Source organism: Marilutibacter penaei, from assembly GCF_014145395.1.
GTDB lineage: Bacteria > Pseudomonadota > Gammaproteobacteria > Xanthomonadales > Xanthomonadaceae > Marilutibacter > Marilutibacter penaei.
The window spans coordinates 166977-224647 of sequence record NZ_JACHTE010000005.1; the positions used below are offsets into that span (position 1 = coordinate 166977).

Here is a 57671-nt window from a genome sequence, read left to right on the forward strand (position 1 = left end):
CCGGCATAGGCGGCGATTGCGTTGACGCCGAAGGCCCGCCCCACCGCCGGCATCCCGTGGCGATCGATCGCCCAGTGGCAGCCGGCGAGTAGCACGATGGATAGCCCACCGCTCCAGACGACATAGGACGGCGTCCACAATGCCTTGTTGAAGGGCAGCCACGGCCGCCACAGCAGGCCGAGCAGCAGGAGTGCGACGGCCAGCCACAGGAGGGGTTTCAGCGCGCCGCGTCGCAGCAGGTCGCCGGCACGCAGACCCAGCACGGTCGTCGCGAGGGCGCCCAGGGTGCTGACGAAGCCTTCCGGGTCATGCCCGAGGCCGATGGCCGGATCGAACCGGTACGCGTGCGGGCCCAGGATCGCGGTATCCACGCGACTGGCCACGTTGGTCCACGGGTCGAAGCTTCCGCCGGCAACCAGCAGGGCCCAATACCCGAGCAGCAGGGCACCCCAGGCCACCCATTGCTGGCGGGCCGGCACATACAGGGCGCACGCGGCAGCAGCGAAGTAGCACAGCCCGATCCGCTGCAGTACCCCCATGGGCCGGTAGAAATCAAGATCGAAGGCCCACCATGCGCACAGGTGCAGCAGCAAACCCAACCCGACGATCCGCGCGGCCCGGGCAGCGACCGGGGGCAGCAACGCGGCCGGTGCGACGCCCCGTTCCAGCTGGCGTCCGAGGGCAAGGCTGATCGACACGCCCACGATGAACAGGAACAGGGGGAAGATCAGGTCCGTCGGCGTGAAGCCATGCCATTCGGCATGCAACAACGGCGCATACACGTGACCCCAGTCACCCGGGTTGTTGACCAGCAACATGGCGGCAACGGTCAGCCCCCGGAGGGCGTCGACAGAAGCCAGCCTGCCGGCGCCCGCGCCGGGCGCAGCCGGCCGCGCCGGAGCGCCGGAACCCGGGCTCAAGCCGCGCTGGCCTGCGCGACTGCTTCGAAGACCTGCTGTTCCAGCACCTTGAGGTCGGGCAGCAGCGCCACGTCGTCGTTGTGCAACACCCGCGCCTGGACGCCCTGCGGCAGGTTGTCCTGGTCTTCATCGAGCACGACCGAGGCCGCGGTCACCGTGACCAGGCGCGGGAAGCCCTGGGTCAGGATGGCGAAATACGGCGCACGCGGGTTGCCCCCCAGCGCCTTCAGCACGACCACCTTCGAGCCGAGGCCCGGACGGTCCTGCGCGATGCCGGCCAACTGGGAGAACGCCACCAGTGGCACCTGCCAGCCGTGCCAGCGGATCCGCCCGAGCAGCCATTCCGGCGCCTGCTCGAAAGGCTCCGGCGGCGCGTAGGAGAGCACCTCGGCGATCGTCGCATTGGGCAGGATCAGGCGCGCGTCGACCACCTGGATCAACACGCCCCGGATGTCCTGCGCGGGAGCGGCAACGGTATTCTGCGACATCGGATAATCCTCAGGCCGGCCAGCGTTCGGCCAGGCTTTGTGCAAGTTCAACCGGTTGCCCCGCCTGTCCACCGCGCGCGCGCAGCTGGTCGGACGCTGCGGCGTCATAGCAACCCTCGGCGGACTGTCCCGCCACCAGCGCCCCCCCGGCCTTGAGTTTCAGCACCTGGTCCACGTCGGCGGCGTCGGCGCCACTGAGCAGGACCACGGCACTGTCCGCCGGAGGCAGGGCCGACAGCACGTCGCCGTCGGCCTGGAAGCGCATGCCTTCCTTCGACGCGGAGATGCCGACGCCTGCAGGCAGCATGTACACGAAGCCGGCCATGGCCGGCTTGCCGGGCTCGGCAAGATGGACCGGCAGGGAGGTGGCTCGCTGCATCTGCGCGACCAGACGGTCGTATCGGCCGCCATCCAGGCGCTGCTGCACCAGGACCGGGCGCCCGAAATCCGCCGGGAGCGCGCCGAGGAACTGTCGCACCGCATCGGGACCGCCGATGCCCGCGAGCACCAGGGCAGCGCCGGGGATGGCGGCTTCGCGCTCCGCGCTGTCGTCGACCAGCTCCAGCCCCGAAATGCGCGCATCCAGTTCGGCGAGATCACGACCGAAGCGCTCGTCGACCGGCGCCTGTGTCGTCGCCGGAGTCGTGGTGCTGCCGTCGTCCAGGCTCAGTTCGCCGAACGTGGACCCTTCTTTCGGTGCATCCGTGGCGGCCTCCTGGCCGGCCCCGTCCGCGGCGTCCGGCTCGGCGCGTCCGGAGTCCGCGTCTCCGCGGGAGGCGTCGGTATCGCCACCGGACGCCCGGATCAGGCTTTCCAGGTGCGCTTCGAGTCCGCCATCGCGATCGCGCGCCACCGGCCCATCGTCATCACCGGTGTAGGTGATCTCGAAACCGCCCGCATCCCCCTGCCCTGCTTCCGCGGCTTCGGCCAGCGCGGGGTCGAACACGCTGGCATCGAACACCGGCGACGGGGTGTCTTCGGTGTCGTCGGCCAGGTCCCCGGTGACGTCTTCCAAACCCGGGAGACCTTCATCCGCCTCCTCGAAGTCGAGATCGAGGACGTCGTCGGCATCGTCCTGGCGCCCGTCGCGGGCAGGCTCGGGGGTATCGGCGGCGAGCCCGGTCGCCGGCTCTTCCACGATCTCCAGGTTGCTCCAGTCCATCCCGGCGGCGTCGGCCACCGGTTCCGGCACGTCGTCGTCCGCCTCCGCAGCGAGTGCGGGCGCCTCGTCGGCAGGCTGCGCGTCAACAGGAGACGCCTCCACGAGTTCGAAGCCGGTGTCGACGGCCGGATCGAATGCGTGGAACGCCTCGTCGCTCACCTCGGCCACGCGCTGCAGTTGCAGGCCTGCCGCGGGCTCCTCGGCGCCACCATCGGGGCGCGGGGGCAGGACACGGTCGTGCCCCTGCAGCTTGGCCACCAGATGGCGCTTCCAGCGCGCCTGCTCCCACCCTTCGCGGGCCGCGGCCAGCTCGGCTTCTTCGTAGATGACGTCCACATCCGGATTGCCGAGGACCGCGTCGAAGCGGTCCAGGGCGTCCTCGGTCTGCGGATCCAGCGCGACCAGCACCACCTGGGGCGCCGAACCCGCCAGCAGGTCGGCGTCCAGCTCCGTCGGATCGCCCTGCAGGACATTGTCGATGCCAGCCTCGGCCAGCAATTCCCGCAGGCGGTCGGCGGCGACGCCGGGCCGTACCAGCAACGCTACACGGCGCGAGGACTCAGTCATGCTTCTCTTCGATTCCGAGCAGGTCATACACGTTGCGCATCAGCTCCGGCTCCTGGTATGGCTTGCCGAGGTAGCGGTTGACGCCGATCTCGATCGCGCGCTGGCGATGCTTCTCGCCCGTACGCGAGGTGATCATGATGATCGGCACGTCGCGCAGACGTGAGTCGGCCTTCATTTCCGTGGCCAGCTCGTAGCCGTCCATGCGCGGCATCTCGATGTCGAGCAGCATCAGGTCGGGCACCAGCTCGGTCATGCGCTCCAGCGCGTCGAGGCCGTCCTTCGCCGTCGCCACCTCGAAGCCGTGGCGTTCCAGCACGCGACCGCTGACCTTGCGCATGGTGATGGAGTCGTCGACGACCATGACCAGCGGGACGCGGCGGTTCTCGGGTTCCGGCTGCACTTCGAACGGCACGTCGGTGGGCAGGCTCGCCTGGCGACGCACCAGCGGGGCGATATCCAGGATCACGACCACGCGGCCGTCACCCATGATGGTCGCGCCGAAGATGCCCGGCACGGAAGCCACCTGGGGACCGACGGACTTCACCACGATCTCGCGGTTGCCCAGCACCTGGTCCACGCAGACCGCGGCACGCAGGTCGCCGGAGCGGATCAGCAGCAACGGCATCTGCAGCTGGCCCTCGGCCTTCGCCGAGGCGTGGCCGGTGAGCTGGCCGAGATCGTGCACCGCATAGTCTTCGCCGCCGTACTCGTAGGTCGGCGCGTCGCCTTCGAGCGCTTCGCGGCTGATGCGACCGACGCCGCGCACCGATGCGATCGGCACCGCGAAGCTGGTCTCGCCGATCTTGACGAAGACCGCCTGCGTGACTGCCAGCGTCTGCGGCAGGCGCAGGGTGAAGGTGACGCCCTGCCCCGGCACCGAACGGATGTCGAGGCTGCCACCCAGCTGGTGGACTTCGCTCGCGACCACGTCCATGCCGACGCCACGGCCGGCCAGTCGGCTGACTTCGGTGGCCGTGGAGAAGCCCGGCTGCAGGATCAGCATGTCCAGGTCGGAATCACCGAGCACGGCGTCTTCGCGGATCAGGCCACGTTCGATGCCGCGCTTGCGGATCGCGGCACGGTCGAGACCAGCACCATCGTCCGCGACCACGAGCACGACTTCCGAGCCTTCTCGACGGACCGCGATGCGGATGCTGCCCTCTTCCTGCTTGCCGGCCGCCTTGCGGGCTTCCGGCAATTCGAGTCCATGGGCCACGGCGTTGCGGAGCATGTGCTCCAGCGGCGCCGTCATGCGCTCGAGCACGTTCCGGTCGAGCTCACCCTGCGAGCCCTCCAGCTTCAGCTGGACGTGCTTGCCGAGTTCGCCGGACGCCTGGCGGACCACCCGGCGCAGGCGAGGCAACAGGCCATCGATGGGCACCATGCGGGTGCGCATGAGGCCTTCCTGCAACTCGGAGCTGACGCGCGACTGCTGCAGCAGCAGGGTCTCGTACTGGCGCGTCAGGTCATCGAGCGTCTGCTGGAGGCTGGAGTGGTCGTTGGCCGATTCGGACAGCGCGCGCGAGAGCTGCTGCAGGGTCGAGAAGCGATCGAGTTCGAGCGGATCGAACGCGCCGTCGCTCTGCTCGGCCTCCCGCTGGTAGCGAGCGACGATCTGGGCCTCGGTCTCGATCTCCAGACGACGCAACTGGTCCCGCAGGCGGGTGTTGGTCTGCGCCATTTCGGAGATGGCGCCGCGGAACGCACCCAGCTGCTGTTCCAGGCGGGCACGGTAGATGGCCACCTCGCCGGCGTAGTTCACCAGGCGGTCGAGCAGGTCGGCACGGATACGCACCTGTTCCTGGGGCGCGCGGATGGTGATGTCGTCCTCGTCCTCGGCAAGCACTTCGTCGCCGATCGGGGCCGAGAAGCCGATACCGGTCGGGACCGGGCGGGCCGCAGGCTTGTCGGCCGGCTGCGGGCTGCGCACCTCGGCGACCGGGGCGTCGGCCGGGGCGGCCTCGACCGGCGTGGACTCCGGCGCCGACATCGTATCGTCGGTCGCGGCGTCGACGAGCGTGGTGGTGCCGCGTGCGCGCGCTTCGAACTCCGCGATCATGGCATCCGGCATCGCGATCGCGAGGCGATCACCGACCCGGGTCACCATCGCATGCAGGCGATCGAAACCCTGTTCCAGCAGCGGCACGCCATCCCGGCCGAGTTCGCACTGGCCTTCCACGACGGCTTCGAGCAGCGACTCCATGGTGTGCCCGAGCTCGCCGACCGGCATGATGCCGGCCATGCGCGCGCCACCCTTGAGCGTGTGCAGGTCGCGCTGCAGGCCGATCAGCGCATCACGGTCTCCGGGGGCTTGGCGCAACTTCGCGAGCAGGCCATCGGAATGGTCAAGCAGGTCTCCGCCTTCTTCGACGAAGATATCGACGAGCTCCGGATCCAGGTCGGTGAGATCGAGCGCTTCGTCCGGATCGCTCTCCACCGCCAGTGCCGCAAGGAGGATGTGTGCGACGGCGGGCTCGACTGCGGTCGCGGCGGCCGCCTCGGCTTCGGCGCGTTCGGCTTCGGCACGCTCGGCTTCGGCACGCTCGGCTTCGGCGCGCTCGGCTTCGGCGCGCTCGGCTTCGAGGCGTTCGGCTTCGAGGCGTTCGGCTTCGGCACGTTCGGCTTCGGCACGTTCGGCTTCGGCACGTTCGGCTTCGGCACGCTCGGCTTCGGCTCGCTCGGCTTCGGCACGTTCGGCTTCGGCACGTTCGGCTTCGGCACGTTCGGCTTCGACACGCTCGGCTTCGGCTCGCTCGGCTTCGGCACGCTCGGCTTCGGCACGCTCGGCTTCGACACGCTCGGCTTCGGCACGTTCGGCTTCGACACGTTCGGCTTCGACACGTTCGGCTTCGGCACGCTCCGCTTCGACACGTTCGGCTTCGACACGTTCGGCTTCGACACGTTCGGCTTCGACACGTTCGGCTTCGGCACGTTCGGCTTCGAGGCGTTCGGCTTCGGCACGTTCGGCCTCGACGCGCTCCGCTTCGGCACGTTCGGCTTCGGCACGTTCGGCTTCGAGGCGTTCGGCTTCGGCACGTTCGGCCTCGACACGCTCCGCTTCGGCACGTTCGGCTTCGGCACGTTCGGCTTCGACACGCTCGGCTTCGAGAAGCTCGGCCTCAAGGCGCTCCGCTTCGGCGCGCTCGGCTTCGATATCCGGCCCGGTATCGGCCTGGCGGCGCTCGGCTTCGATGCGGGCGGCTTCGGCCAGTTCGGCCTGCATCGATTCGGCGCTGCGCGCCAGATGCGCAGGAACGGCATCTCCGTGGCCGACAAAACTGCTCAGGTCGATCGTGACCAGGTTGGATGTCCGGGCCTCGCGCCCGATATCCACGGTCTCGGCGGGGGCGTCGGCCGGGATTTCGCTGCCGTCCCCGGTCGCCGGCTTCTCTTCCGCGGCGCCAAGCTCGAGCGGCTGCGTGATGGCCGGCAAGGCGTCTCGCAACGCCACGACGCGATCGGCCAGGCCGGCAAACACCGGCACGTGTGGCGACGCCGACTTGAGCGCCACCAGCGTACCCGCGATCGCCTGCGCCACGGCGGCCAACGTCGCGACGCCTTCCGCATTCACCGGCGTGCCCGTGGCCTGCTGGCGACGGATGAAGCCTTCGGAAGGCGCGGTGATCTCGGTGATCACCGGCACTTCGGTCATCGCGAACGCGCCATTGAGCGTGTGCACGGCGCGCAGCAGGCCATCACTGACCTCCTGCGGCGCGACCTGGGCCCGCGCGATCCAGTCTTCGATGACCACGAGGTGGCCACCGACCTCGGCATCGAGGATTTCAAGCAGGACGGCATCGACGGACGCAGGAACGCCCGGCGCTTCGTCGCTTGCCGGCTCGTCGAGCGCGCCGGGAAGCGCGGGCGCTTCGGACGCGACAGGCAGATCCGTGGCCGGTGCTTCTTCGGCCGGTGCTTCTTCGGCCACCGCCTCGCCAGGGCCAGCCCCGGCCGCCTCCACCGGTTCCGGTGCGGTGTAGAACACCTCTTCGCCCGCCGCGATGCGCTCGGCAACGGCTTCCATCGCGGCGAGATCGGCGGTGACGCCGGCCGTGCCCTGCAGCGCCGCGTGCATTTGCGGCAGTATGGCATGGGCCTGCTCCACCATGGCGACGACGGCAGGACTGGCCTCGCGGCCATGGTCCACGTCGAGCACGCGGTTGAGCATGTTCTCGATCTTCCAGCTGAACTCGCCCAGCGTGCGTGCGCCGACTAGGCGCCCGCTGCCCTTCAATGTGTGGAACACGCGGCGGATCGGGCGGAGCTTTTCCTTGTCGCCGGGCGCGGCGTACCAGGCCGGCAGCAGGCCGCCCAGGTTGGCGATTTCCTCCTCGACCTCCTCCAGGAAGACCTCGCGGATATCGTCGTCGATGTCCTCGCTGTGCTCGAAACCGCCGAGCGCCGGCGCCACCGGCACCGGCTTCCCGGCCATGTCGCCCTCGACCGGAGCGTCCTGACCGGCTTCCCCGGCGTCGGAACGGGTGGCGTCGTCGTGCGCGGGCGGCGCCACGGCAGGCGTCTTCGCAGGCTCGGGCGCGCGTTGCAGGCCGTCCAGTGCCCGCGATACGGCCTCGCGGGTCGCGTCGTCGATATGCACGCCGCCGGGCACGCTGCCCGCTTCGACATGTTCCGCTGCACTCGGCACCGGCCAGTAGCCGAGCTGTTCGAGGCTGGTGCGCGCGATCTCGAGGATGCGCTCGCGGTTCGGGCGATTCTCGCGCACCGCCTCGAGGTAGTACTCGAGGCTGGCCAGGGCATCGGCCATGGTGTCGAGCTGGCTGCCGCCCGGCACCCGGCGCTTCGCGATCAGCTCGACCTCGGTATAGCGCTGGATGCCCTTGAGGTACTCACCCGGCAGCGCGAGCTCGAGGATCTGCATTGCGCCGCCGACTTCTTCGAGCAGGCGCGGCACTTCGACCAGTTCCTCGTGGTCCCAGCCGGTTTCGACGAAGGCGACGAACGCCTGGCGCGCATCGCTGAAGTTGGCGATGGCCTCGCGGACGACGACTTCGAGCACCTTGCGGGACTCACTGGCCAGCATGCCCTCTTCCGGCTCCGGGCCCTGGTGGCCAAGGCGGGAGACCTGGTCGTCCAGGCTGGCATCGACGTAGAGCAGCGCACCCGCCACGTCGAGCAGGGCACCTTCTTCGGCCGGCTTCACGCCACTGACGATGTCACGCAGCGCATCACGGTGCTGCACGACGACGTTGCGCGCCATGCCCAGCCCGAGCATGCCGAGGGTGTCGCTGACGCGGGTCAGGACGTCCACCTGGGGCGCCAGCGAGGATACGTCCTGCTGCTGGGTGCGGAGATGGAGGTCGAGCGCATCCTTGACGCGCAGCAGGTCCTCCTTGATGGCCGCCGAAACGGTATCGAGCAGGTCCCGGTTGCGGCCGCTCAGGCTGCCGCGCGCATGCTCCAGTTCCGACTCGCTTGGCAACTGGTCATCGAGGTTGAACGTTTCGCGCAGGCTGTCGAGGCCGGGATGGCCGCCCGCGCTGTGCGCCACGTGGTACAGGAGCTGGCGGGTCGGCTCGGCGGCGGGGCCGCTGCGCGGGCCGCTGAAGTCGTCCCCTTCGAGCATCTGGCGGGCTTCCCGCTCCACGCCGCCAAACGCCTGGCGCAGGGCGCGGGTGGGCGGCAGTGCGTTGTCACGGATGGCGCCCGCCACCGACTGGGCGACCCACAGCATGCGCCGCAGGCCCTCGGTGGAGACGTCCGACAGCAGCGCATCGATCGCGGCCACCAGTGCGCCGGGATCGGCCGGACCGGCGTGCTCCGGCCAGGTATCCAGCGCCTTGCGCAGCGCCGCGAGGTGGGGGCTGCTGCCCTTGTCGCGGGTGGCGCTGGGCACGGGCGTGGGCAGGTCGGACGGCAACGGCCGGTCCAGGTTGGGGGCGAACAGCACGCTCTCGTTCAGCCCGGCCTCGCCGCGCATCGCACGCAGCTCGTTGAGCAGCGGCAGCAGCACGATCGGAATGTCACGATGTCCACCCTGCAGCCGCTCCAGGTAGTCGGGCAGCTGCACCGCGCCTCGCATCAGGACCGCGCAGGCCTCGTCGCGGTTCTCGATCTCCCCATGCATCAGGGCCAGCGAAAGCCGCTCCATTTCCTCGGCGACCATGGCCGGCGCATACAGCTCCACCATCCGCAGCGTGCCGTGCACCTGGTGCAGGTGACTGGCGCAGACCCGCATGCGAGCGGTATCGGCCGGGGTGTCGGCAAAGGCCTCGATCTCCTCGCGCGCCTGCTTGAGGGTCTGGTCCAGCTCCGGCTTGATCCAGCCGAGGGTGGTGGTGTCGATCGCGTCGCTCATCACGGTCATGGCCTGCCGGCCCTCCCCTCACGGAGAAGGCACGCGGTGTGCTTCGCGGTGTCGAACTTCGCCATGTCGAACATCGCGATATTCATGCCCGGCTCTCTCATCGTACTGCCGGCCCCTGGATCAAGCCGGCAGCTTGAAGTCGGCGACCGAACGGCGCAGGTCGGCGGCGAGCTGCGCGAGGTTTCCGATCGACTGCGCGGTCTGGCTCGCACCCTGCGAGGTCTGCGCGGTGATCGACTGGATGGTGTTCATCGTGCTGGTGATGTTCGAGGCGGCGCTGGTCTGCTGCTGCGCGGCGGTCGAGATGCCCTGGATGAGGCCCGACAGATCGGACGACACCTTTTCGATCTCGCCCAGCGCGGTACCCGCGTCCTCGGCCAGTCGCGCACCGGCGACCACTTCCGAGGTCGTCTGCTCCATCGAGCTGACCGCTTCGTTGGTATCGGACTGAATGGTCTGGACCAGGGTCTCGATTCGCTTGGTCGCGTTCGAGGCGCGTTCCGCGAGTCGCTGCACTTCGTCGGCCACGACCGCGAACCCGCGGCCCGCCTCGCCGGCCGAGGCCGCCTGGATGGCGGCGTTCAGCGCCAGGATGTTCGTCTGCTCCGAGATGTCGTTGATCAGTTCAACGATCGAGCCGATCTCCTGCGAGCTTTCGCCCAGTCGCTTGATTCGCTTCGAGGTTTCCTGGATCTGGTCGCGGATGTTGTCCATGCCGGCGATCGTCTGGCGCACGACGCCCGCGCCCTTGGTCGCGATCTGCACCGAGCGCTGCGCCACGTCCGCGGACTCGGCGGAGTTGCGCGACACCTGGTTGATGCTGTCCGCGATTTCGCTGATTCGGCTGGACGCGGAGTTGATCTCCTGCGCCTGGTGCTCCGCGGCCTCGGCCAGGTGCATGGCGGTGGCCTGGGTTTCCTGCGCGCTGGACGCGACCTGCACCGAGGTGTCGGTAATGGTCTGCACCAGGCTGCGCAGCTGCTCGACGGCGAAGTTGATCGAGTCCGCGATCGCGCCGGTCATGTCCTCGGTCACGGTCGCCTTCACGGTCAGGTCGCCTTCCGCGAGCGAACCCATTTCGTCCAGCAGGCGCATGATCGCCTCTTGGTTCCGGTCGTTCAGTTCCTTCGTGGTCTGGTAACGGACCTGCTGCGCGCGGTTGAGCGAGTAGAGCAGGCCGACGATCGCGAACAGCGCGATGGCACCGGACACGATACTGATCCACACGTTGCCGAGGATGTTGGTATCGGTCAGCGAACCGGTCGAGGTGAAGGCATTGAAGAGCTGCTTGGCGTCGTTCTCGAGCGACTCGGCGCCGTCGGTCAGGCTGGCGGCAGCGGCCTGCGCCTGGAAGAGGTTGGGAGAACTGGCGAGGATCGCGTCCACGTCGTTCTTCATGTCCGCCCACATCGCGTCGACCTGGTCGAGGGCCGCCAGCGCACTCTGGTTGCTCAGCGCGGTGATGCTGGGGTTCTCGCCACCCTCGCGCAGCGCGGTCAGCACGTTGTCGAACACCAGCACGTCGCGGGCCAGTGCGTCGCCGGCCACGGTGGCGGCCGAGCCGCCCGCCTGGATCTCGGTGATGCGGCGGGCGATCGTACCGGACAGCACCACCTGGCGCAGGGCGTAGTAGACCTGCGAGGACGGGGAGCCGCTGGAGGACATCGCACGGACCAGCTCGTCCAGGTTGGCCTGCAGCTGCGGGACCTTCGCGTTGAAGTTCTCGACGTTGCCGGCCAGGCCGAGCACCGCTTCCTCGCTCTGGATCAGCGTGCCGGCGCTTTCGCCGAGCGGCTGCCAGGTGCCGCTGACCGTGGAAATCGGGCCGGCGACGCCGGTGGTGCTGCCGAAGTTCTGGTTCAGGTCGGCGATGTGGCCGTCGATGCTGGCCTTGGTGGACTTGAACGCCGCGAAGGCATCCTGGTCACCACCGACGGCCTCTCGGCCCTGGACCGCCAGCTTCTGCGACAGGACCTGCAGGTCCGACGCCGCCGAGCTGGCCGCACCCAGGCGGGATGCCTTCCAGATCGAGTAGCCGGTGTTGAGGCCGAACACCACCAGTGCGATGCCGAGCACCGTCAGCCAGAAGTTGACGCCGTACTGGCGGGTTTTGCCAACAGCGTTGTTCATCTCAGTGCTCATGATTCGACCTCAAGTGTGTTGCGTGCGCCCAGGTCGGGCCGTGCGATGTCGGAGGCGGCCTGCCTGAATTCCGGTGTGCGGGTAAGTCGGTCCAGGCTGAAGACGCGCCACAGCGCGCCCTCGAGCCGGTAGTAGCGATCGGTGAGGTGGCGGTAGCGGCCTTCCACCCAGGCGGCCATGTCGTCCTCGGGGACCTCGAGGTCGTCGACGTCGAGCAGGTGTTCCTCGAGGAAGCTGCGCTGGCCGTGGAGCTCGTCGATCAGGACGGCGACGTTGCCTCCTCCCTGGCGGACCAGCAGCATGCGCTGCCCCTCGTGCAGCACGGTGCGCTCGGCCTGCATGAACTGCTTGAGGTCGACCACCGGCATCAGATTGCCGCGGACGTTGGCCAGCCCCAGCATCCACGGCTGCGCGCCCGGGACGGGCGTCAGGGCTGGCAGGGTCAGGATCTCGACCACCTCGTCGAAGGCGGAAGCGAGGCGGTGGCTGCCGATGCGGTAGCCGACGCCGCGCCACAGCCCCGGTGCGTCGATCTGCTCGGGCAGGCCGATCACGTGCGCGAGGCTGCGCTGTTCGTAGTCGACCAGGACCTCGAAGGGCGTCATGTGCGTGTCCACGGGAGGCTCAGTCCCCGAGCAGGTCGTTGATGCGCGCGACCAGTTCGTCCTCGCGGGGCGGCTTGACGATGTAGTCCTTGGCCCCCTGCCGCAGACCCCAGGCCTTGTCCGTGTCCATGCTCTTGGTGCTGACGATCAGCACCGGGATGGCCTTGGTGTCGGCACCGCGGGTCAGCGCACGCGTCGCCTGGAAGCCGTTCATGCCGGGCAGCACCACATCCATCAGCACCAGGTCCGGCTGCTCCCGCCGGCAGACTTCGATGCCGTCCTCGGCGCTGCCGGATGACAGCACCTCATGGCCATTGCGCTCGAGGAGCTGGGTGAGGACCGCCGTGTCGGTCGGCGAGTCTTCGATCAGGAGAATGCGTGCCATTGGTGCCCTACCCCCCGGTCAGGCGTTGTTTGCTTCGTTGGATGCGTGGGTGCGGATGGCGCCGAGGAGTTCCTCGCGCGTGAAAGGCTTGGTGAGGTACTGCTCGGAGCCGACGATGCGGCCGCGCGCCTTGTCGAACAGGCCGTCCCTCGAGGACAGCATGATCACCGGCGTGCTCTTGAACAGCTGGTTGCTCTTGATCAGGGCGCACGTCTGGTACCCGTCCAGGCGCGGCATCATGATGTCCACGAAGATGATCTGCGGCTGCTGGTCGGCGATCTTCGCCAACGCCTCGAAGCCATCGACAGCCGTGACGACGTCACAGCCCTCTCGTTTCAACAGCGTCTCTGCAGTCCGCCGGATGGTCTTGGAGTCATCGATCAACATGACCCGCAGTCCATCGAGGCTGCCAGTGCGGCCCTCGTCAAGCATTCCGTGTTCCCCAAATGCGGACGCCATTAGTTATGTAGGAGCATCGCGGCGTCTCGCTCGGTTGTCTTTATTCCAAGCCTGAGGGCCAGTGTCAAGCACGAAATGGCCTGAAACCCGGGTGAAACAGCCATTCAGGCGAGCGGGTTCCGGTTTCGGTGACGCGATCGGCGCCGCGGCGGCTGCGCCTGCTACCATCGCCCGACCCGACCTGCGCCTTCCGCCATGCCGCTCGACATCGTCGTCGTGATGGACCCCATCGAGTCCGTCAAGACCGCCAAGGACTCCACCTTCGCCATGTTGCTGGAGGCCCAGCGGCGTGGCCATGGGCTGTGGTACGTGCTTCCCGGCGGCCTGTCGCTGCTCGACGGCCGCGCAGTGGCCCGCGCGGCGCGCCTGGCTGTACGTGACGCGCCGAGCGCATGGTTCGAACTGGAACAGCCGTCACAGATTGACCTGGGGCCGGGCCAGGTGGTGCTCATGCGCAAGGACCCGCCGGTGGATGCCGAATACATCCACGACACCCAGGTGCTCAGCATCGCCCAGGCCGCGGGTGCCCGGGTCGTCAACGACCCGCAGGGGCTGCGCGACTACAACGAGAAACTCGCCGCCCTCCTGTTCCCGCAATGCTGCGCCCCCACCGTGGTCACGCGCGACAATGCCGTCCTGAAGGCATTCGTCGCCGAGCACGGGGAGGCGGTGCTGAAACCGCTCGACGGCATGGGCGGGCGGTCGATCTTCCGCGCCCGCGCAGGCGAAGCGAACCTCAACGTCATCCTGGAAACCCTGACCGGGGGCGGCGGCCGGCTTGCGATGGCGCAACGCTATCTGCCCGAGATCGCCGACGGCGACAAACGCATCCTGCTGGTGGACGGCGCGCCGGTGGACTACTGCCTGGCGCGGATTCCGCAGGGCGACGAGTTCCGGGGCAACCTCGCCGCGGGCGGCCGGGGCGAGGCGCGCCCGCTGAGCGAACGCGACCGCTGGATCGCTGCGCAGGTCGGGCCGGAGATGAAGCGGCGCGGCATGCTGTTCGTCGGCCTCGACGTGATCGGCGACTACCTGACCGAAGTCAACGTCACCAGTCCGACCTGCATCCGCGAGATCGACGCCGCCTACGGGATCAACATCGCGGGATCGTTGTTCGACGCCATCGAAGCCCGGGAAGCCGCGCACCGGGCATGACCGCGGCCACCCGTCCCCTTCCCGCCCGGACGCTGCCGGACGAGAACCAGCGCCTGACGGCGACACTGGTGCTGTCGCTGCTGCTGCACGGCGTCCTGCTCCTCGGCGTGGGCTTCGCACTCGAGCGCGCGGCACCGGTGGTCCCGACACTCGACGTGATCCTCACCCAGACACGCAGCCCCCTTACCCAGGCGCAGGCCGACTTCCTGGCGCAGGCGAGCAACCAGGGTGGAGGCGAACACGAAAAGAGCACGCGGCCGCGCGATAACCAGACCGGGCCGGCACCGCAGCCCGACCCCGGCGTGGCCCCGATGCCAATGCGCGCGCAATCGCCGGCGCCACGGCCCCCGCCGGAGGCCCGGGTGGTCAGCAGCCCCCGAGGTGAGACCCGCGCGCCAGCCGCCCGCGACACCCCGGACCCCACCGAGACGCCCTTGCCGCGCGGGGAGGAAAAAGTCGAACGGGACATGGCCATGGCACGGCTGGCGGCGGAGATCCACCTGCGCTCGGAACGCTATGCGAAGCGCCCCAAGCGGAAGTTCGTCTCGGCCAGCACGCAGGAGTACGCGTGGGCCGCCTATCTGCGCGACTGGGTGGACCGGGTGGAGCGCGTCGGGAACCTGAACTATCCGGACGAAGCGCGCCGACGGCGGCTGGCGGGGCAGGTCGTCATCAGCGTGGCCATCCGCCGGGACGGAAGCGTGGAACGGGCCGACATCATCCGCAGCAGCGGGGTGCCGGTGCTCGATGCATCGGCCCTGCGCATCGCCCGCCTCGCCGAGCCTTACTCGCCATTGCCCCGCACCGACGAGGACCCCGACATCCTCCACGTCACCCGCACCTGGAATTTCCTCCCGGGCGGTCGACTCGTCGACGACTGAGCGTCAACCGGACCGGCGGGCCTGCTGTTCCGCAAGCGTCAGCGCGACGTTGTTGCGCAGGTAGGCCGGCTCCACGCGCTCCGCGGGCACGACGCCCCCCCGCTCGAACGCCCGCGACGCCAGGCGGGCCACGTCGGCGGCATGGGGCAGTTCGTTCGCCGCGACGGTGGCCAGGTGCCCGGAAAGCGCCGATCCCAGGGCCCCCTCGCCGGCAGCGAAGCCGGTGCCGACCCCGTGCCAGGCGCCATCGACCGCATCCCCGGGCAGCCGCACCTCCGCGGGCGGTTGCACGCGTTCCGAATCGAGCGGCGCCACGTCCACCCCGGTTCGCTGGAAAGCGGCGACGTATACCTCGCCCATGCGCGCATCGATCGCCGCCAGCACCTGCCCGGCCGGGCCCCGCATCGCGAGCGCCGCCAGCGTGGACACGGGCAGCAGCGGCCGGTCCAGGGCCAGCGCGATCCCCTGCGCCATGGCGATCGCCAGGCGGACGCCGGTGAACGCACCCGGGCCCCGGCCAACCGCGATCGCATCCAGCTGGCGACGGCCGACACCGGCCTCGGCCAGCAGCGCTTCGGCCCAGGGCAACGCCAGCTCGGCATGGCGCCGCGGCGCGACCTCGAACCGCTCCACGACCTCGCCATCCAGCCACAGGGCGACCGAGCACCCCTCGGTGGCGGTTTCCAGTGCGAGCAGCTTCATGCCTTCCCGGATTCCCGGCGCGCGACGGTACCCATGCGGGCCTCCTCAGAACAGGTCGTCGACGGTCGGCGCCGCCGGTTCCGGGCATTCTCGCCCAAAGAACGCCCTGACGTCGCCCACATCGCGGGTGCGCGGCACCGGGGGGAGTGAGTCCAGGAAGACCCGGCCGTACTGCTTGCCCAGCAGCCGCGGGTCGCACAGCACCAGCACCCCCCGGTCGCTTTCGGTGCGGATCAGCCGCCCCACGCCCTGCTTCAGCGCGATCACCGCCTGAGGCAGCTGCTCATCGCGGAAAGGATTGCCGCCATGGCGGCGGATCGCGTCCAGGCGCGCCTCGAACACGGGGTCGTCGGGCGCGGCGAACGGGAGCTTGTCGATGACCACCACGCTGAGCGCATCGCCCGCGACATCGACCCCTTCGCGGAAGCTGGCGGCCCCCAGCAGCACGCCATTCCCGGAGGCGCGGAAGCGTTCCAGGAGCAGGCCGCGCGGCGCATCCCCCTGCACGAACAATGGCCACGGGGCCTGCGCTTCCCGCAGCAGCGCGGCGACGTCACGCAGCGCCCGGTGCGATGCGAACAGCAGGAAGGCGCGGCCGGCCGACGCCTCCAGCACCGGCCACACGGCGTCGACGACGGCTGCCGCGTACTCGCGCGACGCCGGCTCCGGCAGCCCGTTCGGCAGGTAGCTGAGCGCCTGCGTCGCCCAGTCGAACGGGCTGGGTGCGAGCAGCGTCGCCGGCTCGACCAGCCCGAGCTTCCGGGCGAAGTGTTCGAAATGCCCGCCGACGGCGAGGGTGGCGGACGTGAACACCCAGGCCGCACGCGACCGCTCGCGGTGCTCGGCAAGGGGCGTGGACACGTCCAGCGGGGTCCGGCTCAGGCGGAACCCGCGTGCGGTCAGCTCGTACCAGCGGACACTTTCCGCGTCGGCAGGAACGGACAGGGGCGCCCGCTCGTCGGGGTCGGCAGGCGGTGCCGCCGCCTCGACGTCCGCCTCGAGGTTCCGCCAACGCCGCAACCGCGCCGCATGGTCGCGGGCCCTGAACAGGCAGGCTTCGAAGCCCGGACTGCTGGCCTCCAGCGGGACCAGGGCAGCCGCCAGGCCCTCGAGCGCGTCGACAAGTGCATCCAGCGCCGCTTCACTGGCCTCCAGTTCCGCCGCGCGCAGGCGCGTGCCCCGGACCGGCAGGTCGTCCATCGCGCTGCGCAGGGCCCGGGTGGCCTGCTCCAGCGCCCGCGCCGGTTCCTGCACCGCCGCAAGCGCACCGGGCACGTCCCGGCATTCGGCCACGGCGTCGCGCGCCAGTTCCACCAGGGGACGGGCGCTCAAGGCCTCTCCGAAGAACTGCGCCGCGAGTTCGGGAAGCTGGTGCGCTTCGTCGACGACGAACGCCTGCGCACCGGGCAATATTTCGCCGAAGCCTTCCTGCTTCAACGCGAGGTCGGCCAGCAGCAGGTGGTGGTTGACCACGACCAGGTCCGCCGCCTGCGCACGCTGGCGGGCCTGGACCACGAAGCAGTCGGAAAAGAACGGACAGTCGCTGCCCAGACAGTTGTCGGTGGTCGACGTGACGACCGGCACCAGCGGAGAGTCTTCGCCGAGACCCTCGACTTCCGCCAGGTCACCCGATTTCGTCTGGCCGCTCCAGGCGACGATGCGCTGGAACTGCGCCGCCATTTCGCGGCTGTGGAACCGCGGTTCACCGCGCGCCTGCTGCATCCGGTAGTGGCACAGATAGTTGGCCCGCCCCTTCAGCAAGGCCGTCTTCAATCCCCGGCCGAGGGCATCGCGGACCCTCGGCAGGTCGCGGTGGTACAGCTGGTCCTGCAGCGCGCGCGTGCCCGTGGACACGATGGTCTTCATGCCGGACAACAGCGCGGGCACGAGATAGGCGAAGGTCTTGCCGGTACCGGTGCCCGCCTCGGCGATCAGCGTCCCCCGCCCGTCGAACGCATCGGCGATGGCGGCGGAGAGGTCCTGCTGCGCCGTGCGCGGGGCGAAGTGCTCCAGCGCGGCGGCCAGCGCCCCGCCCGCCTCCAGCGCCTCGCGTGCCGCGCGCGCCAGTCGCGACGGCGAAGTCCCTGTCGCCCCCGGCACGTCAGTAACGGGGGGGCGGCGCGACGGTGCAGGCGTCCCGGCGGCGCGCCAGCTCGTCGGGGGACACGCGCGGCAAGCCGTCCTCGCGCGGCGGCGTCGAACCGGCGTTGCGGGCCTGCAAGGCCGTCTCCCAGTGCTGGCGGCAGACCGGCCCGACCTCGGTGCCGAGGGTCGCGGCCTTCAGCGCAAGGCGCTCGGCCTCGTCCGCCTCGCCCAGCAGCAACGCGAGCTCGGCACGCCGCTGCAGGACGATGGGATCGGCCGGCGCCATGTCCAGCGCCAGGTCGATGCGTTCCGCCGCGGCGCGGTACAGGTGCTGCCCTTCGAGGGCGGACGCTTCGTCCAGCAGGTCGGCGACCTGCGGATCGCGCAGGGGTTGCACGTCGAGTTCCTGGGCATCGGCCGTCCCCGCGCCGCGGATCGTTGCAACGGCGGATTCGGCGTCGAAGCCGGGGACCTCTTCGACCGGTGCCACGATCGGCGACGCGCAGGCGGCGCACAGCAGTGCAGGCAGGAGCGGCAGGTACTTCATGGCGACGGGGTCTCGTCGGTGGGCGCCCCGGTTGCGTCCGCGGGGTCTTCATCGCGACCGAAGCCGAACCAGTCGCGCCAGCTCCGGCGTTCCTCGGGTTCGGGCGCCGGGGGCGCACAGGATACATACGCGGGCACGTGGCCGGAAACGAACGGGAATCGCCGCGCGCCCGGGCAATCGGCATCGGTACTGTCGCTGCCGACCACCCAGGCCCAGTCCAGGCCCTGGTCGCCCGCCCCGAGGGTGGCGCTGGGCAGGTGCCGGAAGATGTTGGACCACACGCGCATGGCGCCCGTGGCCCCATACAGGCCGGTGGCCTCGTTGTCGTCGTTGCCCATCCACACCACGGCGAGATGGTCGCCGGTCCACCCGGCAAACCAGCTGTCGCGCCCGTCGTTGCTGGTCCCGGTCTTGCCGGCCGGCGCCAGGTGACCGAGGCCGTCGGCCACCAGGCGGCGCCCGGTGCCGTCGGTGACCGCCTGTTGCAACGCAAGGGTGAGCAGCCGCGCCGCCACCGCATCGCCTTCCTGCGCGGGTGCCGGGGCGTTGTCGTAACGGTTCAAGGCCTGACCCTGCGCGTCCAGCACGCCGCGCACGGCATGCAGGGGCTGGATTTCGCCGCCGGAGGCGAGGAACTGGTAGAGCTGGGCCATCGCATACGGACTCTGGTCCAGCGAACCGAGGATCAACGCGGGATGGGGCTCGGCATCGATGCCGGCCAGGGTCTTCAGCAGCGCGGCGATGCGCTCGGGCGCAACCTGCATGCCGATGCGCACCGTGGCCTGGTTGTAGGAATGCACGAGCGCGTCCACCAGCCGCACCGTGCCGTGGCTGCGGCCGTCGGAGTTGCCGGGTTCCCAGGTCCTGCCGCGCGCGAGGTTGACGGTGACGGGCGAGTCATCCACCCAGGTCGCGAGCGACCAGCGGTCGGGCTGGGCCAGCGCCAGCAGGTTCACGAAGGGCTTGAGCAGCGAACCGACCGGACGGCGTGCCTCGAGGGCGCGGTTGAAGCCGGGACGGGCGAACTCGCGGCTGCCCACCAGGGCGATCACGTCGCCATTGTGGACGTCGGTGACCACGAGACCGGACTCGAGCGGGGGCCGCGTGTCATTGTCGAGGTCCTTCAGGGCCCGCGTCACGGCCGCTTCGGCATACGCCTGCGCGGACGGCGACATGCCGCTCATGACGGTCAGGCCCGCGCCCGAAAGCGCGTTGGCGGGGTAGTCGTTGGCCAGCTGCCGCCGGACCAGGTCGATATAGGCCGGGAAGCGATTGGCGGACAAGCGGCCGGGCTCGTCGCTGATGCCCAGCGGCGTTTCCCGCGCGCGCGCCAGTTCCGCATCGTCGATGAGGCCGGTCTCGTGCATTTCACCCAGGACGAAGTTGCGGCGCTCCAGCGCGGCCTGCGGATGGCGCCGCGGATCATAGGCCGACGGACCCTTGACGATGCCGATGAGCAGGGCGATCTGTTCGGTACTGAGGTTCTGCAGTTCTCGACCGAACCAGAACTCGGCGCCGGCGGCCACGCCATGGACCGCCTGTGCCCCCCGCTGGCCGAGATAGACCTGGTTGAGATAGGCCTCGAGGATGGTGCCCTTGTCGTAACGCGACTCGATCAGGAGGGCGTAGATGATCTCCTTCCCCTTGCGGGTGAAGGTCTGTTCGCGACCGATCCCGAGCAGGCCGCTGCGCGCGAGCTGCTGGGTCAGCGTGCTGGCGCCCTGCCGCGCCCCACCGGAGCGCAGGTTGACCCATGCCGCGCGCAGCATGCCGCCGACGTCGACGCCATGGTGGTGGGCGAAATCGCGGTCCTCCACCGCCTGCAGGCCGGTGACCAGCAGGTCGGGGACCTCCTCGATGCGGACCAGTCGGCGTTCTTCCTGCTTCTGTCCATACAGGGTGGCGATCCGCGCCGGATCAAGGCGCTGCGACTCCAGCGCCTGGTCGCTGGTCGCATCACGCAGGCGCGAGACGCGTCCCCCCGACAGTCGGAGGTCCACGCGACGCGCGGCCACGGGGCCATCGACATCGTCGAAGCCCCGGCTGGCGATGGTCCACGTGTTGTCCTCGCGCAGCCAGGTCCCCGGGGATTGGCCGTCGCCCTCGCGATAGGCCGCGGCGGCGAGCTCGGTGGCGAGGGTGTCGGCATCCAGCCTCAGGCCCGGCGCCAGCGTCAGCGGCCGCGCGTAGACACGCGTCGGGATCTGCCAGCGCAATTGGCCGAAGCGCTCCCCCACCTCATGGTTGAGGTGCAGCGTATAGGGCACCACGAACCCCAGCCCCGCGGCGACCAGGGCCAGCAGTACGGTGGCCAGGCGACGTCGCCAGCCGGGACCGGGGTTGTCTTCGATGTCGTCTTCGTCGTACTGGATCCGGGCCACGGCGTGGGACAATGGCGGGGCTGCACCCTCGTTCAGGCGAGTCTAGCGCAGCGTGGCGGCGCGCCCGCCCGGCCGATCCACGCCATCAGGAGCCCTTCAGCAATGCCCATCGCCGGACCCGCATGAGCTGGACCGATGTCCGATTCCAGATCGACCGCGCCACCGGACTGGTCCGCCGCGGCGTCGCCAGCCTGAGGACGCGCGGCTGGCGCGCCTCCTGGCAGCGCGTGCTGAAACAGTTCCGGCGCGTGCCCACCACACAGCGCGCGGCCTTGTACGAGCCCGGGCAAGCGCCCTTCGCACCCTTTGGCGTGCCCGACTCGGACACCCCGCGCGCGAGCATCGTCATTCCCGTCTACAACCAGTTCCCGCACACCCTCGCCTGCCTGCGCGCCATCGCAGCGCACCGGCCGATGGCGCCCGTCGAGGTCATCGTTGTGGACGACGGCTCGAGCGATGGCACGGAGGCGTCGCTGCGCCAGGTGACCGGCCTCCACTACGTGCGGCGGGCCTCCAATGGTGGCTTCATCGCCGCGTGCAACGACGGCGCCGCGCACGCCCGCGGCGATTATCTGGTGTTCCTCAACAACGACACCGTGCCGCAGCCCGGCTGGCTGGACGCACTGCTCGCCACCTTCGACACCCACCCCGACGCGGGCATCGTCGGCTCGCAACTGCTCTACCCGGACGGGCGCCTGCAGGAGGCGGGTGGCGTGGTATTCAATGACGGAAGCGGGTGGAACACGGGACGTTTCGAGTCTCCGCTGGATCCCCGATTCGCCACCTTGCGGGACACGGATTACTGCTCGGGTGCGGCGCTGGCCGTGCCCCGGGACCTGTTCGCTTCGCTGGGCGGCTTCGACGCACGGTATGCGCCCGCGTACTACGAAGATACCGATCTGGCCTTCGCGGTGCGCGCGAGCGGCCACCGGGTGCTCTATCAGCCGGCGGCTCGAGTCGTCCATGACGAAGGCGCCACCTCTGGAACCGACACCGGATCGGGCGTGAAGTCCTATCAGGTCCGTAACCAGGCGGTATTCCAGGAGAAGTGGCGTTCAGCGCTGGCCGCCCAGCCCAGTCCCGGTACCGCGATCGAAAAAGCGATGCATGGGCCACGTCGCCAGATCCTCGTCATCGACGCACTGACCCCGCGCCCGAACCATGACTCCGGCTCGCTGCGACTGGTCAACCTGATGCGCCTGCTGGGTGAAGAAGGCGCGCACGTGGTCTTCCTGCCCGCCGACCTGAAGCACGATGGCGACCACACGCTGGCGCTCCAGGCGCTCGGTGTCGAAGCCTGGCACGCCCCGTTCGCGCGTGGCATCCCGTCCTGGCTGCGCGAGCATGGCGGCCGGTTCGACACGGTCGTGGTGTGCCGCCACTATGTGCTGCGCGACGTCCTGCCGTTGCTGCGCCTGCACGCGCCGCAGGCCCGCCTGGTGTTCGACACCGTCGACCTTCACTACCTGCGCGAACGCCGCGGCGCCGCATTGTCCGGCGATGCGGCACAGGCACGTGCCGCCGAGCGGACGCGCACGCTGGAACTCGACCTGATCGGTCGCAGCGACGCCACCCTGGTGGTGAGCCACGTGGAACGCGACCTGCTGCGGGAGGATGCACCGGGCGCCCGGGTCGAGATCCTGTCCAACCTCCACCACGTGCCGGACCCCGGGCCGGGTTTCGACGCACGGAAGGACGTCATGTTCGTCGGCGGCTTCCGCCATCCCCCAAACGTGGATGCCGTCCTGTGGTTCGCCGAGGACGTCTGGCCGCGGATACGCGCGCGGGCGCCCGACCTGCGCTTCCACTGCATCGGCGGCGACGTCCCCGACGCGATCGCCGCGCTGCATGGCCGCGATGGCATCGAGGTGCACGGACACGTGCCGGACCTGCATCCCTACCTGCAGGGCTGCCGGGTCGCGGTGGCGCCGTTGCGCTACGGGGCCGGGGTCAAGGGCAAGGTCAACCAGAGCATGGCCCACGGCCAGCCGGTGGTGGCGACACCCTGTGCGGTGGAAGGCATGCACCTGACCGATGGCGAGGACGTGCGCGTCGCCGACACCGCGGCGGCGTTCGCGGACGCGGTCCTGCGCCTGCAGGCCGATGAAGCGTTGTGGGATCGACTCGCCGCGAACGCCCGGCGCAACGTCGAACGCCACTTCTCGCTGGACGCCGGTCGCGATGTCGTCCGGCGGGTCCTGCTGCACGTGGATGAAACGGAAACCCCGCCGGTGCGCTAGGGCGTGATATCGGCCGCGCGCACGCGCTCGGCGAACGCGTCCAGTCCCTCCACGTGCGCGTCCAGCGCGGTGGCGGCCTCCAGCGCGGTCCGCGCGCGCTCGAGCTCGCCGGCCCCCAGGCGCTCGTCGCCAACCGCGATCCAGCGTGCAGCCAGGCGTCGGCGCGACGCGACGACTTCGTCCTCGCGGTGGCCGAGCGCCGCCATCGCCTGTAGGCAATGCCCGGCACGGGCCAGGCGGTTCGCGCGCAACGCATCCTCGAAGCAGGCCGCGGATGCCGGTGCCAGGCGCGCGCTGGCCGCCTGCACGCGCGGGTCGTCAGGCGCCAGGGCCCGGGCCGCCGCCAGCCGGTCGTAGGCGCTCTCGCCCGGAGGTGACAGCACATCGCCGCGGCCCTGCGCCCCGGCGGCCTGTGCCAGCAGCCGGGTGATCGCTTCTTCCCGCTGCTCGGCGGTCAGCCCGGCACCGCCACCGTCGGCACGTCGCTGCGAGTCGCGGGCCGCTTCGATGCGACGTGCGCTGGCGTCGAGGTCGAGCCGGGCGTCCGGCACCAGGGCGGCGGTCACCCGCGCCTCGTCCAGCGCGGCTTCCGCCTGCTCGAAGCGGAAGTCCGCCGCGGCCCGCTCGGCCTCCGTCTTCCATTCGCGGGCCAGCCGGACCAGGCCCTCACGGGCCTCGGGGTCGCGCGCATCCACCCGCAGGAGCTCGTGCCACAGCGCCCGCGCATCCGTTCGCCGTCCCCGCGACAGCGCCTCGCCGGCCCGCGCGTGCGCGGCCTCGCGCTGGCGTGACCACTCGGCCATCGCTCCGGGAAGATCGACATGGCCGGGATCGAAACGGCGCGCTTCGGCCAGACGCCGGCCGGCTCGCGCGAGTTCGCCGGCAGCCATGTCGCGCCAGGCTTGCTGGATGACCGCGGTCAATGCATCTTCGCGCCCTTCGAGTGCGGCCTGGTTGGCGGGCTCGTATTGCAGGACCTGGCGGTACATCGGAAGCGCAGCGCCGGAATGGCCCACCAGGTCCCCCGCGCGCAACGCCGACCCTGCCGCCACGAGCCACGTTTCGATGTCCACGCTGGCCGCCTCGTGCGCTCTCAGGCGACGCTCCACCGCCGATGCGGCATCCCGGGGCACCTGCAGCTCCCGGGCGAGGCGCAACGCCGCGTGGGCCTCGGGCAACCGGCCCGCCGCGATCTCGGCCTCGGCACGTGTCAGTGCCGCGAGACCGACGCGCTGCAAGCCCTCCCGGGCTTCAAGCCGGTCGGGATCCAGTGCCTGCGCGGCCTCGTAAAGCTCTCGGGCACCGCTGCCGTCCGCCCTGCTCAGCCGGCCTTCGTCCAGCGCGCGGGCCGCGTCCACCAGCAACTGCTGCGCGCGCGTGCCCGGCCACAACCAGTCCGCCAGCGGCTGGCGCCACCAGGCGAGCAGGGCCACCGCAAGGATCAGCGTCAGGCCTCCGAACATCCAGCGCCTACGCGCCAAGGCGCCGGGCGCATCCCGGCGGAACGACTGGGGCCGGTTTCGGGAAAGTGGCTCACGACTCATCGCGACGAGGATAGTCCCGGTTGCGTGAGGGTCCCCTCAGGAGCGACGCGCATACTCCACGCCCGGCAGCGCGGCGAGCTTGCCCAGGACCGTCGACAGGCGGCCGTAGTCCTCCACCTTCAGGCGCAGATGGACACGGACGAGCGCACCGCCGCGCTCGTGGTCCGCGCGCATGCTCGTGACGTGGACATTGTCCTGCGCCACCACGTTGGTGATGTCCTTCAGGAGCCACTTCCGGTCGATCGCGCGGAGTTCGGCATCGACCTCGTGTGCACTCCGCGACCGCCCCCACTCGACGGGCAGGACGCGCTGCGGCTGCTGGGCGGTCAGCCGCAGGAAGGTCGCACATCCGGGGCGATGCACGCTGACGCCGCGGCCGCGGGTCAGGTACCCGACGATGGCCTCCCCCGGGAGGGGCTGGCAGCAACGCGCCAGTTGCGTCAGTACGTTCCCGACGCCCTCGACCGTGAATTCGCTCGTGGCATCGCGGCGCGCGCGCGGTGCGGACGCCTGCACGGATGGGGATGCCGGCGCTTCGACCGCCGCGCTCGCCCGTTCGTGCTCCAGCAGCACCCGCCCCACCTGGTGCGGCCCCAGGTCGCCCAGGGCGACCTGGATGTGCAGGTCGCCGTCATGGGCCACGCTGAAGCGCTCGCGTGCCGGCGCCAGGTCCGCCCCCAGCAGGCCGAGCCTGCGCAGCTCCTTGTCGAGCATCTCCTTGCCGGCCTGTTCGTTGCGCGCCCGGTCCAGTTTATGGAACCACGTCCGGACCTTCTGTCGGGAGCGGCTGCTGGCGAGGAAACCATTGGCCTCCACCAGCCAGTCGCGCCGCGGCTCCCCGGTCTTCGCGGTCATGATCTCGACGCGGTCGCCGGTCGACAAACGGTGGTCGAGCGGCACGATGCGGCCATCGACCTTCGCCCCCCGGCACCGGTGTCCGACCTCGGTATGCACGTGGTAGGCGAAGTCCAGCGGCGTGGCGCCCATCGGCAGGTCGACCACCTCGCCCTTGGGCGTGAGCACGTAGACCCGGTCCTCGACCAGTTCGCTGTCGAGGTCACCGGCCAGCTGCGCCTCGTCGTCGCGGCCTTCCAGCAGCTTGCGCATCCACGCGATACGGCGGTCGAACGCGGCGTCCGCCGCCTGGCTGCCGGACTCCTTGTACTTCCAGTGCGCGGCGACGCCCAGCTCGGCCTGGCGATGCATCTCGTGCGTGCGGATCTGCACCTCGAGGGTCTTGCCCTCGGGCCCCACCACCGCCGTATGCAACGAACGGTAGTCGTTGCGCTTGGGGCGCGCGATGTAGTCGTCGAACTCGCTGGGGATCGGTGCCCATTGCGCGTGGACGATACCGAGCGCGGCATAGCAGGCGGCCACGTCGTCGACCAGCACCCGTACGGCGCGCAGGTCGTACAGTTCGCCGATCGGCACGTCCTTGCGCTGCATCTTCTTCCAGATGCTGAAGATGTGCTTGGGGCGCCCGGCGACCTCGGCGCGGATGCCCTGCGCCTCCATCGCGTCGCGCAGCACCTGCTTGACCTGCTCGATGTAGCGTTCGCGGTCGCCACGCTTGCCGTCGAGCAGGCGTGCGATGCGCTTGTAGGTATGGGGGTCGAGGTAGCGGAACGCGAGATCCTCCAGCTCCCATTTCAGCTGCCAGATACCGAGCCGGTTGGCGAGCGGCGCGTGGATGTCGCGGGTCAGGCGCGCCAGCGCGACGCGCTCGTCTTCCGGCAGCGCCATCGCGTGGCGCATGCGCGCCAGCTGCCGGGCCAGCAGGATGGAGACCACGCGCAGGTCCCGGACGATCGCCAGCAGCAGCCGGCGCAGGCCCTCCGGGCTGCCGCCGCGTTCGGCCTGCTCAGCATGCAGCACGCGGACCTGCGCGGCCGCCTCCTGGCCTTCCAGCAAGCCGAACACCGCGGGATGCGCATCCTTGAAGGCGGCGCCCAGCAGGCCGGGCAGCGTCGGGTACTGGCGCAACAGGGTGGCCCAGAGCGTGTCGGCATCCGCCCCCAACCGGGCCAGCGAACCCAGCATGTCCTCGACCACCTCGACCGGATCACGGGCCTGCTCAAGCACTCCGTCCGCCGCCAGCGCACGTGCGAGCAGGTCACGGCCGGACACGTCGAGGACGGTCAGGGCCGGGGCATCCAGAAGGCGCAGGGGCGATCCGGGCAGGGGCGCGGGAGGGGCGTTCACGGCGGTTGGGGCGTTTACATCGGGCGACTACACTATCGCCAACTGACCACGGGGACACCATGATGCGCGCTTCCACCCTCCGATTGACGCTCCTGTCCGCCGGCCTGGCCCTGATGGTCCCGCTTGCCGTGCAGGCACAGGACGCCGATGGCACCACGCAGCCGCTGCAGCAGCAGATGAGCACGGAGGAGTTCCGGGCCGCGGGCCTCGACAAGCTGGATGCGGCCGAACTGGCCGCGCTGAACCGCTGGCTGGGCCGGCGCATCGAAGCGGAAAGCGCAATCGCCGCGGCGGCCGCCAAGCAGAAGGTCGAGGACGAGAACCGCGGCTTCCTGTCCTTCGGTTCGGACGAGCCGATCACCGCGACCATGGCCAGTGAGTTCAAGGGTTTCGGCAAGGGCCGGCGCTATACCCTCGACAACGGGCAGGTCTGGGAGCAGGTCGACGACGCGACCCTGGTCGGAGTTCGCAACGCGAATCCCGCCGTCACGATCCGTCCCAGCCTCGTCGGGAACACCTGGTACATGTCGGTCGACGGCTTCAACAAACGCGCGAAGGTCACGCGGATCGAGTGATCCCTCCTCCGGGGTCAGGCCTGGAGTCGCGCCAGGCGCTGGGCCAGTTTCTTGGGCGACACCCCCCCGCGCGTACCCAGTTCCTGTGCGAACAGCGACACCCGCAACTCTTCAAGGTCGCGCGCGAAGGCCTGCCAGTCAGGCCGGTCGGCGATGCCGGCCTGACGCGCGTCGAGCAGCGCGTCGGCGAAGGGCTTGAGCTCCAGCATGCGCTGCTGGTCGCGCGAGGGATCGCGCAGGGCGCGTTCGCCGCGCAGGGCCAATGCCTTCAGGTAACGCGGATATTCCTTCAGCACTTCGCCCGGCACGCGGGCGAGGAATCCCGGCGGCGTGAGCGCGGCGAGGTGCGCACGCATGTCGTCCAGGTTGCCGCTGGCCCAGCCCATCAGCGGTGACTCCAGACGCGCACGCACTTCGGCCACCGCCGACATCAGTTCCTCCGCCTGCCCGAGCCGCGCCATCGCCTCCGGAAAGAGGCCCTTGCCGATCCGCTCGAGTGCTGCCGCGAAGGCCCCCGGATCGCGGATCCCGGCAAGTCCGTCGCCCAGCAATGAGGCCAGCGCGCCGTCCACCAGGTCATGGCGCAGACGGTCGCCGTCCTTCAGGCCCGTGGTCCGGGGCGCACTGGACTCGATGGCCGCATACAGCAGGCCGGTCTTCGGCGACACCGGCAACTGCTTGCGCGCCTGTCTCAAGCGATCCTGCAGGTTCAGCACTAGCAGTCGACGGACGCCTGCCGCGTGGGCCGATTCGGCGACCTCGCGCTCGGCGTGGACCTGCAAGGACACGCTGTCGCCCTCGTCATGCAGGGCCGGCCACGCGGGCACGCCACCCGCGCCCGGCACCGACACCGGGATGGGCTCGTCCGGAAACGTGCTGAGCCCCTTCCGTGCCAGGCCTTCCGCGGCACGCGCGGCGAATGCCCGGGCCGCGCGCTCGCCGAACCGCTGCTTCAGGTCAGCGAGGTCGCGCGACTCGGCCAGGACGGTGCGTCCGTCGCGGTCGTGCAGGCGCAGGTTCATGCGCAGGTGCGGTTCGAGCGCCCCCGCATCGAAATCAACGCCCGCCACCTCCGCGCCGGTCAGCTTCTTCAGGAAGCGTGCGAGGGTACCGGCCATCGTGTCCGTGGGATCGGGCACCGGATGCGCCTCATGGAAGGCTCGCGCGAAGTCGGGGGCCGGCACGAAGTTGCGCCGCTGCGCCTTGGGCAGGCTCTTGATCAGCGCAGCGGCCTTGTCCTCGATGAACCCCGGCGCCAGCCAGTCCAGCCTCACCGGGTCCAGCGCGTTGAGCAGGTGCAACGGCACCGCCACCGTCATGCCGTCGTCCGGCGCACCGGGCTCGAAGCGGTACTTCACCGCCAGGCGCGCATCGCCCAGAGGCAGGTAGGGGGGAAACCGCGCCGCATCGCTGCCATCAGCCACCATCAGGTCGTCGAGCGCCCATTCGAGCCCGGCCTTGCCAGCGGCCGGCAGCGCGCGGTACCAGGCATCCAGCGCCTGCGCGTTGTGGACGTCGGGCGGCAGCCGGTCCAGGTACCAGCGCGCCATCCAGTCCTCGTCGACCACCAAGCCCGCGCGGCGCTGCTTGGCTTCCTCTTCGCGCGCCTTCTCAAGCATCGCGATGTTGCGCGCGAGGAAGGCGCAGCGCGTGTTGATTTCGCCGGTCACCAACGCATCGCGCACGAAGATCGCGCGACTCTCCTCGGGAAACAGCGCCCCGTAGTGCACGGGCCGCTTCGGCGCGAGCACCAGGCCGAACAGGCTCACCTGCTCGCTGCCGATCACGCGCCCCTGCGAGCGCGACCAGTGCGGATCGTGCTGGCGTCGCGCCAGCAGGTGCGGCAGCTCGGTGATCACCCAGTCCGGTTCGATCGCCGCATTGGTCAGCGCCCACACACGCTCGGTGTCGAGCAGGGTCGCCGACAGCACCCACGGGGGCGGCTTGCGCGAGAGCGGCGAACCGGGAAACAGCTGGTAGCGCCGGCCACGCGGGCCTTCGAACACATTGCGGTCGCCACGATGCCCCACCTGGGTCGGCAGGCCTGCCAGGATCGCGCGGTGCAGGGTGGCGTAGGCCGCGTTGTCGGCCGCATTCGAAACAGGCCGTTGCCCCCCCTGGCGCAACCGGGCGGGCTCCGGAGCGTCCTGCCCGGCCATCCGTGGCCGGGCGCTCGCCATTGCGCGAACCGGCGGTTCACTCTCGCGATGGGTCGCCCAACCCAGCTCCTGCGCCATCAGCTTGAGCTGGCGATGCAGCTCCCGCCACTCGCGCATGCGCAGGAAGGCCAGGAAATGCGTGTCGCACCACTTGCGCAGCTTTGACTGGGTCAGCTCCTCGTGGGCCGTCTCATACGCGGACCACAGGTTCAGGATGCCGACGAACTCGGATTTAGGATCGGCGAATTCGCCGTGAGCGGCGTCCGCCGCGGCCCGCTGGTCGGCGGGGCGTTCACGGGGGTCCTGGATCCCAAGGAAAGACGCGATCGCCAGCATTTCCCGCAGGCAGCCCTGCCGCTGCGCCGCCACCAGCATCCGCGCCAGCTTCACGTCGACCGGCAGCCGCGCCATCAGCTTGCCGGTCGCGGTCAGGCGGCGGTCGGCATCCACCGCGCCCAGCTCGCCCAGCTGCTGCCAGCCATCGGCGATCGCACGCGGATCCGGTGGTTCAAGGAACGGGAACTGCTCGATGTCGCCGAGCCCCAGCGACAGCATGCGCAGGATCACCCCGGCCAGCGCGGTGCGGCGGATCTCGGGATCGGTGAACTCCGGGCGCGACTCGAAGTCCGCCTCGCCATACAGGCGGTAGCAGACGCCCTCGGCGATGCGCCCGCAGCGGCCCTTGCGCTGGTTGGCGCTGGCCTGGCTGACCGGTTCGATGTGCAGCCGGTCCAGCTTCCCACGCGGGCTGTATCGCTTGACCCGGGCCAGGCCCGGATCGACCACGTAGCGGATGCGCGGCACCGTCAGCGAGGTTTCGGCGACATTGGTGGCCAGCACGATGCGCCGCTTCACGCCGGGATTGAACACCCGGTCCTGGTCGCGCGCCGAGAGGCGGGCGTACAGCGGCAGCACCTCGGTATCGCGGTACTTGCGGCGCTCGAGCGCGTGGTGCACGTCGCGGATCTCGCGCTCGCCGGGCAGGAATACCAGCACGTCGCCCCGCGGATCCTCGCGCGTCACCTCGTCGCATGCGGCGGCGATCGCGTCGGTCACGGTCCGCCCGCCGGCCCTGCCCTCCACGTCCCGCTCGTCCTCTTCGCCTTCGAGCGGGCGGTAGCGGACCTCAACCGGGTAGCTGCGCCCTTCGACCTCGATCACCGGCGCATCGTCGAAATGCGCGGCGAACCGCGCGGTGTCAATCGTCGCCGAGGTCACGATCACCTTCAGGTCGCGCCGCTTCTTCAGCAACTGCTTGAGGTAACCGAGCAGGAAGTCGATGTTGAGGCTGCGCTCGTGCGCCTCGTCGATCAGCAGGGTGTCGTAGCGCGACAGCCAGCGGTCGGACTGGATCTCCGCCAGCAGGATGCCGTCGGTCATGAACTTGACCGCGGTCTGCTCGCCGACGTTCTCGGTGAAGCGCACCTGGTAACCCACCGCGCCGCCGAGCGGCACCTGCAGTTCCTCGGCGACGCGCCGGGCCACGGCGCGGGCGGCAATGCGGCGGGGCTGCGTACAACCGATCATGCCCGCCGCGCCGCGGCCTGCCGCCAGGCACAGTTTGGGCAACTGGGTGGTCTTGCCGGAACCGGTCTCGCCGGCCACCACCACCACCTGGTGCTTGCGGATCAGCTCGACGATGCGGTCGGCCTCCCGACCGATCGGCAGGCTCGTGTCGATGGGCGCAGGCGGCAGCGCAGCCGCGCGTGCCTCCCGCGCAGCCACGGATACCTGCAATGCGCGGGTGAACGCTTCCTGAGCGTCGACGTCGGCGGGCCGCCCCTTCCAGCGCGACCACAGCCCGTGCAGGCGCCCGCGATCACGCGACAACGCACCGTCGATCGTGTGCCGCGCCGCTTCGAGGGGGCCGTCCGTGTCGCGCCGGGCGCGTTTGCGCCGTGACGCGGCGTTTGCATTCGGGCCGATAGACTCCATCTGGTTGATACGCCGCTGACGCTTCCGATCCGAGAAATCCAGGCGACATTGTCGCCTCAACGCATCCCAAGGAGAAACCGAATGGCCAAGACCAAGTCTGCCAAGAAGGCGCCCGCCAAGGCCGTCAAGCCAGCCGCCTCGCCCGCCCCGGGCTCCAGCGCACCCGCGATCGACATCGGTATCGCCACCGGCGACCGCAAGAAGATCGCCGACGGCCTGTCGCATTTCCTGGCCGATGCCTACACGCTGTACCTGAAGACGCACAACTTCCACTGGAACGTGACCGGGCCGATGTTCAACGCCCTGCACGTGATGTTCGAGGACCAGTACAACGAGCAGTGGACGGCGCTGGACGAGATCGCCGAGCGCATCCGGGCCCTGGGCTTCAACGCCCCCGGCTCCTACGCCGAGTTCACCCGCCTGTCGTCGATTGCTGAGGAGCCCGGCCTGAGCGATGCCGCGGACTGGCGCGAGATGGTCCGCCAGCTCACCGTCGGCAACGAAGCCGTCTGCCGCACCGCACGCAAGACCCTGAAAACGGCGGAAGCCGCGGGCGACGACCCGACCGTCGACCTGATGACGCAGCGCCTGCAGGTGCATGAAAAGACCGCCTGGATGCTGCGTTCGCTGCTGCAGTGAAGTCGCCACGCCATGCGTCTGGCGACCGCGGGCTTCGACAAGCGAAGCCCGCGCACTGCGTGATGCGCTCCCGATCCCCGCGCCTTCGGCGCGCCCCCTTACCAAGGGGGCTTTCCTCGTTGCGCATTCCGGACCGCTGAAGTCAAGGAACCGGATCCAAGGCCGTGTCTGCCACGGAACCATGATTCTGAATGTGGCCGCCGCTTGGTATCCTGACCGAATGCCCCGCGATACCCTAGACCACGCCCTCGACCTCCTTCGCGACACCTTTGGCCACCCCGCCTTCCGCGGCGAGCAGGCCGATATCGTCGAGCAGGTGGCAAACGGAGGCGACGCGCTTGTCCTGATGCCCACTGGCGGCGGCAAGTCACTGTGTTACCAGCTGCCGGCCATGCTGCGCGACGGTTGCGGCATCGTGGTGTCGCCACTGATCGCATTGATGCAGGACCAGGTCGAAGGCCTGCGCCAACTGGGCGTACGCGCCGCCTGCCTGAACTCCTCGCTCGATGCGCAGGCCGCCGCGAAGGTTGAACAGCAGTGGCTGGACGGCGACCTGGACCTGCTCTACGTCGCGCCAGAGCGCTTGCTGTCCGCGCGCATGCTGGCCATGCTCGACCGCGCGCACGAGCGCGGGCAGGTCGCCCTGTTCGCCATCGACGAAGCCCACTGCGTGTCGCAATGGGGCCATGATTTCCGCCCCGAGTACCGGCAGCTGACCGTCCTGCATGAGCGCTGGCCGGATGTCCCGCGCATCGCCCTGACCGCGACCGCCGACGCCCCCACCCGCCGCGAAATCGTCGAGCGGCTCGCACTGGAGGATGCCCGGCAGTTCGTCAGCTCGTTCGACCGCCCCAACATCCGGTATCGGGTCGTCCACAAGGACGGCGGCGGTACCCGGCAGTTGCTGGACTTCCTGCGTGGCCACGAAGGCGAAAGCGGCATCGTCTATGCCTTCTCGCGCAAGCGCGTGGAGTCGGTGGCCGAGCAGCTGGTCGAGGCCGGCGTGCATGCCCTGCCCTACCATGCGGGCCTGCCGGCCGAGACCCGGGCCGCCAACCAGCGCCATTTCCTGCAGGCCGACGGCGTGGTGATGGTCGCGACCATCGCCTTCGGCATGGGCATCGACAAGCCGGACGTGCGTTTCGTCGCCCATGTCGACCTGCCCAAGTCGGTCGAGGGCTATTACCAGGAAACCGGGCGCGCGGGGCGCGACGGCGGCCCCGCCGAGGCCTGGCTCAGCTACGGACTGGGTGACGTGGTCAACCTGCGTGCCCTGATCGACCGGGGCGAGGCCAGCGACGCGCGCAAGCAGTTGGAACGCAACAAGCTCGATGCGCTGCTCGGCTACTGCGAATCCACCGATTGCCGCCGCCAGGCCCTGCTCGGTTGGTTCGGCGAGGACTACATCGGTGCCCATGACGGTGGCTGCGGCAACTGCGACAACTGCCTGGAGCCGCCCGAGACCTGGGACGGCACCGAAGCCGCGCGCAAGGCGTTGTCCTGTGTCTACCGCTGCGGCCAGCGCTTCGGTGCCGGCCACCTGATCGACATCCTGACCGGCAAGGACAGCGACAAGATCCAGCAGTATGGACATGACACGCTCAGCACCTGGGCGATCGGGCAGGACCTCGACGCCCGGCAGTGGCGCGGTGTGTTCCGGCAACTGGTGGCCGCGGGCCTGCTGGAGGCCGACGCCGAACGCTACAACGCGCTGCGGCTGACCGCGACCAGCGCGGCGGTGCTGCGCGGCGAGCGCCGCCTGTCCTTCCGGCGCGAGCCCGAGCCACGCAAGCGTCGTGGGCGCACCACGCGCTCGTCGATGATCGAGACCGAACTCGATGCCGAAGCGCTGGTCCGGTTCAATGCGCTGCGCGAGTGGCGCTCGGCGATGGCGAAGGAGCAGAACGTCCCCGCCTACGTGATATTCCACGACAGCACGCTGCGCGCGATCGCCGAAACCGACCCCCTGGACGAGGGCGCGCTGGCGGAAATCCCCGGCATCGGCACCCGCAAGCTGGAGCGATACGCAGGCGACCTGCTCGACCACCTTGCCCGCCACGCCTGAGTGCGTCGGGCAGGCTTCGACCCGGGCTCGAATCCTCCTGCCCGCCCGGGCTGGACCGCCTCACTCGAGCGTCGGCTCCCGCCCAGCCCCCAATCCATCCCGTCATCCCGGCGAAGGCCGGGATCCAGCCTTCCGCTCCGGGAGTCGAACTCCTGCCGCGGCATCTCCCCCGTCGCTCCGGCCTGCCACACCGCCTCCCGCCGTCCGCCCAAGGCACATCCGGGTCGGACCGTCGTCCCGGTGAATGCCGCACTGCGGCTGCCAACGCGCTTCCCGGGCGTCGTCCCAGGCTTAAACCTTGTCGCGGCAATCGGCATCAGAGTGTTTATGCTGAACGCCGTGGCCGATATCCCGCTCCCCGCGAACAACGCCCCCGCCCCGTGTTCCACCGGTGCGGACGCGGAACTGGCGCTGATCCGGGCCGCGGGCAGCGGCGACGTGACCGCCTTCGAGTCGCTGTACCGCCGTCACGCCGCGCGCGTCCACGGCGTGATCGGTCGGCTGGTGGGCCATCACGGGACCCGCGCGGAAGACCTGACGCAGGAAGCCTTCGTGAAGGCCTGGCAGGCGTTGCCGGATTTCCGCTTCGAGTCGGCCTTCTCGACCTGGCTGCATCGACTCGCGGTCAACACGGCGCTGATGGATCTGCGCAGCCAGCGCAGCCGACCGCAGCACGAAGGCGACGACGATGCCTTCGACATGCTCGGGCAGGCCGATTCGGCGGGCCATGTCACCGCGATCTCGATGGACCTGGAGCGCGCGGTCGCCAGCCTGCCGCCACGCGCCCGCGCGGTGCTGGTGCTGTACGACGTCGAAGGCTGGAAGCATGAGGAGATCGCCGCCGAACTTGGCATGGCGGTCGGCAGTTCCAAGGCGCAGCTGCACCGCGCGCGCCACCTGTTGCGTGAACGACTGGGCGAGAGCGCCTGGTCCGGAGACATTCCATGAGCCACGACACCGATTTCCCGACCGAACACGACGACCGCCTGCCCGATGGCATGCGCTGGCAGCTGCGCGCCCTGCGCAACGAGCGGATGCCCGGACGCGACCTGTGGCCGGACATCGCCGGGCGTTTGCCGCCCCGCCTGGACGCCACCGCGGAGTCCGCGCGGCCCGTCTCCCTCTCCCATCACCACCGCCCGACGTGGCTGGCGCCCGCCGCGCTGGCAGCCAGCCTGCTGCTGGTCGCCATCGCGATCGGCTGGCACATGCCGGGCGGACAGGCTGTCGAAACCCGGGTGGCCCTGTCGACGCCGGACATCAAAGCCGTCGACACAGGATATCCCTACCGGCGCGAGGCCGATGGCTTGACCCTGCAGTACCAGGCGGCCTTCAGCGAGATCGACGCCCTGCCCGGCGATTCCAGCCTGCAGCCGGTCATCTCGGAACTCGACCGCAATGCCGACCTGATCCTCGACGCCCTCGCGCAGCAGCCCGACTCCCGCCTGCTGCTCGACCAGTTGCGTCGCACCTACGCCCAACGCCTGGCGCTGAGCCAGCGCATGCTCAATACCTGACTGGAGTCCGTCATGTCCCGAACCCCCTGCACTCTCATCGCCCCGGCACTCGCCACCGCCTTGCTGGTGACGGCAATGCCAGGCCTTGCCGCGACACCGATCAATGAAGTCCGTCCGCTGGACCCGCGCGGCAGCATCGACATCGACAACCTCAAGGGCCGCATCGAGGTGCGTGCCTGGGACCGGTCGGAAGTCAGGATCACCGGCAGCCTCGGCAAGGGCGTGGAGAAACTCGAGATCAGCGGCGACCAGAAGCACCTCGGTATCGAAGTCAAGTATCCCAATCGCGGCAGCGGGCTCGGCTTCTTCACCGGTAGCGACAAGAGCGAGCCCAGCGAGCTGATCCTGATGGTGCCGCTGCGCGCGGACCTGGAGATCGACTCGGTGTCCGCCGACATCGACGTGGCGGGGGTTGCACCGGCATCGATGTCCATCGACACCGTGAGCGGCGACACCGTCGTCGCGGGCGCGCCCGGCGAGATCGACATCGACAGCGTCAGTGGCGACCTGCACCTGACCCTCAACAGCGGCGACGTCAGCGTCGACAGCGTCTCCGGCGACATCACCCTGTCGGGGCGCCTGGATGGCGAAGTCTCGATCGACAGCGTCTCCGGCGACATCGACGTCCGCGTGATCGAAGGCCAGTTGCGCCGCTTCTCCGGTGAAACGGTATCGGGCGACCTCGACCTCCGTACCGGCCTGGCCACCAATGGCCGCATCGACATCGAAACGGTCAGCGGCGACCTGACCCTGCACCTGCCCCGCGACCTGTCCGCCAGCGTGAGGGGGTCCAGCTTCAGCGGTACCCTGCGCGCTCCCGACGCCAGCATCGAACGTCCGAAGCACGGCCCGGGGTCCAACTTCAGGCACCGCTACGGCAACGGCGAGGGCGACATCTCGCTGGAGAGCTTCTCGGGCGACGTCACACTCAAGCTGGACTGACGACGCGAGGCCACCCTACAGCAGGGTGACCTCCCGGAAGGACCGGCCTCCTCGACGTCGCAACTGATTCGAACCCGTACCGAACCGCCATTGGGCAACTGCGGAAGGATCACGCCAGCTCCCTGCAGATTGCCAACCAACAAGGCTCCTGCACCGGCGCCCGTGGCAGGGCATGTTGCGCCTGCCGTGGCCGTGCAGGCAGATGAGGCCAGCGTGCAGTTGCCCAGGTTCGAGGGAGACGGATCCGTCAATACCGCGTCATCGGCGACGCCGGGTCCGGCATTGCTCACCAGCAGCTCGCAGGTGGACGACGTACCCGACGTCACACTGTCGCCGACCTGGTCACCAGACCCATTGGCAGGCGTGCTCGTCTTGCTGATGCGCAAGTCCGCCGATACCAGTGCGTTGGTGATCGTGAAGTCGATGTCCGCGCCAGCAGCGGGGCTGAACTCGTTCCAGTGCTGCGCGCTGCCGGTACGCGCCGCTGTCCCCTGCTCCCCTCAACCCGGCACTGGAAGCCACTACGGCACCGAGCACTGCAGCGTGAACGTCAGCGAACCCGTCGCGGGCAGCGTGGGTAGCGGGAGTCCTGCGGCAGACTGCAGGGCCGCAATCGTCACCGATGCGGGCGGCGGGCACGCGGCGCCTCCGGTTGCGGAGCCGCAGGTCACCGTGCTGCAGCTGACACCGGTCGGTACGGGATCCCGCAGGACCGCGCCGCCTGCCGCGCCCGGGCCATCGTTGCGGACCACCACGGTGTACGTGGTCGGACTGGCCGATACCACCGTATCACCCGACTGGTCCACGGGCCCCTGCGCCGGCGTGTTGGTCTTGGTGATCGAGAGGTCCGCATTGAAGGTGTTGTTGAAGGTGCAGGTGATGAGCTGGTTGGCACCGTAGTTGCCCGCCTGGATGACGAGCGCTCCACCGAACAGCGTGACGTTGACCGCCTGGCTCCTCTGATCCACGCAGGTGACACCCGTCAACGTGAATGACGCCGGCACCTGGGCTTCCCCGAGCGTGATCTGCTGCGCATGGTTGCTGACCGGGAACGTCGCCGAGACCGCCGGGTTGGCGGTGGCGGTATTGAGCGAGAACGCGCCCCCACCCAGCGCGCCGCCGCGGGTGAAATCGAAGGTGCCGGTGCCGTTGCTCGACTGCTTGCGCACCACCACGGACGAGCCCTGGAAGCTCCATCGGGCTTCAATCGTATCCCCGAGCCCGGTCGCGCCCAGCATCACCACGCTGAAGGTCAGGCTGGTGATACCGGTGCCATTGAACTGGATGGATCCGCAACCGGTGCCGGTCGTGGGGGTCGCCGTGCATTCCGCACTGCCACCGATTTGCGTGAGCCCCACCGAACGCTGGAACGTGGTCGTCGTCACCTCGAACTGCGGATTGCCGGACAGGCGGGTCATGGTGACGCCACCGGTTTGCGCCGTGAAGCCGGTCAAGGTCCATCGCGATGAGTTGGTGAGGTTGCCGGAAAAGCCACCCAGCCGATCTATGTGCAGGACAGGATTGTCCACCGGCTCGTTGAATGTCACGGAGAACGTTGCCGGGGTGAACGAGGCGGCTACGTCGATGCTCAAGGCGGGGCCGCCAGCAATGGTTCCACCATAGGGGTCGGACCAGTAGTTGGTCGTGTTGAGCGTGGCGTTGACGTAATTGCTCTGCACCGGGCCCGTCTGCGTGATCGTCACGCCGACAGGGCTGGTATTGGCCGAGCTGGTGCCGTTTGTGTTCCATGTCTCGGTGACCGTCGCCTGCAGTGCGAACGACGCCAGCAAGAGCACGGCAACCGCCACGCTTCTCGAACCCCATCCCCATCCCCATACCCGCGATCCCGCGGGGTGCTTGCCGGACATTGTGCTGCTGCTCATGTTTCCCATATCTCTTTCAAAGTGGATCCGGTCGCGGTTGGCACCGGATCCTTCAGGCTGGATTGCACGGATCCCCATCCGTTGCACGAATCAGTACCGACCCACGAGGTTCAGGAACCAGCCCCTGTGGTCGTAGTCGAAATCGGTCAGGTCATCGCTGAACTCGGTGAAGTTGTAGCCGATGCCGACGCGGAAGTTGCTGCCGATGTCGCGGTCGATGCCCACCAGGAAACCACGGCGGTCGCCGCCGTCCTGCACGCCGAGCCAGCGGTACTCGAGCAGCGAGTTCCACTGTTCGGCGAACGCATAGCGGGCCTGCACGGCGGCGAACGTGGTGTCCGAATCCGCCCAGTCGCCGGTCAGTCGGCCGTACCTCACCTCGCCCTCGCGCCGCATCAGCTTGCCAGCGAACTCCCAGCGCGTATGCGGGCTGTACACGCCCTCGAACGACAGGATCTGGCTGCGCTGGTCGTAGTCGGTGACGTTGTCGCCCACCTGCTCAAGCGACGACACGTCGTACAGGTAGGTGTACTTGCCGAACAGGGCATAACGGGTGCTGTTCCACGGCCGCCAGGCGAAGCCGAAGTTGCTTTCGATGAACTTCGCGCCCGCGAGTGGATCGATCTCGTCGTCGGTCTCCGAGTAGTTCAGTCGCGCGGCGATCCGGAAGCTCTCGTTGAACTTGTGGGTCAGCCGGTTGGTGGTGACCCACTGTTCACGCCGTTCGACGCCGGTGTCCTCGCGCCACTCCAGCTTGCTCTGCCACTGGGTGTCGTTGGAGGTGCGACCGCCATTGACGCTGACCGCACGGCGATCGACGATCCCGGCGCTGTTCTCGAGCTCGCCCGACTGCAGGGTGAAGCCGAGGTTCCAGCCGATGCCCGGATAGAAGTCCATGCCGAAGGTGTGCGACAGGCCATCGCCCTGCGGGTCCTTCAGGAACTGGCTTTCATTGAACACCGTGGTCTGGTTGGAGATCCGCCAGCGCTGGCCGAGTGTCCAGCCGGTGCTGAGGCGATTGTTGAACAGCGGATCGTACGGGCTCTGGTCGGTCGAGTAGGTGTACGCACCGTACAGCGTGTAGTCCGAGTTGAGCCGGTATTCGGCGTTGACCTGCGCGGCATCGCCACGGTCGCCGGTGCTGTATTCCGCGCCGACGCTGGACAGTTCGCCGAACAGGTACTTGCCGCCGACGGTCAGCGCATCATTGTCCGCGTACTTGCCGCCGTCGTCATCCAGCGTCACCTGCGCGGTCGCGAACAGGTCCAGGGTGTTGCCGAAACGGTGCTTGTATTCCAGCGCACCGAGCGTGCCGACCGCGTCACCGGACACGCGGTCTTCGTCGACGCTGCGGATCTCACCGCTGACGGTGGAATAATCCGTGATGCGCCACTCGGCCGTGACCTGTGCCTGGGTCAGGGATTCGGCATCCCGCTCGGCGACGCTGTAGCGGCTGTAGATATTGAAGTTGGGCGAGAACTGCCCCAGCACTTCGGCGCCACGCTCCTCGATGTCCGCCCCGGTGTCGAAGCGGGTGATCGAGAAACCGGCATCGACACTTCGCCACCAGGCACCCGCCGACCAGTCGAGCTCGGTCCAGCCCAGCTCCTTGAAGTTCGCCCTCGCCTCGACTGCCGAAGCGGTGCCCTCGCGCGCGCCCAGCCCGGAGTTCAGGCGATCGAAACTCAGGCCGCCGTTGTCCGAGTACCAGATCGGTGCACTGCTGGCCTCGGTCCTGGTCTGCTCGATCTTCAGGAAGGTACCGCGACCGGCCTGCAGGGTCAGGTCCGCGCCCATGACCTTGTAGTCCTCACCGGCACGGTTCTCGTCGACATAGGTCGCACCGAGTCCGACGTGGTCGCCAAACCAGTGTTTGCCCCGAAAGCCGGCGGTGACCTCGTCAGCGTCGAAGCCGCGCGGCAGGTACTCGTAATCGACCAGCAGCACCTGCGCATAGCCGTCAAGCGGGGTGTCGCGGGTCAGGGTCGGCACGTTCTCCCGTGTCACCTGCGCAAGTGGGCGGGTGAGAATCAGGCGGCCCTGGAACTCGTCCATCTCGTAGTCCGCACCGCGCAGCAGCGGCACCCGTCCCTCCACGCGGCCGGTGGTGGTATCCCGGATCTCCAGCACCACCTTGTCCGAACCCGGCAGCACGTCGGTGTGCTTGAGGTAGTACAGGCTGCCGCCCGTGCCCAGGAATTCGGTATGGCCCGGCACGGTCTGCGCCTCGGAGGCGAAGCCCCGCAGCTCCGTGCCGGCCTCTCCCAGCGCCGTGCTGCGCCGACTGCGCCAGTCCACCGCACCGCCGTACAGCGAGCGCGAGTACTGGGCGTATTCGGTGCCGGTCACGCCGGTATTGAAGTTGCCCCACAGCGCCTGGTTCTTGTCCCAGTCGACACGCACGTACAAACGGCCCTGGGTGTCGATGTCGCGATAGGTGGTGGAGTCATCGCCGTACACCGGGTAATACGCATCCGGGTCAAGACGGCGGAAAATGTCCTGCGGGTCGGCATCCCAGAAGCCGCTGAACAGTTCGCTGACTTCGCGTTCCTGGGTGTCGGCCTGCGCGGTGACCAGGTACTTGCCCTTGATCTTGCCCTTCAGGTAGAACGCCAGCCGGCCTTCCAGCAGCAGGTCGCCGTCGTACTGTTCCGCTTCGTCGCCGAGCGGCTCGATCGACCCGGTGACCTTGCCGTCCGACAGGGTCATGTCGGCCAGCGCGACCGCGAACATGTAGCGGCCGGTGACATCGACCTCGAGTGTCTCGTGGACGGGCGTGGCATCGCCGCCGCCGACCTCCACGTCAAAGCTGTGCTGGCCAACCGGCACCAGGTACTCGGCGACGAGCTTGCCCTCCAGATCCACCGGCTGGTTCTGTCCATTGATGGTCACACTGCGGCCATCCGGGATATCCCGGCCCTGGACGCGGATGCGCGACCCATAGATCGCGATGTTCTGCTGGCGCAACGCATTTTCGCCGAACACCTCGTCGACGGCACGGCGCTCGTCCGCCTCGTCTTCCGTGAAGCGGGCGCCGTACTCTTTCTCGACCGAATCGCGGAGCAGGCGCGAGCCACGTTCGGCTTCCTGCGGCTGCACCAGTTGCAGGCGCCGCGGATAGGTCTCGTCGAAGCTGCCATCGGCGCCGTAGGCACGCACGATGTAGATCAGTTCGTCGCCGGCGCGCGCTTCGTAGCCGGACGGCAAGGCACCATCCCACTCGACATCGCTGACCGCGGCGACTTCCATCGGCACCGTGGCCAGCGGATCGACCAGGTCGGTGTCGCTGGAGCGGAACACCAGGATCTCGGCGCGGTCGATGAAGGCTGGATAGTTGTTGTAGGCGTGGAAGCGGACCGGTTCGGTGATGCGTGAACCGTCGTAGGGCACCAGCGATGGTGCGGTGATGTTGAAGGCCGGCTGGCCGAGGTTGGGATCTTCGGTCGCCCACAGCACGCCACCATCGGGCAGCTCCACCGACCATTTGCCCAGGGCAATGGCCTTGCCGGGCCCGGCGGCCTCGACGCTGACCTGGCGGTTGGCCTGCAGCACGTCGTTGCGCGGTGCGCCTTCGGCGGTGGGCACGGGGACCCGTTCGCCACGCGTCCGCAGACGCATGATCACGCCTTCGTCCGAGACGCAGTCGCCGCCCTCGCAGGACAGTCCGCTCGCGCCTTCCGCCGGTTCCGGCGGCTGCCCGGGCGCGGCCGCGTCCCGGGCATCCTGTGCGGCCGCGGCATGGGACATGCCCGCCAGCAGGCAGATCAGGGTGTAGTCGAGCATCTTCATCTTCATGGTCTGCTCTCCCATCACTGTCCGCGGATGCCGAGTGGGCGCGTGGGGTCATCGCTGATCTCGACCCGCAGCTTGCTGCGCGCCTCCGGGCTCAGTCTTTCGGCGATGGCCTCGTAGACCGCCTTCGCCCGGCGCATGCCCAGGGCATCGTTGTACTCGACCGCTCCGCGCCTGTCGGCATGGCCGACGATTCCAATCACGCCTCCTCCCAGCTTCTCGATGTCCGCCGCGATCTTCGCGATCACAGGCTCGTACTGCGGTTTGATGGTGGACTTGTCGGTATCGAACAGGATCCGGCCCAGCACCGGCTGCAGGCCCAGCGACAACAGCATGCTCTCGCTGTCATTCAGGTTGGCGCGCACGGTGACCTGCAGGCTTTCGGTGCGCTCGGCGGGCAACACGGCCAACAGTGCTTCCTGCACGGCCTTGGCGCGGGCATAGCCGAGGGCCTCCTGCTCCGCCGTGGCTTCGATCAGCACTTCGCCGCCGTCGTGGGCCATGACCTGCTCGGCCATCTTCTCGATCACCGGCAGGTAGGCATCACGCAGGACAGCGCTTTCGGGCTCGAACAACACCGCTCCCAGTTCCATCTCGACGGTGTCCTCGCCCTGGATGCGGCCCGGCGGCAGCTTGACGCCGAAGTCGAAGCGCACCGGCACACCCGGGGTGATGCGACGCACCTGCGGATTGTCGGTGACGAACTCGGTGCCCGGCGGCAAGGTGACCGGATCGATCTTCATGATGAAGTTGCGACCGCGGCTGGCATTGCCGCCTTCGATACCGACCAGGTGGTAGCGACCGTACTGGTCGGTTTCCACCAGCAGCCCTTCGACCGTGGCGATGCGTACGCCGGGGATACCGCGTTCATCGATGCCTTCGTTCTCGATGATGTAGTCGACGCGGTAGCCATCGGCCACCTGGCTGACACGGCGCTCGATGCGCGGCGCGGCCGAGGTGAGGCCCTTGGCGGCGTCGCCCTCGACGTTCTCGACACTGACATTGCCGGCCGCATCCATCCTCACCTCAATGCCCTCGCCCGTGCTCAGGACGAAGTCGTCGGTGAAATCGGCCGATGCCAGCGTCTGGCTGATGACCACGCGGTGCGCCGAGGCCGGATCGGCCTCGGAACTGCGGCCGCTGACGGTGCCCAGCTGCAGGCCATGCAGCAGTGGCGAACTGGCGTCGGGCTCGGCCACCGGTCCCTGGCCGCGATCGACGGTGGTCGAGTTGGCGACATAGGCCGATGCAGCGAAACCACCCTGCGCGGTCACGTCACTCATCTCGGCGCTGTCCTGCCAGCCGTCGCCGTCGCGGTCGTTGAACACGGTACCGATGATCAGCGAGTCCTCCAGCAGCGGATCCGCCACCATCTGCACCTCGGCCGTGGCGACGTTGGACACGGTCTCGCCATCGTCGCGCAGGTAGGCGCTGTTGACGTGCACGCCCGGGCGCACGCCGGCACCGACGCGCAGGAGGTAGCCCACCGTGGCGCGCTCGCCGACCGCGATGTCGATCTGGTCGACCTGGATCGGGTAGGTCCCGACCAGTCGCCCGTTGTCGTCGCCATCCTCGACCGTCAATGAACCATCGACATAGGTGAAGCCCGCCGGCGGGGTGTCGATCAGGGTGCCATCGACGACCGGCACGTCGCCGGTGTTCTCCATCACCAGCGTGTAGCGGACCAGGTCACCGACATTGATGTCGCGCGGCGAGGCGGTCTTGATGATCCGCACCGAGGCCGGCTCATCCTGTACCGGCAGGGCAACCTCGTCGGTCGCCGTGACCGTCACGGTGCCCGTGCCCGAGGCGGAATCGCCCGATGCCAGCACCTCGTTGAGCAACTCACCGCTCGGTGTCGCCGCTTCCTGCTCGGTGATGGTGTGCGTGTACGCATCGCAGGTCGCGACCTGTCCCGGTGCCAGCGTGGTCGGTGCGCAGGTCAAGGTGGTGGGCGTGCCGCCCTGGAAGGTGTCGGCCACGCTCACATCGGCCAGCGTCACGTTGCCGGTGTTGGTCACCGTCACCGTGTAGGTCACCACGTCATCCGGGTTGCCCACATCGGGCGTCTGGTTGTCCACGGTGAGGGCAGCGGACTTGGTGGTGGCGATGGCCGGGCGCTGGATGACCGGCGTGACATCGGTCGCCTCGCAGTTGGGCGAAGCCGAGCCGGCCGGACAGGCTTCCGGTGGCAACGGCGGGACGTTCGGCGGCGGTTCGGCCGTCGATGTCGCCTCGTTGACCACCTGGCCGGCGTCGGTGTCCGCCTGGACCACGGTGTAGCTGCCTTCCAGCGTACACACCGCGCCCGGTGCAAGCAGCGGACAGGTGATGCTGGCCGGGTCGATCATCGCGTCACTGATCGTCACGTTGGCCAGTGGCACGTTGCCGGTATTGGTCGCGGTCACGGTGTAGGTGAGCACGTCACCGGTGCTGACCTCGCCGTTGCCATCGACGTCGTCGTAGCTGGACATGGACTTGGCGGTTTCCAGCGACGGACGGCTGACCGGATGGTCGGTCGAGCAGACCACGCACTCCGGATCCGGATCGCCGCCCGGCGGATTGGTGGCCACCACGTTGTTGGCCACCGAGCCGGTGGCATCGGCGTCGACCGTGGCGGTGTACACCACGTCATAGGTGCCCGGCAGGGTGCCGGCGGGCAGTTCGCACACCAGTTCACCCGAGCAGGTGTAATCGCCGGCGCTGGTCACCGTGCCGAAGCTCATCCCGGCACTCAACGAGTCGGTGAGGGTCAAGGGCTGGGTCAGGGCGGACCCGGAGACCGTCGCGCTGAGGGTGAAGGTCAGGGTGTCACCCGGCGCGACGATGTCGCCGGAGGGCGGATCGGAGGTCTTGTTGACCGTCGTCGTCGCCGGCACCAGCGGGTGGTCGGTGCTGCATGTCGTGCAGACCGGGTCCGGATCGATGCCCGGGGGCTTCGTCGCGACCACGCTGTTGCCGACCGAACCGGTGGCGTCGGCGTCGACCGTGGCGGTGTAGACCAGCGGATAGCTGCCCTGCGCGGTGCCGACGGGCAGCGTGCACACCAGCGGGCTGGTGCTGTTGCAGGTGAACGCGCCCGCGCTGGTCACGGTCCCGAAGCTCAGCCCCGGCCCCAGCGTATCGGTGATCGTGACCGCCTCGTGGAGTGCCGCATCCGCCACGGTGACGGTGACGGTGAACTCCAGGCTGTCGCCCGGTGCCACCTCGTCACCGGACGGCGGATCGGAGGTCTTGACCACGCTGATGGCGGCTGGCGTAACCGTCGTCGGAGTGCTCGCAGACCCGTTGGCGGTCGGGTCGGTTGCGGTTCCGGGAGCATCGCCGGTCGCGGTCGCCGTGTTGTCGACGCTGCCATTGGCCTCGTCCGCCACGGTGATGACGTAGGTGTTGCCCGTGGCCGTGCAGCTCGCGGTCTGGCCGGGATCCAGTGTCGTCACCGAGCATGCCAGCGACGGCAGCAGCGGATCGGTCACGGTGACCGGTGCCAACGAGACGTTGCCGGTGTTCTCCATGCTGAAGGCATAGGTGATGGTGTCGCCGGCATTGCCAACGAGTCCGTCACCGTTGGTGTCGGCGACCGTTGCGGTCTTGGCCAGCGTCAACGCCGGGGCCGATGCGATCGTTACCTGCGCGCTGGCGTCCGGGCTGGCGATCGCGTTGCCTCCCGGATCATTGCCGGTCGCCTGCGCGGTGTTGTCCACCACGCCCGCGTTCACGTCCGCCTGGGTCACCACGTAGTCGGTGCTGGTGCAGGTCTTCGTCGCACCCGGCGCCAGCGGACCCGGCGGACAGCTGATCACCGGTGCCGTGCCCGTGCCGCTGAACACCGTCTCGTTGATCGACACGCCGGTGACCGTCACGTTGCCGCTGTTGGTGACTTCGAAGCTGTACGCCACGATGTCGCCAGCCACCGCTGCCGTGGTCGGAGTGACCGTCTTGACAAGCGTCAGTGCGGGGTTCGAAGCGATCGTTACCTGCGCGCTGGCGTCCGGGCTGGCGATCGCGTTGCCTGCCGGATCATTGCCGGTCGCCTGCGCGGTGTTGTCCACCACGCCCGCGTTCACGTCCGCCTGGGTCACCACGTAGTCGGTGCTGGTGCAGGTCTTCGTCGCACCCGGCGCCAACGGACCCGGCGGACAGCTGATCACCGGTACAGTGCCCGTGCCGCTGAACACCGTCTCGTTGATCGACACGCCGGTGATCGTCACGTTGCCGCTGTTGGTGACTTCGAAGCTGTACGCCACGATGTCGCCAGCCGCCGTCGCCGTGGTCGGGGTGACCGTCTTGACAAGTGTCAGCTCGGCGTCACGCGGCACCGGCACGATGTTCGGCGGCGTGATGCACTTGCCTTGCGTCGCGTCGCCGACCGGGCAGGCGTTGCTTCCGCCCGTCGCGGTGTTCACCACCTCGCCCGCATCCACGTCGCTCTGCTGCACCACGTAGGTGCCCACCAGCTCGCACGTGCCGCCCGGCGCCACGTTCGTGCAGGTCTGCGTGTCGGGCGTGATCAGGCTGTCGGTCACCACCACCGTCGGCAGCGTCACGTTGCCGGTGTTGGTCACCGTCACCGTGTAGGTCAGCGTGTCGTTCAGGCTCACGTCCGTGCTGCCGTCCTCGTCCGCGTTCGACGTCAACGACTTCACGATCGTCTGGTCCGGCGCCGCCGCCGTCAGCGGCACGCTCTTGCTGTCGGTGCCGTCCACCGCCGCACCGGCCGGCGGGTCGGCCGTCGCCGTCGCCACGTTGTCCAGCGTCCCGCCCGCGTCCACCTCGGCCTGCGTCACCGTGTGCGTGTACGCCGTGCAGGTCGCGATGTCGTTCGGGGCCAGCGTCGTCGGGCTGCACGTCAACGTCGTCGGCGCGCCGCCTTCGAACGCGTCCGTCACCGCCAGGTTGGCCAGCGTCACGTTGCCGGTGTTCTGCACCGACACCGTGTAGGTGATCACCTCGCCCGCATCCGCCGTCGTGTTCCCGTTCGGATCGTCCAGCGACGCGGTCTTGGTGACCACCAGCTCGGCGTCACGCGGCACCGGCACGATGTTCGGCGGCGTGATGCACTTGCCTTCCGTCGCGTCGCCGGCCGGGCAGGCGTTGCTTCCGCCCGTCGCGGTGTTCACCACCTCGCCCGCATCCACGTCGCTCTGCTGCACCACGTAGGTGCCCACCAGCTCGCACGTGCCGCCCGGCGCCACGTTCGTGCAGGTCTGCGTGTCGGGCGTGATCAGGCTGTCGGTCACCACCACCGTCGGCAGCGTCACGTTGCCGGTGTTGGTCACCGTCACCGTGTAGGTCAGCGTGTCGTTCAGGCTCACGTCCGTGCTGCCGTCCTCGTCCGCGTTCGACGTCAACGACTTCACGATCGTCTGGTCCGGTGTCGCCGCCGTCAGCGGCACGCTCTTGCTGTCGGTGCCGTCCACCGCCGCACCGGCCGGCGGATCCGCCGTCGCCGTCGCCACGTTGTCCAGCGTCCCGCCCGCGTCCACCTCGGCCTGCGTCACCGTGTGCGTGTACGCCGTGCAGGTCGCGATGTCGTTCGGGGCCAGCGTCGTCGGGCTGCACGTCAACGTCGTCGGCGCGCCGCCTTCGAACGCGTCCGTCACCGCCAGGTTGGCCAGCGTCACGTTGCCGGTGTTCTGCACCGACACCGTGTAGGTGATCACCTCGCCCGCATCCGCCGTCGTGTTCCCGTTCGGATCGTCCAGCGACGCGGTCTTGGTGACCACCAGCTCGGCATCACGCGGCACCGGCACGATGTTCGGCGGCGTGATGCACTTGCCTTCCGTCGCGTCGCCGACCGGGCAGGCGTTGCTTCCGCCCGTCGCGGTGTTCACCACCTCGCCCGCATCCACGTCGCTCTGCTGCACCACGTAGGTGCCCACCAGCTCGCACGTGCCGCCCGGCGCCACGTTCGTGCAGGTCTGCGTGTCGGGCGTGATCAGGCTGTCGGTCACCACCACCGTCGGCAGCGTCACGTTGCCGGTGTTGGTCACCGTCACCGTGTAGGTCAGCGTGTCGTTCAGGCTCACGTCCGTGCTGCCGTCCTCGTCCGCGTTCGACGTCAACGACTTCACGATCGTCTGGTCCGGTGTCGCCGCCGTCAGCGGCACGCTCTTGCTGTCGGTGCCGTCCACCGCCGCACCGGCCGGCGGGTCGGCCGTCGCCGTCGCCACGTTGTCCAGCGTCCCGCCCGCGTCCACCTCGGCCTGCGTCACCGTGTGCGTGTACGCCGTGCAGGTCGCGATGTCGTTCGGGGCCAGCGTCGTCGGGCTGCACGTCAACGTCGTCGGCGCGCCGCCTTCGAACGCGTCCGTCACCGCCAGGTTGGCCAGCGTCACGTTGCCGGTGTTCTGCACCGTCACCGTGTAGGTGATCACCTCGCCCGCGTCTGCAGTCGTGTTCCCGTTCGGGTCGTCCAGCGACGCGGCCTTGGTCACCACCAGCTCGGCGTCACGCGGCACCGGCACGATGTTCGGCGGCGTGATGCACTTGCCTTCCGTCGTGTCGCCCACCGGGCAGGCGTTGCTCTCGCCCGTCGCGGTGTTCTCCACCTGGCCGGCATCCACGTCCGACTGCTGCACCACGTAGGTGCCCACCAGCACGCACGTGCCACCAGGCGCCACGTTCGTGCAGGTCTGCGTGTCGGGCGTGATCAGGCTGTCGGTCACCACCACCGTCGGCAGCGTCACGTTGCCGGTGTTGGTCACCGTCACCGTGTAGGTCAGCGTGTCGTTCAGGCTCACGTCCGTGCTGCCGTCTTCGTCCGCGTTCGAGGTCAGCGACTTCACGATCGTCTGGTCCGGCGCCGCCGCCGTCAGCGGCACCGATGCGTCGTCGTCGCCGGTCACCGCCGCGCCGGCCGGCGGGTCGGCCGTCGCCGTCGCCACGTTGTCCAGCGTGCCGCCCGCGTCCACTTCGGCCTGCGTCACCGTGTGCGTGTACGTCGTGCAGGTCGCGGTGTCGTTCGGCGCCAGCGTTGCCGGGCTGCATGCCAGCGTCGTCGGCGCGCCGCCTTCGAACGCATCCGTCACCGCCAGGTTGGCCAGCGTCACGTTGCCGGTGTTCTGCACCGTCACCGTGTAGGTGATCACCTCGCCCGCGTCCGCCGTCGTGTTCCCGTTCGGATCGTCCAGCGACGCGGTCTTGGTGACGGTCAGCTCCGGATCGAGATCCACCGTCACGGTTGCGTCGTCATCCGGACTGGTGACGGCCGTGGCATCCGGGGCGGTACCGGACGCATTCGCGACATTGGTGATGCTGCCGGCATCGATGTCGGCCTGGGTCACCGCATAGGTGGCGGTACAGGTCGTGCTGGCCTGTGGCGCCAGGCTCGTCGCATTGCAGGTGATGGCGGACAGGCTGCCGGTGCCGGAGAAGCTGACCTCGTTGATGACCAGCCCGGACACGGTCACGTTGCCCTGGTTGGTGACCTGGAAGGTATAGGTCACGCTGTCATTGGCTGCGGCGACCGTGGTCGGATTGGCGGTCTTGACCATGGCCAGCACGGGAGTCGCCGGCAGTGGCACGTCCACCGCATCGTCGTCGGTGACGGCGGCGTCCGTGGGGTCGAGCCCCGTGGCCGTGGCATCGTTGGTCACGATGCCCGCGTCGATGTCGCCCTGCGTGAGCGTGTAGGTCGCGGTGCCGCAGTCGGCGACGCCACCGGGTGGCAGTGTCAGCGGCGCGCACACCAGATCGACACCCGGCATGAGGGTATCGGTCACGTCGATGCTGCGCACCGACACGTTGCCCACGTTCTCCACCGAGAAGGCATAGGTGATCTGGTCGCCAGCGTCCGTCACCGCAGGCAGCGCACCCTGATCAACGGTGGGGGCACCGGCGGTCTTGGTCAGCTCGATCGCGGCATTGCGCGGCAAGGTGACATTCGCCGTGTCCGGCTGCGAGCTGATGCGGTTGCTCCCGGGCGGCGTGCCCTGCGCGGTCGCGCTGTTGTTGACCACGCCCACGTCCATTTCGGCCTGCGTGATGGTGTGCACGCCGGTGCAGGTCGTCACCGAATCGGGCGGCGACGTGGCCGGGATGTCGACCTTGTCGCAGGTGGCCGGCGCGTCCAGCTTCGGGTCCGTGATCCCGATGTCACTCAGTGTGACGTTGCCGGTGTTGGTCACCACGAAGGTATAGGTGATGGTGTCGCCGGCATCGGTGGCCGCAGGGTCGGCGCCCTGGTCCACGCTGGGCGTGCCCGCGGTCTTGTCGATGGTGAGCGACTGCTGCTGCGGCGCGATGTCGACGTCGGCACCGGCATCCGTCGTGCCGCCGTCCCAGGTCGCATTCGCGGTGTTCTCGATGACGCCATCACCGCCGCCACGCGTGTCGAAGTCGGTCTGGGTGGCGACGTAGGTGCCCGTGCAGACGAAGCCGTCGCCCGGCGCCAGGCTGGCGATCGGGCTGGCCGGGGTGCAGCTCAGGGTCGCGGCAACGAGCGGGTCGGTCACCACCAGGTTGGTCAGCGTGACGTTCCCGGTGTTCGTACCGGTGATGGTGTAGGTGATGACGTCGCCCGGATCGTTGACGACGGTGACATCGGCCACCTTGTCGAAGTCGAGCACCGGATTCTGGTCGATCCGTATCCGCAGCGTGTCGTCGACTGTCAACGGTGTGCCCGCCCCCACCTCGGTCTGGCCGGTCGCGGTCGCGGTGTTGTCCAGCGTGCCGCCGGCATCGATGGTGGCCTGGTCGACGGTGCGTGTCGTTCCCGTACAGATCTGGTCGGCCCCTGAACCGGCCCCGCCGAAGCTCACGTCCGCACCCGGCGCAAGGCTCGCGACGGTCGGGCAGGACAAGCCCAGGGTCGGATCGGAAACGTCGAGATCGTGGATCGTGACGTTGCCGGTGTTGGTGACGGTGAAGGTGTAGTTGATGATGCCCGGTGCGCTCACGGTGCTGACGTCGGCGGCCTTCACGAGGGTCATGCCCTGCTGGCGAACCGGCAGGGTCACCTCTTCCAGCACACTGGCCTGCAGGGTGGTGCCATCGGGCCGCTCGGCCGTGACGGTGGCTTCGTTCTCCAGGCGCCCGTTGCCCGGGTTGAGGTCGGTCGCGCCACCGAGGTCGATGTCGGCCTGGGTCACGGTGTAAACGTCGCCCGCGGTGCAGGTGAACGTCGCCGTGTCGCCGGGCGCCAGCGTGGGGATCGCGTCGCAGGCGAGCGACGGCAACCATGCATCGGTGAGGACCAGGTTGGACAACGTGACGTTGCCAAGGTTTTCCACCTCGAACACATAGGTGATCTGGTCACCGGCCACGGATACCGACTGCGGCGTGGCGGTCTTGAAGACCTGCATCTGCGTCACCTGCGGGGCAAGCTCCTGCGCCGCGTCGGCGGTGTCGGTGACTTCAACGGTCGTTCCGCCGTCCACGTACTCGGCCCGTTCGCTGACCGTGTTGTTCACGAAGCCGGTGCCGCCCACGGGCGCGCCGTTGGCGTCGATGTCGGCCTGGGTCACGGTGTAGGTATTGCCGGTGCACGAGAAGGTCGCGCTCTGCCCAGGACCCAGCGCGGCGATCGGGTTGCAGGTCAGCCCGGCGCCCAGCAGGGTGTCGTTGGTGATCCGCAGGTCCCGCAGGGTACGCGGACCGGGGTTGTTCACCGAGAAGGTATAGGTGATGACCTCGCCGGCATCCGCCCGCCCGTCACCATCGGTGTCGGCCAGATCGCCACTCTTGACGAGCTCAGCCCGACCCGGGCCCGGATCGACATTGACGTCGGCCGGATCGCTGTCGTCGGTCTCGGTGCCGTTGTGCTCGCCGCTTGCCGTGGCAGTGTTGTGGATCGTGCCGCCCGCATCGATGTCCGCCTGGGTAACGGTATAGGTCGCGGTGCAGGTCACCGATTGCCCGGGGGCAAGGACGGTCGGCAGCGTATCCGGGGCGCAGTCGAGATCGCTGAGGCCGAACATGGTGTCGGTGATGGTCACGTCGCTCAAGGTGACGTTGCCGGTGTTGGTGACCTCGAACGTGTAGGTCACGACATCGCCCACCGAGTCGACGCTGGTCGGGTTCGCGGTCTTGTCGATCTCGATGTCAGGCAATGGCGGATCGATCGGCGTCTGGTCGGTGGCCGGAATCGGTGGGATCGTGCCGCCATTGGGGCCGGTCGGCACAAGCTCGGCGATGTTGTCGATGTCGCCATCGCCACCGCCCTGGTTGTCGATGTCGTCCTGGGTGATGGTGTAGGTGTTGCCGGTACAGGCCACGTCCGCGGGCGGCTGCGTACCGAAGGTCACCGTCTGCCCGGGCAGGATCGGCGGCGAGGCATCGCAGCTCAGGTTCGGAAGCAGCGGATCGCTGATGTCGACCGCCGTGATGGTGCTGTTGCCGGTATTCTTGACGGTGAAGGTGTACTCGATGACATCGCCGACACTGCCGACGCCATTGCCGTCCGCATCGGGCAGCAGGGCGCCGCTCTTGGCGAAGTCGCCGGTGAATTGCTGCGGCGGCAACGGCACGTCCTCGTTGTCGTCGCCATTGACCGGATCGCCGCCGTCGGTGGTGCCGGACGCGGTCGCGGTGTTGCTGATGTTGCCGTCGTCGCTGCCGTCGCTGGAACCGTTGCGGTCGATGTCGGCCTGGGTGACGGTGTAGGTCGCGCTGCAGGTGACGCTGGCGCCCACCGCCAGGTCGGCGGGAAGCGCAGGCGTGCAGGTGCCCAGGGTCAGGCCGGGCAGCGGATCGGTGACGGTGACGTCGTTGACCGGGACATTGCCGGTGTTGGTGACGGTGATGGCGTAGGTGACGACATCGCCCGCCTGGGTCACGGTCGAGGCGCTGCTCTTGTCGACCGTCAGCTCGTGACGCTGGACGAAGGTGTTGCTGTAGGTGCAGGTAACGGTGTTGCCGACATCGCCGAGGTTGATGGCCAAGCCGTTGGACGGATCCGTGTCGCTACCGTCGCAGGTCACCGTGGTATCGAAATCACCCGGGTCGCCCACGGTGAAGGATTCGCCTCCCAGGCTGCCGACCTCTTCCACGAACACTTCGACCGGACCCACCGTGGTGGTGTTGGGGAAGTCGGAACTGAAGGCAGGCGTATTGTTGGTGAAGCCGGTGCTGGCCGGGATATCGACGCTGGCACCCGGGCTCGGCCCGCCCCAGACCTTGCGCACGATCAGCTGCGCGCTCTTGCGGTCATTGGTCCAGGTACAGGTAATGGGGCCATCGTTGGGTCCGACCGTCAACGTGCCGCCCGCGCCGGCGCTGCCCAGGACGAAGCCACTGGTGTTGGTGCAGTCAATGCTGATGTCGTAGTTGTTGCTGGTGCCGTTGGTGAACGACTCGCCCATCTGGATGACGTCGCCGGCATAGATGTCGACGGTAGCGCCGGTGTCCGTCTGCGTGGCGCCGCCACTTGCAGTGGACAGTACCGTCGCTGCGTTCAGTCCGCCGGCGGCGCGGTCCGCGACGACTTCGACCGAATCGCCGGCAATCGCGTTCAACCACACCTTCTGCAGCGTCAGGGTGGTGGGGATGCGGGTATTGGTATAGGTGCAGACGATGCTGGCACCCTCATCGCTGGCCTGGATGTCCAGCGTGTTCACCGACTTGCCGTCGCTGCCGGACAGGCTGCCGCCCGAGCAGGACAGCGCCACCTGGTAGGTGTCGAGCACGGCAGGCCCGCCGGCCATGGTCTCCTCGGGCAGGGTCGCCTGCTCGCCGGCGAAGACGGTGACGGCCGGGCCGCTGTTGTCGCCGGTCGGCGCGGTCGCGGTGAACGCCGAGGTGTTGTTGACCAGCCCGGTGGTCGCGCCGATCTGGGCCACGTCTCCGGTCGCGGCACCGGGGCCCCAGGCCTTGGCGAGTTGCAGGGTCGCCGACCGACGGGTGTTGGTGAAGGTACAGGTGATGTCGGTGTCGCTGGCATCCACCGTCAGGGTGTTGCCGGACAGCCCGCTGGTACCCGAACAATTCAGCACGCTGTCGTAGTTGGCCGCATTGGCCGGGGTACCGAACGTTTCCGCGAGCACGATGGTCTCGCCCGCATAGACCTGGAACTGCGCGTTGTCGGTTTCCGATGCCGTGTCGGCCACGGAATCGAGCTCGATCGGCGTCGTCGAGCTGCCGGTGGCGGTGACCTGCGCGGCCTCGCCGATGGCAGCGTTCAGCCAGGTCTTCTGGATGACCAGGTTGACCGGCTTGCGCTCATTGGTCCACGTGCACTCGATGGCGTTATCGGCCGGATCGATCGTCAACGTGTTGTTGCCGCCCACGGGCTGGGTGTTGCCGGAGCAGGCCAGTTCCGCGTTGTAGTTGCCGGGGTTGCTCAGCGCTTCGCTGATCGTCCCGGAATCACCCGCATACACCGTCACCGGCGTACCGATGGACACGTTGTTGCCAGTCGAGTCGGCAGTCGACTGGAAGGAGACGTCGTTGCTGAAGCCGCTGGTGCTGAGGTCAGCGGTGTCGCCCGGCAGCGCGTTGATCCACTGCTTGGACAGTGTGAGCTGGACCTCGGTGCGCGCGTTGTTGAACTCACAGCTGACCGCGCTGTCGTCCGGCATGGTGAAGCTGCCGCTCAGTCCAGAGCCGGAAACCGTCAGGCTGCCGCCATCCGCGACGCGGGTACACGAAAGGGTGCTGCCATAGTCGGCGGCCACCCCCGTCGAGAACGCCTCGCTCAGGGTGATCGTGGCACCCGGCGCGCCCTTCGCCGTCGCCGGCGTGGTGCCTGCACCCGCGGTCGAACTGCCCTGGGCGTTGTCGATCACCGTGCCGGCGATGCTCAAGCTCACCGCATCGCCATCGACCGGATTGGTCCAGGTCTTGGTCAACGAGATGTCGCGATAGACGGTGTGCGTGGTGGCGCACGAGGTCGGGCAGGCGTCGCCACCGGTGACGTTGTTGCCCACGGTCGCGCCCGCGCTGGAGTTGACGACCGCGTTGTAGGTGATGACGTAGTCGCCGATCGGCGCGCCCGCCGGCACGGTGCAGGTCAGCACCTGGCCCGAGCGGGAACATTCGCTGGGCAGCGCAGCGCTGGGGGTCAGCCCGGCGTCGAGGGTGTCGGTCAGCACGATGTCCGCGGTGGTGGCGGAATCGGCAATGGTGGTCGTCAGCGTGTAGGTGATGACGTCGCCGATACGGACCGCCGAACCCGAGGCCGGCGATGCCGTCTTCGCCACGCTGTTGCTGGACGCGATGATCGGGGTCGTCGAGGTGGACGTGTTGTTGCCCGGAACCGGATCGGTCGCCGTGGTGGTGACTTCAGCGGTGTTCACGAGATCACCGGTGGCACCGATATCCAGGGTGCCCGATACGGTGACCTCCCCTCCCGTCCCGGACGACAGGCTCGGCACCGTACAGGTGATCACCTGGCCGGCGATGCTGCAGGCGGCGGCGTTGGGCCCGCTGAGCGACAGGCCGGTGACCGACGACGGCACCGTGTCGGTCACAGTGACACCGGTATCCGAGGGCCCGAGATTGTTGACGTTGAGGGTCCAGCTGACCGTCTGGCCCGGCACGGCCGGATTTGGCGTCGCCAGGGACTTGATGATCTCGGCATCCGCGCTCGCCGCGGCGGTGTCGGTATCGCTGGCCGTATTGTTGTCCGGCGTCGGATCGCTGGTGTCCGAACTGACCGTGACTGTGTTCGTCAGCGGATCCACGGCACCCGAAGGGATGGCCGCGACGATGGAATAGGTCAGGCTGCCGCCATCGGGCAGGCTCGGCACGGTTTCGGCGATGCTGCCATTGCCGCTCGCATTGGGACAGCTCGCCCCGCCGGCGGCGCTGCAGGTCCAACTGGTGAAGGTGGGCGTGACCGCGCCGGTGGGCTGCGGATCGGAGATCAGCACATTGCTGGCGGCGGACGGGCCATTGTTGGTGACGACGACGGTGTAGGTCGTGGTCGAGCCCGGCACATAGGTGGCGCTGCCGTCGTCCTTGGTGACGGCAAGGTCCGCCGACGCCTCCACGATCACCGTCGCGGCACCGTTGTTGTTGGGTCCGATTGGATCGGTGATGGTCGACGGCACGCTGATCTGGGCCTGGTTGGTCAGGCTGGAAGCTGCATTTGCGTCGACGGTACAGGCGACGATGAGTGTCACCGCGCTACCTGACGGGAGGCCCACACCCGTCCAGGTGTCGACACCCGCACCACCTGCATCGAGCGTATAGGTGCCTTCCGAGGGCGTATAGCTGCAGGAAGACAGACCCGCCGGCAGTACTTCGATCATCTGCAGCTCGTCCGCTGGGACGATTGCCGACGGGCCGTTGTTCGTTACCTCGATCGTGTAGGTCAGGACACCGCCTACCAGCACCGGATCTGGCGATGCGGACTTGACCAGGGCCAGGTCGGCCTCACGCACGATGTCATCGGTGTCGGTCGCGCTGTTGTTGCTGGTGTCGGGATCGGTCACCCCGGCAGGAGGCGCGATGCTGGCGGTGTTGCTTGCAGTCTGGGCGGAGACGGGCGACGCGGCGAGCGCAAGAAGCAAGGCGCCCAGCGCGAGGGAAAAACGACGACCCATCATGAAACCCCATTCGAAAGTTGCAGACACTCGACCACTCCAGAAGAACCCGACCCCATCCGGACCCTCGCGCCGCATCAATGGCGCTCCCGGACCACCCCACTACGTGCACTGCAGCAAGATGTGTGCCAGTGATCACAAATTATATAGCTGCGCATCACAAAGCACTAACAAACTCGCTCAAAACAATGACATCACACACGTCACCAGACAATAGACGTCAAAAAATGACGCTGTTCGTCACGTTTTCGCATCGTACCGAAACCCCCGGGCTCCCCATCAGGCTGCGGCACCCCGGACCTGCTGCGTCCCGGCACCGTGACAGCACCGGATACCCTCGTTCCACTGCACGCAGGTCGCCTGGCTTCGACTGGCACCCGCAGCGCCGGGTCATGGATACACGTCCCGATGACAAATTCCTGTGATGACAGACAGGGCCCTGGGCTGCGCAGACAGGTGCGCCCCGCCACGGCGGCCCGGGACCGGGATGGGGAAAAAGAAGAAAAAGTGGTGGGTCGTGTTGGATTCGAACCAACGACCAGCGGATTAAAAGTTCCCTTATGAATCAGTAACTTACTGATTCATAAGGGAAGTTGGCGTTAGCTCTTGTTAGCCGGTTTTACTTGAAGATCAATAATTTGCGTTAGCTTATTGCAGCGCACAAAAACTGCGCGGCGTACCGCTGGTGTACCGCCAAGTCAGTGGGTCAGCGCGGCCAAGCGCACCTGCCAATCGTTCTCCAGCACGAGTTCGCAGTGCAACGCGCGGTTGTCGCCGAGGTCCAACGCCATGTCGCCGACTACCTGGCCACTGTAGTTGCCGCTCAGCAGGTCCAAGAGGTCGCGCTTGTAGCGCGAATCGGGGTTATCTAGGTGCTGGCCCTTGGTC

The 57671-nt window shown here is 68.7% G+C and carries 29 protein-coding genes and 1 pseudogene (2 of these 30 cut by a window edge); 10 read left to right on the top strand and 20 right to left on the bottom strand.

Going from position 1 to position 57671, the window contains the following annotated elements:
* The 4 genes in view from H4F99_RS08330 to H4F99_RS14680 are tightly spaced (at most 10 nt apart) and all read right to left on the bottom strand, a layout consistent with a single transcriptional unit that may run on beyond the window.
* Positions 1–920: the 5' portion of an acyltransferase family protein gene (locus H4F99_RS08330; RefSeq protein WP_281369239.1), read on the bottom strand. The gene continues 193 nt to the left of window position 1, outside the view; 920 of the gene's 1113 nt are visible here — the first part of the coding sequence; its start codon is at positions 918–920; the stop codon falls past the left edge of the window.
* Positions 917–1408, bottom strand: coding sequence for a chemotaxis protein CheW (locus H4F99_RS08335; protein ID WP_182669279.1), 492 nt, complete (start codon positions 1406–1408; stop codon positions 917–919). Before H4F99_RS08335 ends, H4F99_RS08330 begins: the two co-directional genes overlap by 4 nt.
* Before the next feature lie 10 nt (positions 1409–1418).
* Positions 1419–3137, bottom strand: a complete 1719-nt coding sequence (locus H4F99_RS08340; RefSeq protein WP_182669280.1) for a chemotaxis protein CheB — start codon at positions 3135–3137, stop codon at positions 1419–1421.
* On the bottom strand, positions 3130–5574 hold the full coding sequence (locus H4F99_RS14680; RefSeq protein WP_425488012.1) for a response regulator: 2445 nt from the start codon (positions 5572–5574) through the stop codon (positions 3130–3132). The genes H4F99_RS08340 and H4F99_RS14680 overlap by 8 nt, the downstream gene beginning before the upstream one ends.
* 23 nt (positions 5575–5597) lie before the next feature.
* Between H4F99_RS14680 and H4F99_RS14685 the strand changes: the two genes are divergently transcribed.
* A complete protein-coding gene (locus H4F99_RS14685) occupies positions 5598–6434 on the top strand; it encodes a pentapeptide repeat-containing protein (protein WP_425488013.1) in 837 nt (278 codons plus the stop codon).
* A gap of 805 nt (positions 6435–7239) precedes the next feature.
* Here the strand turns inward: H4F99_RS14685 and H4F99_RS14690 are convergent.
* The 5 genes and pseudogenes from H4F99_RS14690 to H4F99_RS08385 all read right to left on the bottom strand — a co-directional run.
* Positions 7240–9462: pseudogene (locus H4F99_RS14690) on the bottom strand (FimL-related protein); the annotation flags it as partial.
* A gap of 120 nt (positions 9463–9582) precedes the next feature.
* The gene (locus tag H4F99_RS08370; RefSeq protein ID WP_182669281.1) at positions 9583–11604 is read right to left on the bottom strand and encodes a methyl-accepting chemotaxis protein; all 2022 of its coding nucleotides are present in this window, start codon (positions 11602–11604) and stop codon (positions 9583–9585) included.
* Positions 11601–12209 (bottom strand): chemotaxis protein CheW, encoded by a 609-nt coding sequence (locus tag H4F99_RS08375; RefSeq protein ID WP_182669282.1) that lies wholly within the window; start codon positions 12207–12209, stop codon positions 11601–11603. Before H4F99_RS08375 ends, H4F99_RS08370 begins: the two co-directional genes overlap by 4 nt.
* Before the next feature lie 19 nt (positions 12210–12228).
* Positions 12229–12594 carry a response regulator gene (locus H4F99_RS08380; RefSeq protein WP_182669283.1) on the bottom strand — a complete coding sequence of 122 codons (366 nt, stop codon included), beginning with the start codon at positions 12592–12594 and terminating at the stop codon, positions 12229–12231.
* A gap of 18 nt (positions 12595–12612) precedes the next feature.
* On the bottom strand, positions 12613–13026 hold the full coding sequence (locus H4F99_RS08385) for a response regulator (protein ID WP_182669284.1): 414 nt from the start codon (positions 13024–13026) through the stop codon (positions 12613–12615).
* A gap of 222 nt (positions 13027–13248) precedes the next feature.
* On the opposite strand from H4F99_RS08385, the gene gshB reads away from it, so the two are divergent.
* Both gshB and H4F99_RS08395 read left to right on the top strand, forming a co-directional pair.
* Positions 13249–14208: a glutathione synthase gene (gene gshB, locus H4F99_RS08390; RefSeq protein WP_182669285.1), complete on the top strand. Its 960-nt coding sequence runs from the start codon at positions 13249–13251 to the stop codon at positions 14206–14208.
* Complete coding sequence (locus H4F99_RS08395) at positions 14205–15089, top strand: energy transducer TonB (RefSeq protein ID WP_182669286.1); 885 nt, start codon at positions 14205–14207, stop codon at positions 15087–15089. The genes gshB and H4F99_RS08395 overlap by 4 nt, the downstream gene beginning before the upstream one ends.
* 3 nt (positions 15090–15092) lie before the next feature.
* Here H4F99_RS08395 and tsaB read toward each other — a convergent pair whose 3' ends face one another.
* The 4 genes from tsaB to mrcB are packed head-to-tail and all read right to left on the bottom strand — an operon-like array spanning position 15093 to position 20816.
* The gene (gene tsaB / locus H4F99_RS08400; protein WP_182669287.1) at positions 15093–15791 is read right to left on the bottom strand and encodes a tRNA (adenosine(37)-N6)-threonylcarbamoyltransferase complex dimerization subunit type 1 TsaB; all 699 of its coding nucleotides are present in this window, start codon (positions 15789–15791) and stop codon (positions 15093–15095) included.
* Positions 15792–15836: 45 nt separating this feature from the next.
* Positions 15837–17891 (bottom strand): DNA repair helicase YoaA, encoded by a 2055-nt coding sequence (yoaA, locus tag H4F99_RS08405; protein ID WP_182669288.1) that lies wholly within the window; start codon positions 17889–17891, stop codon positions 15837–15839.
* A 1-nt stretch (position 17892) separates the two neighbouring features.
* Positions 17893–18423 carry a tetratricopeptide repeat protein gene (locus tag H4F99_RS08410; RefSeq protein WP_182669289.1) on the bottom strand — a complete coding sequence of 177 codons (531 nt, stop codon included), beginning with the start codon at positions 18421–18423 and terminating at the stop codon, positions 17893–17895.
* Entirely contained in the window at positions 18420–20816 is a 2397-nt protein-coding gene (mrcB, locus tag H4F99_RS08415; RefSeq protein ID WP_182669290.1) for a penicillin-binding protein 1B, read from the bottom strand. Before mrcB ends, H4F99_RS08410 begins: the two co-directional genes overlap by 4 nt.
* A gap of 110 nt (positions 20817–20926) precedes the next feature.
* Between mrcB and H4F99_RS08420 the strand changes: the two genes are divergently transcribed.
* Positions 20927–23044, top strand: a complete 2118-nt coding sequence (locus H4F99_RS08420) for a glycosyltransferase (protein ID WP_182669291.1) — start codon at positions 20927–20929, stop codon at positions 23042–23044.
* Here H4F99_RS08420 and H4F99_RS08425 read toward each other — a convergent pair.
* Positions 23041–24507 carry a hypothetical protein gene (locus tag H4F99_RS08425; protein WP_182669292.1) on the bottom strand — a complete coding sequence of 489 codons (1467 nt, stop codon included), beginning with the start codon at positions 24505–24507 and terminating at the stop codon, positions 23041–23043. The two genes, H4F99_RS08420 and H4F99_RS08425, sit on opposite strands and share 4 nt — an antisense overlap.
* Before the next feature lie 117 nt (positions 24508–24624).
* On the bottom strand, positions 24625–26790 hold the full coding sequence (locus H4F99_RS08430) for a RelA/SpoT family protein (RefSeq protein ID WP_182669293.1): 2166 nt from the start codon (positions 26788–26790) through the stop codon (positions 24625–24627).
* A 62-nt stretch (positions 26791–26852) separates the two neighbouring features.
* Between H4F99_RS08430 and H4F99_RS08435 the strand changes: the two genes are divergently transcribed.
* The gene (locus H4F99_RS08435) at positions 26853–27365 is read left to right on the top strand and encodes a hypothetical protein (protein ID WP_182669294.1); all 513 of its coding nucleotides are present in this window, start codon (positions 26853–26855) and stop codon (positions 27363–27365) included.
* A 14-nt stretch (positions 27366–27379) separates the two neighbouring features.
* On the opposite strand, the gene hrpA is transcribed toward H4F99_RS08435, so the two are convergent.
* On the bottom strand, positions 27380–31459 hold the full coding sequence (gene hrpA / locus H4F99_RS08440) for an ATP-dependent RNA helicase HrpA (RefSeq protein ID WP_182669295.1): 4080 nt from the start codon (positions 31457–31459) through the stop codon (positions 27380–27382).
* An 81-nt stretch (positions 31460–31540) separates the two neighbouring features.
* On the opposite strand from hrpA, the gene H4F99_RS08445 reads away from it, so the two are divergent.
* The 5 genes from H4F99_RS08445 to H4F99_RS08465 all read left to right on the top strand — a co-directional run bounded on the left by H4F99_RS08445 (position 31541) and on the right by H4F99_RS08465 (position 36622).
* Positions 31541–32098, top strand: coding sequence for a Dps family protein (locus tag H4F99_RS08445; RefSeq protein ID WP_182669296.1), 558 nt, complete (start codon positions 31541–31543; stop codon positions 32096–32098).
* A gap of 220 nt (positions 32099–32318) precedes the next feature.
* Positions 32319–34163: a DNA helicase RecQ gene (gene recQ, locus H4F99_RS08450; RefSeq protein WP_246371533.1), complete on the top strand. Its 1845-nt coding sequence runs from the start codon at positions 32319–32321 to the stop codon at positions 34161–34163.
* Positions 34164–34490: 327 nt separating this feature from the next.
* The gene (locus H4F99_RS08455) at positions 34491–35111 is read left to right on the top strand and encodes an RNA polymerase sigma factor (protein ID WP_182669298.1); all 621 of its coding nucleotides are present in this window, start codon (positions 34491–34493) and stop codon (positions 35109–35111) included.
* On the top strand, positions 35108–35680 hold the full coding sequence (locus tag H4F99_RS08460; RefSeq protein WP_182669299.1) for a hypothetical protein: 573 nt from the start codon (positions 35108–35110) through the stop codon (positions 35678–35680). The genes H4F99_RS08455 and H4F99_RS08460 overlap by 4 nt, the downstream gene beginning before the upstream one ends.
* A gap of 12 nt (positions 35681–35692) precedes the next feature.
* Positions 35693–36622, top strand: coding sequence for a DUF4097 family beta strand repeat-containing protein (locus tag H4F99_RS08465; protein WP_182669300.1), 930 nt, complete (start codon positions 35693–35695; stop codon positions 36620–36622).
* Positions 36623–37143: 521 nt separating this feature from the next.
* Here the strand turns inward: H4F99_RS08465 and H4F99_RS08470 are convergent.
* The 4 genes from H4F99_RS08470 to H4F99_RS08485 form a co-directional block, all read right to left on the bottom strand.
* On the bottom strand, positions 37144–38505 hold the full coding sequence (locus H4F99_RS08470; RefSeq protein ID WP_182669301.1) for a prealbumin-like fold domain-containing protein: 1362 nt from the start codon (positions 38503–38505) through the stop codon (positions 37144–37146).
* A 90-nt stretch (positions 38506–38595) separates the two neighbouring features.
* The gene (locus tag H4F99_RS08475) at positions 38596–42300 is read right to left on the bottom strand and encodes a hypothetical protein (protein ID WP_220481087.1); all 3705 of its coding nucleotides are present in this window, start codon (positions 42298–42300) and stop codon (positions 38596–38598) included.
* Between the two features lie 14 nt (positions 42301–42314).
* On the bottom strand, positions 42315–56786 hold the full coding sequence (locus tag H4F99_RS08480) for a DUF7507 domain-containing protein (RefSeq protein WP_182669302.1): 14472 nt from the start codon (positions 56784–56786) through the stop codon (positions 42315–42317).
* A gap of 695 nt (positions 56787–57481) precedes the next feature.
* On the bottom strand, positions 57482–57671 hold the 3' portion of the coding sequence (locus H4F99_RS08485) for a DEAD/DEAH box helicase (RefSeq protein ID WP_182669303.1). Its footprint extends 2384 nt past the window's final position; the window shows 190 of its 2574 coding nt (coding positions 2385–2574); its start codon lies beyond the right edge, outside the window; the stop codon is at positions 57482–57484.

Bases quoted from the DNA above. Each gene is read 5' to 3' on its own strand.
- H4F99_RS08335 (WP_182669279.1), bottom strand. From the start codon at position 1,408: ATGTCGCAGAATACCGTTGCCGCTCCCGCGCAGGACATCCGGGGCGTG.
- H4F99_RS08340 (WP_182669280.1), bottom strand. From the start codon at position 3,137: ATGACTGAGTCCTCGCGCCGTGTAGCGTTGCTGGTACGGCCCGGCGTC.
- H4F99_RS08370 (WP_182669281.1), bottom strand. From the start codon at position 11,604: ATGAGCACTGAGATGAACAACGCTGTTGGCAAAACCCGCCAGTACGGC.
- H4F99_RS08375 (WP_182669282.1), bottom strand. From the start codon at position 12,209: ATGACGCCCTTCGAGGTCCTGGTCGACTACGAACAGCGCAGCCTCGCG.
- H4F99_RS08380 (WP_182669283.1), bottom strand. From the start codon at position 12,594: ATGGCACGCATTCTCCTGATCGAAGACTCGCCGACCGACACGGCGGTC.
- H4F99_RS08385 (WP_182669284.1), bottom strand. From the start codon at position 13,026: ATGCTTGACGAGGGCCGCACTGGCAGCCTCGATGGACTGCGGGTCATG.
- gshB (WP_182669285.1), top strand. From the start codon at position 13,249: ATGCCGCTCGACATCGTCGTCGTGATGGACCCCATCGAGTCCGTCAAG.
- H4F99_RS08395 (WP_182669286.1), top strand. From the start codon at position 14,205: ATGACCGCGGCCACCCGTCCCCTTCCCGCCCGGACGCTGCCGGACGAG.
- tsaB (WP_182669287.1), bottom strand. From the start codon at position 15,791: ATGAAGCTGCTCGCACTGGAAACCGCCACCGAGGGGTGCTCGGTCGCC.
- H4F99_RS08410 (WP_182669289.1), bottom strand. From the start codon at position 18,423: ATGAAGTACCTGCCGCTCCTGCCTGCACTGCTGTGCGCCGCCTGCGCG.
- H4F99_RS08420 (WP_182669291.1), top strand. From the start codon at position 20,927: ATGAGCTGGACCGATGTCCGATTCCAGATCGACCGCGCCACCGGACTG.
- H4F99_RS08425 (WP_182669292.1), bottom strand. From the start codon at position 24,507: ATGTTCGGAGGCCTGACGCTGATCCTTGCGGTGGCCCTGCTCGCCTGG.
- H4F99_RS08435 (WP_182669294.1), top strand. From the start codon at position 26,853: ATGCGCGCTTCCACCCTCCGATTGACGCTCCTGTCCGCCGGCCTGGCC.
- hrpA (WP_182669295.1), bottom strand. From the start codon at position 31,459: ATGGAGTCTATCGGCCCGAATGCAAACGCCGCGTCACGGCGCAAACGC.
- H4F99_RS08445 (WP_182669296.1), top strand. From the start codon at position 31,541: ATGGCCAAGACCAAGTCTGCCAAGAAGGCGCCCGCCAAGGCCGTCAAG.
- recQ (WP_246371533.1), top strand. From the start codon at position 32,319: ATGCCCCGCGATACCCTAGACCACGCCCTCGACCTCCTTCGCGACACC.
- H4F99_RS08455 (WP_182669298.1), top strand. From the start codon at position 34,491: ATGCTGAACGCCGTGGCCGATATCCCGCTCCCCGCGAACAACGCCCCC.
- H4F99_RS08460 (WP_182669299.1), top strand. From the start codon at position 35,108: ATGAGCCACGACACCGATTTCCCGACCGAACACGACGACCGCCTGCCC.
- H4F99_RS08465 (WP_182669300.1), top strand. From the start codon at position 35,693: ATGTCCCGAACCCCCTGCACTCTCATCGCCCCGGCACTCGCCACCGCC.
- H4F99_RS08470 (WP_182669301.1), bottom strand. From the start codon at position 38,505: ATGAGCAGCAGCACAATGTCCGGCAAGCACCCCGCGGGATCGCGGGTA.
- H4F99_RS08475 (WP_220481087.1), bottom strand. From the start codon at position 42,300: ATGAAGATGAAGATGCTCGACTACACCCTGATCTGCCTGCTGGCGGGC.
- H4F99_RS08480 (WP_182669302.1), bottom strand. From the start codon at position 56,786: ATGATGGGTCGTCGTTTTTCCCTCGCGCTGGGCGCCTTGCTTCTTGCG.